Raw genomic sequence first — 54,407 nt, forward strand, 5'->3', positions numbered from 1 at the left:
CCACCGGCGCCCGCCGCGAGGAAATGATCTTCGCAATCAGCCAGCGCAAAGGGTTCGGCAGCCGAATGATCGCCGGATCGTTGAACAGGTTGAACAGAAAAGGCTGCACGGCGTCCGGACCGTCCGGCCCGCCCAGATTGAACAGGACGATCGCTACCTTGCGCCGCGCATTGTCAGACATGCCTCAAGCCTTCCAGTTCTTCACAAGCTCCACGAGCTCGGCCACATGATCGGGCGGGGTTTGCGGCACGATGCCATGGCCCAGATTGAACACGAACGGGCCGCCCCCGAGTTCTTCGAGGATATAGGTCGCCTGCCGCCTCATTTCCTCCCCGCCTGCGACCAGAAGCAGCGGATCGAGATTGCCCTGAACGCAACCCTGGCTTTGGAGCCGCTCGCGCGCCCAGCGAAGCTGCATGCCGGTATCGAGGCTCAGCGCGTCGACGCCGGTCTCGCGGAAATAGGTCTCCGCCATCGGTCCCGCGCCGCGCGGGAAGGCGATCACCGGAACATCGGGATATTTCGCTTTCAGCTTGGCCGTGATGGCTTTCATCGGCTCCAGCGCGAAACGCCGGAAGGAAAGATCCGGCAGCGAGCCCGCCCATGTATCGAAAATCTGGAGAGCCTCGGCCCCCTGCTCCACCTGCGCGGAGAGATGCACGACCGTCGCCTCGACCAGCAGATCGATCAATTGCTGGAACTCGTCCGGCGCCCGGTAGGCCCAGGCCTTGGCCGCGCCCTGATCCGGCGAACCACGCCCGCCCACCATATAGGTCGCCACCGTCCAGGGCGCGCCGGCAAAACCGATCAGCGTCACATCCTCCGGCAGGCTTTTGGAAAGCCTCGACACCGTCTCATAGACGGGAGCAAGCCGATCCTTCACCGCACCGAGATCGAGGTCGCCAAGCTGGCCGAGGTTGGTAATGGGCTCCAGCACCGGCCCTTCGCCTTCCTTGAAAGCCACTTCCTGACCCAGCGCATCGGGCACCACGAGAATGTCGGAAAAGAGGATCGCCGCATCGAAGCCGAACCGGCGGATCGGCTGAAGCGTCACTTCCTCGGCAAGTTCGGGGTTGTAGCAAAGATTGAGAAAACTGCCGGCGACACCGCGAACCTGCTTGTACTCCGGGAGATACCGCCCAGCCTGGCGCATAAACCAGACCGGGGGCCTTTCCTGTGTCTCGCCTGCCAGTGCCTTGAGAAGCCGTTTCTTCGGTGCTGCCGTCCCGTTTTTCACAGGCTCTTTCTCCTTACTAATAAAGATTCTTGAAATAGTAGGGGATAGTGGATGGCTGTGGATGATGGGGATTAAAACGCCACCCGTTTTCATCCACAGGCGGGACGGTACATGGCGGCACCCTTCCCGGCCCCTTCCTAACGCAAGATGCCTGTGTGCAGAAGAGGACATAATGTCGAAAGCATCGCAGCTTCGGCAGCTTGATCTGTGGGCGGCTTTTCCACACAGCCTGTGAAGCATGGGGATAATTTGTGGGTCATACCGGGACAGTCATGTTTTCCCCGATTCCCCTAAGCGTATCCGCGGGCTTTTCCCTGGACTCATGAAACAGGGGAGGAAAAACGCAAAGCGGGTATGGCTAAGTCATACCGCTTCCGAAAAGCCGAGTTACGCCCGTTCTCCACACTTATCCACAAGGGTGACAGCAATATACGTGAGGTTGTGCCGGGGCCTGTCCGGCTCGCGTGGCAAGCGAAAAATATTGGCAAGCCGGGGAGCAGACCGATAGTTTGGCGCAGCTGTCGGGAAAGGTTCATGAACTCCAAGCGCATCTTCCATCTTCATCTCGTGTCGGACGCGACCGGCGAAACGCTCAACGCTGTAGCGCGCGCCGCCTGCGCGCAATATGAGGACGCGCGTCCGGTGGAGCATGTCTATGCGCTGGTGCGCGGACCCAAACAGCTCGAGCGCGTATTGAGCGAGATCGAAACCTCGCCGGGTATCGTCATGTTCACCATGGTGAATGACGAGCTGAGAAAGCGTCTGGAAGCGCGTTGCTTTGAGATGCAGGTGCCCTGCATCTCCGTTCTCGATCCGGCGATGCAGGCGCTGGGCAGCTATCTCGGCAAGGAGATTTCCCACAAGCCGGGCTCCCAGCACGCCATGGACGCCGAATATTTCGGGCGGATCGACGCGCTGAACTACACCATGTCGCATGATGACGGTCAGTCGGCGGGCGATCTCGACGATGCCGACATCATTCTGCTGGGGGTCAGCCGCACTTCGAAAACGCCGACCTGTATTTATCTGGCCAATCGCGGCATCAAGGCGGCCAATGTTCCGATCGTCCCCGGCGCACCCTTGCCGCCCGATCTGGAAACGGCATCCCATCCGCTGGTCGTGGGGCTGACCACCAGCCCGGACCGGCTGATCCAGATCCGCAAGAACCGGCTTCTTTCGCTCCATGAGAAGACGGACACCGATTATGTTTCGCCGGAAGCCGTATCCGATGAGGTGGCCTATGCTCGCCGCCTCTATGCCCGCAATGGCTGGCCGGTGATCGACGTGACGCGCCGTTCCATCGAGGAAACCGCCGCCGCCGTCCTCAATCTTTATTCCGATAGACAAAGAGCCGCGCAATGACCCGTTCTCTCATCCTCGGATCCGGCAGCGCGGTCCGTGCCATGCTGCTGTCCCAGGCAGGCGTCGAATTCGAGGTCGTGACCTCCGAGGTGGATGAGGATGCGATCAAGAAAGAATTCGCCGAAGGAGAACAACTGGGAGATACGGAGTTCGCGACCGACAAACTCGCGTTGAAACTGGCCGAGGCAAAGGCGCTCGCCGTCGCCGCAAACCGCCCTGATGCGCTGGTGATCGGCGCCGACCAGATTCTGAGCTGCGAGGGTCGCCGCTTCGACAAGCCCAGGGACATCGATGAGGCCCGGACCAATCTGAAATTCTTCCGCGGCAAGTCGCATATCCTGCACGGCGGCATCGCCATTGCGCAGGGCGATGCGATTATCTGGGGTCATTCCGACCGTGCGACGCTCACCATGCGGGGCTTCACCGATGCTTTTCTGGACGATTATCTCGCCCGGCTGGGCGATGAGGTGCTGAAAAGCGTGGGCTGCTACCAGATGGAAGGCCCGGGCGTTCAGCTTTTCGAGCGGATCGAGGGCGACTATTTCACCATTCTCGGCCTGCCCCTTCTGGCCCTTCTCGCCGAGCTGCGCCGCCTCGCTGCGGTTCCCGCCTGAGGAGGTCCCCAATGCGCAAGGCATGTGTCATCGGCTGGCCCGTCGCCCATTCCCGTTCGCCGCTCATCCATAATTTCTGGATCGAAAAATACGGTATCCCCGACGCTCTTTATGAGCGTCTGGCGGTGGAGCCGGAAAACCTGGCGGGTACCATCGCGCGTCTCAACGAGCTCGGCTATGTCGGCGCTAATGTCACCGTGCCGCATAAGGAAGCCGCCTTTGCGCTTCTCACCCGGCACGATCCGCTGGCAAAACGCCTGCGCGCGGTCAACACCATCGTGACCACCGATGAGGGGCTGGAAGGCCGCAATACCGACGGCTATGGCTTCATCGCCAATCTGAAATCGGGCGCGCCCGGCTGGAAGGCCGCCGCCGCGCCCGCCGTGATGATCGGTGCTGGCGGCGCGGCCCGTGCCATTGCCGCCTCGCTGGAAGAGGAAGGCGCGCCGGAATTGCGCATCGTCAACCGCACGAAGGAACGCGCCGAGGCGCTTGCCCGCGAGATCGGCCTGGCCAACGCTCATATATATGAGTGGGACGAACTGCCGCGCGCGCTGGAGGGGGCCGGTCTTCTCGTCAACACGACGACGCGCGGCATGAAGGGCGAGAACGATCTGACGCTCGACCTGTCGCCGCTCGCCGCTGAGGCCGTGGTCACCGACATCGTCTACACGCCGCTCGAAACGGGGCTCCTGCGCGACGCGAAAGCGGCGGGCCTTGCGACTGTGGACGGGCTCGGCATGCTCCTGCATCAGGCGGTGCCCGGTTTCGAAGCCTGGTTCGGGACGCGGCCCGAGGTTACGGATGAATTGCGCGCGCATGTTCTGGGCGATATGGGTGCCTGAAGAATAAATATGCGTAAGAAGACGGCGCAAGAAGAAGAATGAGAGGGAGAACGCAATGCTGCTGATCGGTCTCACCGGGTCCATCGGCATGGGCAAATCGGAAACCGCGCGCATGTTCCGCGAGCTGGGCGTGCCCGTTTATGACGCGGACGCCGCCGTGCATGAGCTTTACGGCAAGGGCGGCAAGGCGGTCGCCCCCATCGGCGAAGCATTTCCCGACGCGGTCGTCGACGGGGCGGTGGATCGCAAGGCCCTGTCGCGCTGCGTCGTCGGCCTGCCGGATGAAATGAAGAAACTCGAAGCCATCGTTCATCCACTGGTCGGCCAGGTGCAAATCGACTTCCTGAAGCAGGCCGCGGCGGACGGACACGAGATGGTCGTGCTCGACATTCCGCTTCTCTACGAAACGGGCGGCGAATCCCGTGTCGATGTTGTGGTGGTGGTCTCCGCCCCCTACGATCTTCAGAAGCAACGCGTGTTGGCGCGGCCCGATATGGATGGAGCGAAATTCGCGGCGATCCATGCCAAGCAGACGCCCGACGAAGAAAAGCGCAAACGCGCGGATTTCATCGTGGAGAGCGACAAGGGCCTCGACCATGCCACCGCGCAGGTGAAAGAGATCGTCGCGGCGTTGAAAGGCCGGGAAGGCAAAGTGCTTCGGGAGAGACTGCCTCAGGCCTGATCCCGAGCCGGATAGGGGAGACGACGAATGGAACAGAGACTGAGCCTCGTCACACTCGGCGTTGCGGATCTTTCACGCGCGAAGGAGTTTTATGTCTCGCTTGGTCTGACGCCCGCCCAGGCCAGCAACGAACAGGTCGTCTTCTTCCAGTTGAACGGGATCGCACTGGCTCTTTTCCCGCGCACCGATCTCGCCGCCGAGGCGGGCGTTGCGCCTTATGGCGAAGGCTTCAGCGGCATCACGCTGGCGCATAATGTACGCACGCGTGAGGATGTGGACCGGCTGCTCGCCAAGGCGGAAGCGGTGGGCGGCCGCATTCTGCGCGGCGCGCAGGAGGCAAGCTGGGGCGGATATACCGGTTATTTCGCCGATCCCGACGGGCATGTCTGGGAGGTTGCGTTCAATCCCTATGCCGTGATCGGCGAGGACGGCTCCTTCCGCATTTCCGAAGACGACTGAACGCGCTAGACTCAATCCTACAGAATTGATTTGCACCCTGCCCTGCGCGAAGGGACGCGCGCGCGGCGGGAGACGGGGCGAAACCTATGCGCGAAATCGTGCTCGACACGGAAACGACCGGCCTGTCCTGGGCCGATGGCGACAGGCTGGTTGAAATCGGCTGTCTGGAACTGCTGAACCATGTCGCGACGGGAAATAATTTCCACGTCTATATCAATCCCGAACGCGATATGCCGCAGGAAGCATTCAACGTACACGGACTATCGGCGGAGTTCCTGTCCGACAAGCCGGTATTCGCCGACATCGCAGACGAGTTTCTGGCATTTGTCGCGGACGACCCGCTGGTCATTCACAACGCCTCCTTCGATATGGGCTTCATCAACTGGGAACTGAAACTGCTCGGCCGGCCCGAAATCCCCACCTCGCGCGCAGTGGACACGCTGCAGATCGCGCGGCGCAAATTCCCCGGCGCGCAGAACAATCTCGATGCGCTTTGCCGCCGCTTCAATATCGACAATTCAGGCCGCACCTTTCACGGCGCGCTGCTCGACAGCGAGTTGCTGGCCGAAGTCTATCTGGAGATGCGCGGCGGCAGGCAGCCCGGCCTCGTGCTCGACGCCTCGCTCAATCTCGACGGTACCGAAGCGGCCGAGCAGGTCCAGCGCCGGCAGCGCCCGGAGCCCCTGCCCCCCAGGCTGACGCCGGAAGAGGTGGAGGCCCATGACGCCTTCATCGCCACGCTGGGCGAAGACGCTCTCTGGCTGTCGGTGAAGGGTTAGGCGGCGGCCTCAGTTCGGCTTGGTGCCCGCGACTTCCGCCTGCATCTGTTCGCGGCGCTGCTGATAGAGGCTCACGAAATCGATCGGGTCGAGCAGCAGCGGCGGATAGCCGCCATCGCGCGTGACATCGGCGATCATGCGGCGCGCAAAGGGAAAGATCTGGCGCGGGCATTCGATGACGAGCACCGGTTCGAGCTGATCTTCGGGAATGTTTTCCAGGCGGAAGAGACCGGCATAGTCGAGTTCGACGAGAAAGAGCGCCTTGCCGTCGACCTTGGCATCGACGCCGATTTTCAGCGCGACCTCGTAATCGGCATCCGCCATGCGCTGCACACCGACATCGACGCGGACATCGATATTGGGCTGGCCCTGAAGCTGGCCGAGAAGGCTCGGCGCGTTCGGGTTCTCGAACGACATATCCTTCACATACTGCGTCATGACGCGAAGCTGCGGACCGGCCTCAGCCGCTGCGTCTGCGGAAGTCTGTCCGGTCTGGTTGTCGTCGGCCATCTCTCGTCATTCCCCTAAAAATACAGGCTGGCGCCGGCGGATCGAATGCCGCCGGGTCGCTGCTGGCTAGCACGTATGGGAATGACCGGCAAGGAGGCCCATAAGGCCGGGGCGCGCTCTTACTGCTTCCAGGGCGAATCCGGATCGGACGGGCCCTTGCCGTCGGGTTCGTCGTTGGAAATCTCGACAGCCTCGCCCTCGATGACGACGCCGTCCGGCTTCCGGCCCGGACCCGGTTGCGTGCCGCCCCTTTCGGGCCGTCCGTCTCCGTCAGGGCGTCGGCCCATGCCGCCTGCCATGCCGCCCGTCATGCCGCCATCGGCGCCGGGATAGACCTGCAGCCGCCCGGTCCTGATCGCCCAGCTCACCAGTCCTTTCGCGACCGCGTGACGCACCGGCGGAATGAGAAAGAGAAAGCCCATCGTGTCGGTGATGAGGCCGGGCGTGACCATCAGCAGCGCGGCAGCAAACAGGAACATGCCGTCCAGCACCTCCGCCACCGGCGCTTCGCCCCGCTGAAGCGCGGCCTGCGCCCGCTGCCAGGTCTGGAACCCCTGTAGCCGCAACAGCCAGGTGCCCGCCATCGCGGTCAGGATGACGACGGCAAGCGTCGGCCAGAGCCCGATCAGACCGCCTACCTTTACGAGGACGGCGATCTCGGCCAGCGGCATAATGATGAAAATCAGAAAAAGAATCGGGGCCAATGGTTTTCCGCGTTCTGGCAATGCGACCCGCGATGACGGTGCCGGTGGCAAATTGCCTTTCGGTGTCTTACGTTAGATAAGACGAAACAGTAACGGTGCAATGGCCCGCCGTCACGGGCCGGCGGGCCGAATTGAGCCCGGGTGGCGAAAGCGGATGGAAAACAGCGTGACATTTCTCAATCTAATTCTGCTCGCGGTCGCAATAGGCGTGCTTTTCAAGCTCTACAGCGTATTGGGCAAACGGACCGGACATGAAAGGGAGCCTTACGATCCCTATTCCCGCCCGGATGCGCAGTCGGGAGATGACAAGGTCGTCACCCTGCCGCGCCGCAATGCGAACGGCCCGCAGTCCGGACAGCGGAACAGGGAGACGTCCTGGGAGGCCATAGCGCCGGAAGGGTCCGAGCTTGCCCATGCCCTGACCGAGCTTTCGCTCGCCGATCGCAGTTTCGATCCCAATGCCTTTGTCGAGGGCGCCCGCGGCGCCTATGAGATGATCGTGACCGCCTTCGCCCAGGGCGACCGCGAGACGTTGAAGCCGCTCCTCTCCGACGATGTTTTCGCCAATTTCGATGCGGCCATCGAGGATCGTGAGAAAAAGGGCCTTACCCTCGACCAGAGTCTGATCGGCATCGACAAGGCGGAAATCCGCAAGGTGGAGCTGTCGGGCGCGGATGCGCGGATCACCATGCATTTCGAAAGCCAGATGACCTCCTGCACCAAGAATGCCGACGGCGTGGTCGTCGAGGGCGATCCGGTGACCGAGCGTAAGGTCACGGATGTCTGGACCTTCGAGCGCAATGTGAAGAGCCGCGATCCCAACTGGCGCCTGGTCTCTACCAGCAGCACCGATTGAGGGCCGGATCATGGGGGGCGTAGCGGGCCCGAAACAGGGCGGGCGTCTTTCGGCGCTATCGGTTCTTTTTGCGGTGGCGCTGGCTCTGGGAGGCTGCGGCACCATGCAAGGCAGCGACAGCGGCGTGCGCCCGGCCCAACCCGCACAGGCGGGCCCGAGCGGCCTTCATGCGATTTCCTTCAGCGATCTGCCCGGTTGGGCTGCGGACAATCAAGGCGCCGCGCTCCTGTCCTTTAAACGGTCCTGCGCGCGCATCCTGAAGCTTGGCGCGGCCGATCCGCTCGACCGGAAAACCGGCAGCGGTGGTATCTACGGGGAAGCGGGCGACTGGCAACCGGCCTGTCGTTCTGCGCTCGATACGGACCCCGCCGCCGCCCGGGCCTTTTTCGAGCGTTGGTTCACGCCCGTCCGCTTTCCGTCCGAAACCCGGGCCGATGCGCTTTTCACCGGCTATTACGAGCCGGTCATGCGCGGCTCGCTGACACGCCATGGCGCGTACCAGACGCCCATCCTTCGCCCGCCGCGGGGTTTTGCCGAGGCCCGCAGGGCGGGCGTCGTCTTCCCCACCCGCGCGCAAATCGAGGCGGGCGATTACGATGCGGATCGCCAGTCTATCGTCTGGCTGGACAACCCAGTTGACGCTTTCTTCCTGCATGTCCAGGGCTCCGGCCGCGTGACGCTGGAAAACGGCGAAACTGTTCGCCTCGCCTTTGCCGGCAAGACCGGACGACCCTACACCTCCATCGGCAAGGTGCTGATCGACCGTGGCGCTATCGCCCGCGAGGACGTCTCCATGCAGACCATCCGCGCCTGGCTGGAGGCCCATCCCGACCAGGCGAAAGGGGTCATGGACATGAATGAGTCCTACATCTTCTTCCGCCGGCTGGACGGGGTGAGCGCGGATCTCGGACCGGTCGGCGCGGGCCGCGTGCATCTGACGCCGGGCCGCTCCATCGCGGTGGACCGCAGCTACCACCCGCTGGGCTCTCTCTTCTATCTCGCGACGAGCTATCCCACGCCCGGCGGGGACAAACCGCTTGACCATCTGATGGTGGCGCAGGATACCGGCTCGGCTATTCTGGGGCTTCAGCGTGCCGATATCTTCTTCGGATCGGGAGACAGGGCGGGCTGGGTCGCGGGACATATGAAATCGCATGGCGAGCTTTTCGCCCTGGTGCCCAAAGATCTCGCGCCCTGACGGGCGCATCGGGGTCCGTGCCCGGTGACGTGGGTGACGGACGGGCGTATGGCGGTAAGCGGAAACCTGGTTGACGGCAATGGCTGACGGCGACAACAAGACCAGGCGCGGCAAACACGCCCGCAGGCTGAGCGCCGGCGAGAAGGAGCTTTGGCAGCGCGTGACACAGGAAGCCGTGCCGCTTCGCAAGCCGCGCCGGGATCCCACCAACGATACAACGACAACCGACATTCCAATGGCCGATCCAAAGCCGGAAGCCGGCGCCGCCTCCCGCACGCGCCGTGCCGCGAAACCGGCACCGCTCCCGCCGCCGCAGCAACAGCCGGTTCCCGCCGCCCCGCCCCTGACCGGCCTCGACAGGCGTATGACCCAGCGGCTCGGGCGCGGCCAGCTTGAGGTCGAAGCGACGCTGGACCTTCACGGCCACACCCAGGAACGGGCCTATACGGTGCTTGCCTCTTTCCTGACCCGCGCAAGGGCGCGCGGATTCCGGCTCGTTCTCGTCATCACCGGCAAGGGCGACAGCCCTTATGCCCGCCACACGCTGCATGGCAACGACTTCTATAACGTGCCGGAAAGGCCGGGCATTCTGCGTGCCGCGCTGCCGAAATGGCTGGAAGAATCCCGGTTCCGCGCCATCGTGGCCGGGTTCCAGCCGGCCCATCCGCGCCATGGCGGCGGCGGCGCTTTTTATGTCCGCCTGCGCAAAAGACGCGACAAGTGAGCCGGGCCGCATGACGCCCTTCGGCAAGAAACTCAGGGAATTGCGGGCCGCGCGCGGGCTGACGCTCAAGGACATGGCCGCGGCGCTCCGCGTCACGCCTGCCTATCTTTCGGCGCTTGAGCATGGGCGGCGCGGCCGTCCGAGTTTCCGCTTCGTGCAGTCGGTGATCGGCTATTTCAACATCATCTGGGACGAGGCGGAGGAGCTGGAGCGGCTGGCACATCTCTCCCACCCCAGGGTGACGATCGACACATCGGGGCTCGACCCTGCCGCGACCGAAATGGCCAACCGCCTTGCCGAAGAGATCGCCAGACTCTCCACGAGCGAAATCGGGGAGATTTCGAAGATTCTCAAAAAGCGAAACAGGCGCGGCGGGAAGTAAGGGTGGACCCCGGATCGAGTCCGGGGTGACGGCTGTTTTTGAGGCAATGCCTCTCTTTCATCGTCATTCCGGGCTCGACCCGGAATCCATGGCGCCGCGCTGACCCTCAAAGAATGAACTTGGACAGATCCGCGTTCTTCGACAGGTCGCCGATATGCTTGTGCACATAGGCCGCGTCGACGGTGACCGTTTGGCCGTAAAGGTCGCTGGCGGCATAGCTGATTTCTTCCAGCACCCGCTCCATCACAGTGTGAAGCCGCCGCGCGCCGATATTCTCGACCGTTGAATTGACGGACACCGCGATATCGGCGAGCGCGTCGATCCCGTCCTCGGTGAAGTCGAGCGTCACGTCTTCCGTCTGCATCAGCGCCACATATTGCTTGATGAGGCTGGCTTCCGGCTCGGTGAGGATGCGCTTGAAGTCTTCCCGGGTCAGCGCCTGCAGCTCCACCCGGATGGGCAGACGGCCCTGAAGCTCCGGCAGGAGGTCGGAGGGCTTGGAGATGTGGAAGGCGCCGGAGGCGATGAAGAGGATGTGGTCGGTCTTGACCGCGCCATGCTTGGTGGAAACCGTGGTGCCTTCGATAAGCGGCAGCAGGTCGCGCTGCACCCCTTCCCGGCTCACATCGCCGGAACGCTCGGATTTCGCGCAGATCTTGTCCACCTCGTCCAGAAAGACGATGCCATGCTGTTCGACGAGCTCGATGGCGTCCTGCGTGAGCTGTTCCTGATCGAGCAGCTTGTCGGATTCCTCGGCGATCAGCACGTCATGGCTTTCCTTGACGCTCATGCGGCGGGTCTTGGTCCGGCCGCCGAACGCCTTGCCCATAATGTCGGAGAGATTGATCATGCTGACCTGGCTGCCGGGCATGCCCGGCATATCCATGAAGGGCATGCCGGAGGCGGAATCCGACACCTCGACCTCGATTTCCTTGTCGTCCATCTCGCCGCTGCGCAGCTTGGCGCGGAAATTTTCCCGTGTGCTTTCGCTCGCATTTTCGCCCACCAGCGCGGTGAGCACCCGCTCTTCGGCGGCGATATGGGCCTTGGCCTGCACGTCGCGGCGCTTCCTGTCGCGCACGATGCCGATGGCGATTTCCACAAGATCGCGGACGATCTGCTCCACATCCCGGCCCACATAGCCGACCTCGGTGAACTTGGTCGCCTCGATCTTGATGAAGGGCGCCTCGGCGAGCTTGGCGAGGCGGCGGGAAATCTCGGTCTTGCCCACGCCGGTCGGCCCGATCATCAGGATGTTCTTGGGCAGCACCTCTTCGCGCATCGCTTCCGGCAATTGCTGGCGGCGCCAGCGATTGCGCAAGGCGATGGCCACGGCGCGCTTCGCGTCCTGCTGACCGATGATGTAACGGTCGAGTTCCGAAACGATTTCACGCGGCGAGAAACTGGTCATGGGGTGAGGATAACTCCGTGGATAACTGTGGATATCGTCCGTGGAAAACGGGGCTTAAGTGACAATCAGCCTGTCAAAAAGCATGACTTTCTTGCTCCGGATACCAATTTTTCCGGCCCCGGAACGATCCCGGTCATCGGTATGCGGACAAGCTCTTGCGCCAGCGTGAAGGCGACCGGAAACCTTGTTTACTGTGTTGTTTTCATTAGCAAAATAGATCCGTCTGTATGGAGCGGGATGGCACTTTCGCCGACCCTTCCCGTCGTTTCCGCGACCCGTCTTCCAACCCGCAAATCTGAATAATGGCATTCAGCGCCTGTTGGAGCGGAGAGCCGCCGACCCGGCATGTGAAAGACTGTGCCGCTTCGCGGCGCAGCGGTCCGCAAAACCGCTATCGGGGCCGGTCTGCCGGTGTCTGGGGAGCCGTGGGTCCATCGGTCAGCCATCCAGTGCTTCGACAACGACATTGTCATTGGTGTAGACGCAGATTTCCGCGGCAATTCCCATCGCTTTTCGGGCGATTTCTTCCGCGCCGAGATCGCTGTCCATCAGCGCCTTGCCGGCGGCAAGCGCATAATTGCCACCCGAGCCGATGCCGACCACGCCGCCATCGGGCTCCAGCACGTCGCCATTGCCGGTCAGCACCAGCGTGACTTCCTTGTCGGCCACGATCATCAGCGCTTCGAGGCGGCGCAGAAAGCGGTCGGTCCGCCAGTCCTTGGCAAGTTCCACCGCTGCCCGCAGCAGCTGGTTGGGATATTGCTCGAGCTTGGCCTCGAGCCTTTCGAACAGCGTCATCGCATCGGCCGTCGCGCCCGCGAAACCGGCGATCACATCGCCCTTGCCGAGCGGGCGCACCTTGCGCGCCGTGCCCTTCATCACCGTGTCGCCCATGGAAACCTGGCCGTCGCCGGCGAGAACGACTTTCCCGCCCTTGCGGATGGCCAGAATGGTGGTGCCATGCCAGTCGACGGGGAAGCGGCGGTTCGGGTCACTCATAAGACGGGGCTCCGGATAGAGGCGGTAGGATCGCCTCCATGTGGCCTTTCCCGCGAGCGCGGTCAAGACAGCGGGCCGGAATGCCTCGCTTTGGCCTTATAGATGAGAATCGCTTGCAACAAGCAAGGGGCTGGGCCTAGGCTCGGGAAACGCAAAGCGGATGAAGGAAGCACATCATGAGCGAGGCAAAGCGCGTTCTGGCCAGCGAACCGGACCTCCGGACCGTCTATCGCGAGCCGTCAGACGGCGCGGTCTTCAAGCAACTCGCCGTCATCGACCCGCATTCGCGCCGTTTCATCGAACTCTCGCCCTTTGTCTGCATCGGGTCCTCGCGGCCGGACGGGACGGCGGATGTCTCGCCGCGCGGTGGAGAGCCGGGCTTCGTCCATGTGCTGGATGAAAAGACGCTCGCCCTCCCGGACCGGCCGGGCAACAACCGGCTCGATACGCTGACCAATGTCGTCCACCAGCCCGCCGTGGGCCTGCTCTTCTTCATTCCCGGCTTCACCGAAATGCTGCGGGTGAACGGCAAGGCCGTGACCACCACTGACCCCGATCTGATGAAACGCTTTGAGCATCAAGGCAAACCGCCCCGCTCCGTCATGACGATCGCGGTGGAAGAGGTCTATCTGCACTGCACCAAGGCGCTGAAGCGCTCAGGGCTCTGGGAAGTTGACAATCAGGTTCCCAGAGATGAGATGCCGAGCTTCGGCGAGATGATCCGCGACCAGATGAAGCTTGAGATGGACGCCAAGCCCATCGACGACGCGCTGGAGCAGGATGCCAAGGACAATCTCTACTAGGGCTCTATCGGGGCCCGCTAGCGCGGCATTTCGAACTCGCCTGGATCGCCGCCCAGTTCCCGCACCTTTGCCTCAAGCTCGTGAATGCGGGTTTCCAGCCGGTCGAAGGCGGGGGTCAGCGTTTCGCTGTCCCAGCGCGGCTGGATATGGGCCTTGCAGTTGAGATCCCATTCCGTGATGTCGAAATGAATGCCCCGCTCCACCCGGGCCCGATAGCCCGGCACGGCCAGCGGTCTGATCTCTTCGGGGTCTGTAATCGGCCGCGCATGGCCCCTGATCTTGATACGGGTGCGGCTGGGATAGTCGATCAGGAAGATGAAGGCCTGGGGGTTTTCCTCCATATGGCGCAGCGAGACATATTGGGCATTGCCGGCAAAGTCGGCGAAGCCGAGGCGGTTTTCCCCGATCACCCGCAAAAAGCCCTTCGGGCCCCCGCGATGCTGGATATAAGGCGCGCCTTTCGCACTCGCCGTGCCGAAATAGAAATGGTCCTGCGTTCCGATGAAACGGGCGAGGTCGTCGGTCATGCGGCTTTGCCAGGCCATGGTCGGGTTCCTTTTTCAGGCAATGCGGGCACCCTATATGGCAAGCGAGGCAACCGTGCGCTACCCTGCGCATCCCCGGCTGCGATCACAACATCTTGCGTGGGCGTGATCGCAGGTTGCTACCGGCTATTTTGGCGGCCTAATTGAATCAATAACTTGCTAAATACTTCGAAGATTCCGGTAAAACCTCTTAATGTGTCACATGAGGATTCATTAAGCCGTTAGGTTAACGTCGAATAAGCATTTGTATTTCAAATTGAATCTATCTCCAGGCAGGTATCGCGACGGCGGTGAGGCTGGCGCTTCCCGCACCGCGCTGATAAAAGCCGCCCCACGAGTGCAAGAGACCGGACGGGACAGGTCCCCGCCGCCTTGAGGAAAAGGCAAATGGATATGGAACGCGCTGCGCGCACCGCGAAGGTGGAGCGCAAGACCAAGGAAACCAGCATTGCCGCCGAGGTGAATCTCGACGGCACGGGGCAGTACGATGTCTCGACCGGCATCGGCTTCCTCGATCACATGCTGGAACAGCTTTCCCGCCACTCGCTGATGGATCTGAAACTCCGCGCCGAGGGCGACCTCCATATCGATTTCCACCACACCACCGAGGACACTGGCATCGTCATCGGCGAGGCGGTGAAAAAGGCGCTGGGCGACTTCAAGGGCATCCGCCGCTATGCGACGGCCATCATCCCGATGGACGAGACCTGTACCCGCGTCTCGATCGACGTCTCGCAGCGCCCCTATCTCATCTGGAAGGTGGATTTCACCAGGCCGAAGCTGGGCGATATGGATACCGAACTCTTCAAGGAGTGGTTCCAGGCCTTTGCGCAGAATGCGGGCATCACGCTGCATGTCGAGAACATGTATGGCGAGAACAACCACCACATCGTGGAAAGCTGCTTCAAGGGACTTGCCCGGGCGCTGCGCGATGCGATGGAGATCGACCCGCGTACCGCCGATGTCATTCCCTCCACCAAGGGCGTCCTCGGCAGCTGAGCGGTGGCCATGCCGCGCGATCTGCCTTAAACAGGAGCGGATGAAGGACGGGCGGTCCGCCCGCTTCCGGAAGACGGTTCCATGCGCATCTATACGGTCCACTTTCGCAAGGACGCGCCCGCCGATGGCGAGGGCTTCGTTTTCGTGCGCGAGGGCTTTACCTGGGGCGGGCTGATCTTCGGCTGGCTCTGGCTGCTCTACCGCCGCCTCTGGATCCCGCTCATTCTCTGGATCGCCGCGGCGGTGCTGCTTGGCGCCCTGGCCGAGGCCAGCCATGTCGACGAAGCGGTGCCTGTCATCGTCGCCTTCGCCATGCAGCTCTGGCTCGGCTTCGAGGGCAATGATCTGCGGCGCTGGGTGCTGGACCGCAAGGCCTATGTGGAGGTCGATGTCGTCGCCGCGTCCGACAGGGCCGATGCGGAACGTATTTTCTTTTCCCGCTGGAAAGGCCCGGTCGATCTTTCCGAAGCGACCGGAAACTGGGTATCGCCCTCGGGCGGCGTCTGGCCCAAGCGGCCAAAGCGTCCCGAGCGTCCTAAAGCCAAAGACGGCGCCGGCGGCGCGGAAAAGGAGAGTGGCCATCGCGAGGCGGGCGCCAAACAGGGCGTCTGGCCGCGCCGCGACGATGAGCGCGTCCTTGGCCTCTTCCCAAAGCCGCAAGCTTGAGCCATACCACTCGCGCTGAAAACGCTTCAGAAAGCCTCCGATGCTCGTCACCATCGTCGATTACGAATCCGGCAACCTCCATTCAGCGGCCAAAGCCTTTGAGCGCGCGGCCCGCGAACGCGGCTTGGCCGCCGATATCCTCGTCTCGGGCGATCCGGAGGCCCTGCGCCGGGCCGAGCGGATCGTGCTGCCCGGTGTCGGCGCCTTTGGCGATTGCCGCGCCGGGCTCGATGCCATCCCCGGCATGGTGGAGGCGCTGGACGAGGAAGTGCGCGGGAAAGGAAAACCCTTTCTCGGCATCTGCGTCGGCATGCAGCTCATGGCCGAGCGCGGCCTCGAATATGGCGTGCATAAGGGCCTCGGCTGGCTGAAGGGCGATGTTAAGCCCATCGACCCCGCCGACCGCTCGCTCAAGATCCCGCATATGGGTTGGAACGAGCTCACCCTGAAACGCGCCCACCCGCTGTTGAAGGATCTGCCCGGCAATCATGCCTATTTCGTCCACTCCTATGCCTTCAAGGCTGAGGACGAGGAAGATGTGCTGGCCGAAACCGATTATGGCGGCCCGGTCGTCGCTGCGGTTGGCCGTGACAATATGGTGGGCACGCAGTTCCACCCCGAAAAGAGCCAGGCCCTTGGCCTCGCGCTCATCGGCAATTTTCTGACCTGGAAAGTCTGACTCTCATGATCCTGTTTCCGGCCATCGACCTGAAAGACGGCCAATGCGTGCGCCTGGTGCGAGGCCTGATGGAAGAGGCAACCGTCTTCAATGACGATCCGGCCGCCCAGGCCCGCGCCTTCGAGGCGGCGGGCTTTGAATATCTCCATCTGGTCGACCTGAACGGTGCCTTCGAAGGCCGCCCGGTCAATGCCGATGCGGTGGACGGAATTCTTGCCGCCATCTCCATTCCCGTTCAGCTGGGCGGGGGCATTCGCGATCTCAAGACCATCGAGACCTGGCTCGGCAAGGGGATCGCCCGCGTCATCATCGGCACGGCGGCGGTGAAGGATCCCGACCTCGTGATCGAGGCCTGCCAGAAATTTCCGGGCCGCATCGCGGTCGGGCTGGACGCCAAGGGCGGCAGGGTCGCCACCGAAGGCTGGGCCGACGTCTCCGAACTCACCGTGCTCGATATGGCAAAGCGCTTCGAAAATGCGGGCGTCGCGGCCATCATCTATACCGATATCGACCGCGACGGCGTGCTGGGCGGGCTCAATATCGACGCGACCGTCGATCTCGCCAATGCGATTTCCATTCCGGTCATCGCGTCGGGTGGGCTTTCTTCCATCGAGGACATCAAGGCGCTGCAGGCCGCAAACTGCCCCGGCATCGAGGGCGCCATTTCCGGCCGCGCGCTTTACGATGGCCGCCTCGATCCGAAAGAAGTGCTGGCGCTGCTGAAAGGGCAAGCCTGATGCTCAAATCCCGCGTCATTCCCTGCCTCGACGTGAAAGACGGTCGCGTCGTCAAAGGCGTGAACTTCGTCGACCTGCGCGATGCGGGCGATCCGGTGGAGGCCGCCCGGGCCTATGACGCGGCGGGCGCGGACGAGCTTTGCTTTCTCGACATCACGGCGAGCCATGAAGAGCGTGCCATCATTTTCGACGTGGTGCGCCGTACGGCGGAACATTGCTTCATGCCGCTGACGGTGGGGGGCGGCGTGCGCACGGTGGAGGATGTCCGCGCCCTCCTTCTTTCCGGCGCCGATAAGGTATCGATCAACACTGCGGCCGTCACCAATCCGGACTTCGTGCGTCAGGCGTCCGAGAAATTCGGCAATCAGTGCATCGTGGTTGCCATTGACGCCAAACAGGTTTCGCCCGGCAAATGGGAAATCTTCACCCATGGCGGCCGCAAGCCCACCGGCATCGACGCCGTGGAATATGCCGCGCGGATGGCCGAACTGGGTGCCGGCGAAATCCTTCTGACCTCCATGGACCGCGACGGCGCGCGCAACGGCTTCGACATTGCGCTTACCCGCGCCGTGGCCGATGCGGTCGCGATACCGGTCATCGCGTCGGGCGGTGTGGGCACACTCGATCATCTGGTCGAAGGCGTCCGTGACGGTCATGCAAGCGCGGTGCTTGCCGCCTCGATTTTCCATTTTGGGGAACACACGATCGGCGAAGCCAAGCAGCACATGGCGAATGCGGGCGTTCCGGTTCGAATTTGACGCTATTGTCGCACCGCCGCTGCGATGAATTGTAATTTTGGCCTACGCTAATATACAAGTGCCCCTTGAGCGACAGAACGATGACCACACCGGCTGCGCCGCGACCATGATCGACAGGGAAATCGAACTCAAACTGCAATGCACGCCCGAGGCGATGGAGCGCCTGCGCGGGGCGCCCTATCTGCGCGAAAACGGCATGGCGGTCGGCCGCAAACGGATGCGCTCCGTTTATTTCGACACGGACGATCTGCGGCTTGGCGCGAACGGCTTTGCGCTCCGCCTGCGTTTCACCGGCGACAAATGCATTCAGACCCTGAAAGCCGGCAATGACCAGACGGCGACGAGCGTCTTTCACGATACGCGGGAGTTCGAGTCTCTCCTTCCCTGCCGCGTCGATGAACCCGATCTGGAGCTGCTTCCTCCGCCCGTTCGCGAAAAGCTCCGTAAGCTGATCGATGACGAGAAGCTGCTCCCCCGTATCGAGAGCGATATCGACCGGGAGACGGTCGATCTCCGCTCCGACAGCGGCGACCTCGTGGAACTCGCTTTTGATGCCGGCTCTGTGAAAGCCAATGGCAGCAAGGCGGATATTTGCGAAGTCGAACTGGAGTTGAAGGAAGGCAGCCCGGAGGAGCTTTATCGTATTGCGCTCGGCTTTGCCGATATCGTACCCATGCGGATAGCGCGCATGAGCAAGGCCGAACGCGGTTTTGCCCTCCTCCAGGGAACGCCGCCCGCCGCGGTCAAGGCGGACCAGACGGATCTCGACAAGAGCCTCTCCGCGCAAGAGGCTTATGAACTCATCCTCCGCGATTGCCTTTTGCACCTGCTGGCCAATGAAGGTCCCGCCTTCGATGCGCGCCTGCCGGAAGGGCTGCACCAGCTTCGCGTGTCGCTGCGGCGTATGCGCTCTGCATTCACCGTCTTCCGCAAGGAGATCGGCGGCGAAACGGCGGAAATGCTGTCCGCGGAAGCGAAATGGCTCGGCAATGCGGTGGGCCGCGCCCGCGATTTCGATGTCTTCGCCCATGACATCCTGGAACCGGTGACGCCTGCCGAGGGTGAGGAAGAAGCCTTTGCCGTCCTGAAACGCAAGGTGGAGGAAGAGCGGGCCCGCGCCTGGTCCGCTGCGGGCAAGGCAATCCATTCGCAGCGCTACAGCCGTTTCGTGCTGCAGCTGGCGCTGTTCCTGAGCGAACGGGGCTGGCGTGCGAAAAGTTCCGCCGGTGATCCCGTTACCGACTTTGCGGTGCGCGCTCTCGACAAGCGGCAGGCCAGCGTCGAAAGGCTGGGGAGCCGCATGAACGAGCTCGATGAGGAAGAGCGTCATGAATTGCGCAAGCGCCTGAAGAAACTGCGCTACACGCTTTCCTTCTTCCAGTCCCTCTTCGGACGAAAAAAGGCCAAGCCCTATCTGAAAGACCTCTCCCGTTTGCAGGATGCGTTCGGCGCATTGAACGATCTGGCGACGGCCCGTGCCATTCTGGGCGAGTTGGCAAAGGACGATGCCGCGCTCCAGCCCGCCGTGGCGCATGTGGCGGAGTTCCATCTGGCAAGGGCGGAACGGGAATGGGAGAGCGTGCGGTCCCTATGGACCGATTTCACCGCCCGGCCCGCCTTCTGGCGCGGCTGACCTCACGCTTGCCGCCGTGATTGCGATCCAGCGAAATTTTCCGGAGGGGTTAATCATTTCGGAAATACTCACCGCTAAGGTTCGGTGAAACGCTTGCCGAATTTGCACAGAGTATCGGGATCGCGAAGAAATGAGTTCGTCTCCGGCGCCCAGCCGCAAGGAAAACAAGCCCCGCGCGGTCGCCCCTCGAGAAGGCCAGGCGATTGTGGGTCGCCGCATATCGCAGGACGCGCTTCGCCGGATTGCCGATTTCCATATTCGCTATCTGCGTGGCGTGCCCAATGGCTGGTGCGTGGTGATGAAGGAATGCGATCTCTCCGGTCTCGATTTCCGCGGCCTGAATTTCTCGCAGGGCCATTTCATCGGTTGCGATTTCTCCGGCGCCAATCTCGAAGACGCAGCCTTCAAGGGTACGAATCTTTTCGGCGCCGGGTTCGACGACGCCAATCTGACCCGGACGAATTTCGCCCGCGCCGATCTGCGTGGCGCGCATTTCGAGAATGCGGAGCTTTCCGGGGCGGAACTTGCCGGCGCGGATCTGCGGCGCGGCTCGGTCATCAAGATTGGCACCGAAGCGCCGTCGGGCCGGGAGAACTCCTCTTTTCGCGGCGCCAAGCTTCTCGGCACGAATATGTCGGAATGCAAACTTCAAGGCGCGGATTTCGAAGGCGCGGATATTTCCGGGGCGAGCCTTCAGGGCGCTGACCTCCGCGGCGCGAGTTTCAACGGCGCGGAGTTGACCGGCGTCTCGCTTGCCGGGGCAAACCTTTCCGAGGCCGATTTCCGCCGTGCCGTCATGGATGAGGCAACCGCGAATAATGGCGACATGATGCTGGCCGAAAAGCCGCGCCGCGCGCCGGGCCCGGACCGTCTCGCCAAAATGCTGTCGGCCCATATGCTCTGGATCCAGAGCGACGAGGCGAAAGGCCAGCGGGCCGACTTCTCCCGGATGGACATGTCGCGCACAGATTTCGCCGGCGCCATTCTGGCTGGCGCCGATTTCCATGAGGCGATCCTGGCCGACACGAATTTCGAACGTGCTTTCCTTGCCGCCGCCGACCTTCGCGAAACCGTGCTGAAGCGTGCCAATCTCCGCCATACGGATTTGCGCGGCGCAGACCTTCGCGGCGCCGATCTCACCGAGGCCGACCAGGAAGGGGCGAAACTGGGAGACCTTGCCGGGACCGCTCTCTCCACCCGCCGCTGACGCAGAGGAAGGGGGCTGCCCTTCCCGTCCCGCCTTCGCTCTCCTTCCGATTACTGGCCTCTTGTGGATAAATCTGCTAGGTGAGCGCCTTTGGAGCCGGCACGGACAAGGCGCCGGCGATTTCCTTTAGCCTGAGGACAGACCGATGGGCGTCGACGCCTCCCAACTCGATGACCTCTTCCGCACGATCGTTTCGCGAAAGGGAGCTTCGCCCGACACGTCTTACACGGCGAAGCTGCTGGACCGCGGGACCGAGAAATGTGCGCAGAAACTCGGCGAGGAAGCTGTCGAAACGGTAATCGCGGCGGCCGCCGGAAAGCGTGACGAGGTCGTCACCGAAGCGGCCGACATGCTCTACCACTGGCTTGTGCTCATGGCTGCGCTCGACATCGACCCGGCGGAGGTCTATGGGGAGATTGCCCGGCGTGAAGGCCAGTCGGGTCTGGAGGAAAAGGCGAGCCGCAAACGGGGCTGACCCGTCAAAGCGTCTCTCGAAGCAACATCGATCCGGAACCAGCCGATGCCCGACAGTGCGAGCCCTGATGGATTTGAAAAGGCGTCCACTCTTTCACCCTATCGCCATTTCACCGCCCAACGCTGGGGCAAGCTGCGTGAGGATACCCCGCTGCCGCTTTCGGCGGAGGACCTGGAACGCCTGAAGGGTTTCGGCGAACGCATCTCGCTGGCCGAGGTCGAGGAAATCTATCTCCCGCTGTCGCGTCTGCTGAACCTCTATGTCGCGGAGATGCAGGAACTCTACCGCGTCACCTCCGACTTTCTGGGCACCAAGCAAGCGAAAGTTCCCTACATCATTGGTGTGGCGGGTTCCGTCGCGGTGGGCAAGTCCACGACCTCGCGTATTCTTCAGGCACTGCTCGGGCGCTGGCCGAACCATCCCAAGGTGGATCTGATCACCACGGACGGTTTTCTCTATCCCAACGCCGTGTTGCTTGAGCGCAATCTGATGGAGCGCAAGGGCTTTCCGGAAAGCTTCGACATCAAGAAGCTGCTGCGCTTCCTGTCCAATGTGAAATCGGGCAGCGCGGAAGCCGCCGCGCCCGTCTATTCGCATCACACCTACGACATCGTGCCCGGCGACGAGATCGTCATTCGCAATCCCGACATTCTCATCGTCGAAGGGCTCAACGTGCTGCAGCCCTGGAAACCCGATGAGGGCGAAGACCCGGTGCCCTTCGTCTCGGACTTTTTCGACTTCTCCATCTATCTCGATGCGGATGAAGAGGCGATCCGGCGCTGGTATATCGAGCGTTTCATGAGCCTGCGGGAAACCTCCTTCAAGGATCCCAACGCCTATTTCCACCGCTATTCCCAGCTGTCGGACGAAGAAGCGATCGCCACGGCGGACCGCATCTGGACGTCGATCAACCTAGCGAATTTGCACAGGAACGTGCTCCCCACCCGCCAGCGCGCCGATCTCATCCTGCGCAAGGGCGACGACCACCGCATCCGCGACGTCTATCTGCGCAAGCTCTGAACGGCTCAACCGGCCAACGCAATCGGACAACTCAATCGGCCAATGAAAAACCCCCGGCCTTTCGACCGGGGGTTCGTCGTTTCGTTGTGCCGTCTGGCTTACGCCGCGAGGCCGCGTTCCTTCGCAAGCTCGGAAAGCTTCACCTCGGGCCGCGGGCCGACATGGGAGATCACCTCCGCCGCCGCCATATGGCCGAGGCGCGCGCATTCGACCGGGCTCTTGCCGCGCGACAGGCCGTAAAGGAAGCCGCCCGCATACTGGTCGCCCGCGCCCGTCGTATCGACGACCTTGGAGACCTTCTCGGCATCGGCGACATGCACTTCGCCATTGGCGACAACCACGGAACCGGCTTCGGAGCGCGTGATTGCGGCGAACTTGCAGTCCTTCAGCACCTTCTGCAGCGCCTCGTCGAAGACATCCGTCTCGTAGAGGGAGAGGATTTCCGCTTCATTGGCAAAGAGAAGATCGACTTCTTCCTTGGCGAGATTGCGGAACTCGTCGCGATAGCGGTCGACGCAGAAACTGTCGGACAGCGTCAGCGAGACGAGACGGTCGGCGCCATGCGCGATCTTCGCCGCTTCCAGGAAGGCTTCCTTCGCCTTGGGCGGATCCCACAGATAGCCTTCCATATAGGTGATGGCGGAAGCCGTGATGACGTCCGGATCGATATCGGCAACGGAAAGGTTCTGCGCCGCGCCGAGATAGGTGTTCATGCTGCGCTGGGCGTCGGGCGTCACCAGAATGAGGCAGCGCGCCGTCGGGTCGCCGTCGGTCGCAGGCTCGGAGGTGAAGTGCACGCCGAGCGAACGGATGTCATGGGTGAAGACATCGCCCAGCTGGTCCTTTCGCACCTTGCCGAAAAAGGCAGCCTTGCCGCCCAGCGATGCGAGACCCGCAATCGTGTTGGCGCAGGAGCCGCCGGACACTTCCGTGCCCTGTCCCATCTTCGAATAGAGCGTTTCCGCGCGCTCGGCGTCGATCAGCGTCATCGCGCCCTTTTCGATGCCGTTCGCGGTCAGGAAATCGTCATCCGCATGCGCGATCACATCCACGATCGCATTGCCGATGCCGGCCACGTCAAATTTCAGGTCGGTCATGATCCTCAGCTTGGTTGATACTTGGGTGGGTTCGCGCGGCAGTATAGGGATGTGGCGCGACATGTCCAAAAGCGCGGGTTTCTGCGGGTTTGCGCGGGAGACAGCGAGCCGTTAAGCTCGCCGCTTCCCGCCCCCGGGCCCTGGTGCAAAGGATGTTGAGCGAATGATCTCCGATGCGGTGCGCGCCCTGAGAGAAACCTTCTCTCCTTCCTTCCGTCGCGTCATGTGGATTTCGCTGGGCCTGACCGTCCTGCTGCTCGCCGTCTTCGGCGCGGGCGCGCAATGGGGGCTCAATGCGATGCCGCTCACGGGCACCGACTGGCTCGACACGATCATCGACATTCTGAGCCGCTTCATTGCGGTGGTGATCCTGATCCCGCTCGTCCTGCCGGTGACGACGCTGGTGGCCGGCCTTTTTCTGGAAAGCATCGCCGCGGAGGTGGAACAGAAGGACTACCCGTCCGACGTGCCGGGCAGGGATCAGCCCTTCTTCGCCTCCATCGTGACCGCGCTGCGCTTCACGCTGGTACTCATCGCTTTCAATCTCGTGGCGTTGCCCTTCTATTTCATCCCCATCGCCAATGTGATCGTCTTCTGGGGCATGAACGGCTATCTGGTGGGCCGCGAATATTTCGAGCTAGTGGCGCTGCGCCATCGCGACGCGAAGGACACGAAGGCGCTGCGCCGCAGGTACTTCATGAGCGTCTTCGTGGCAGGCATCGCCATTGCCGCCTTCGCCACTGTGCCGGTCCTCAACCTTTTTGCGCCGGTCTTCGGCACCGTCTTCATGGTCCATACCTATAAAAGGATAAATGCCCGTGCGGCCTGACTTGCGCCTCTGTCTCGTTCTGGGCGCGGCGCTCCTGCTCGCCGGCTGCCAGACGCCCCGTCAATATCCCGACGCGCGCGGTGGCGACGCAATGGCAAGCCTGCCCCCGCAACAGAAGCTGACGCCGGACCGTCTGGTCGGCGTCGAGCCGGACACCCTGGAACGGCGCCTCGGCAAGCCGGACTTCCGGCGCACCGAGCCGGGCTCGGAAATCTGGCAATATGGCGGAAGCGGCTGCTCGCTCTTTGTCTATTTCTATCCCGACGATCAGGGCCGGATGGGCTCGACCTATATCGACGCCCGCCGCCGCGAGGGTGGGTCGGCCGACAAGCAAAACTGTATCGACGAAGTGGCCTCGAAACGCTCTGCGCCGATGTCTTAGCAAGATGACGGCAGACCGGATGGACCCCGGATCAAGTCCGGGGTGACGGGCATATCGGGAACCTTGCCTAAATCTCCGGCGTCCTTCCGGGCTTGACCCGGAATCCATGCAGCATTGCGGTCGCGCACCGTGTCACGCCGCGACCGTCTTTCCCTTGAACAGGCAAAGATCGCTCACCGGACAGGCCGGGCAGTCGGGCTTGCGCGCCTTGCACACATAGCGCCCGTGCAGGATGAGCCAGTGATGGGCATGAAGGCGGAAGGCCTCCGGCACGCGCTTTTCGAGCTTTTGTTCGACCTCCAGCACATTCTTGCCCGGCGCGAGACCCGTCCGGTTGGAAACGCGGAAGATATGCGTGTCGACCGCAATGGTCGGTTCGCCGAAGGCGACGTTGAGCACCACATTGGCCGTCTTGCGCCCCACGCCCGGCAGCGCCTCCAGCGCCTCGCGCGAGCGCGGCACCTCGCCGCCATGCTGCGCGATAAGCTGTTCCGATAGCGCGATGACGTTCTTGGCCTTGTTGCGGTAAAGCCCGATGGTCTTGATGTGGTCGGTGAGCTTGCCGAGCCCCAGCTTTACCATCTTCTGTGGCGTGTCGACGATCTTGAAGAGCTTCTCGGTTGCCTTGTTGACGCCCTTGTCGGTCGCCTGTGCCGACAGCACCACGGCCACCAGCAGCGTATAGGGATTATGGTATTGAAGCTCCGTCTCCGGCTCCGGCAGCGCCTTTTGCAGACGGCGGAAAAACTCTTCAATAGCGGGCTTCTTCATCAGGGGCATGGGACAGGCTCTCCGGCTGCGGCGCTGCCGCGCATTGTCGGGCGGCGGATCGGACCCTATTCTATACAACCATGACACCATTGCCGGAACATCGCGGCGCCCAGCCTTTGCCGGCGGACGGGAGGCTGCATTTCAACGCCCTCATCACGCCCCATCGTTCGCTGGGGCGGCAGGGCTTCCTCGTCGTCATGGGGATCGTGGTCGGGGTAAACTTTCTGGCCGGTCTTCTTTTCGCGCTGAAAGGCGCCTGGCTCGTTGCGCCCTTTTGCGGGCTCGACGTGGCGCTGGTCTGGTGGGCGTTTCGCGCCAACTACCGCGCCGCCCGCGCGCATGAGACCGTCCAGCTCAGTGACAGCGAACTGATCGTGCGCCATGTGGACCAGTACGGGCGGGCGAAGGGCTATAGCTTCGAGCCTTACTGGGTGCGGCTGGACCTGAAGGAAAATCCCGACGAGACGACCGAACTCCGCCTGCGCAGCCATGGCCGCGATCTGGAAGTCGCCTCGTTCCTCTCCGTGCCCGAGCGCCGGGACTTCGCCAACGCGCTGTCCCGGGCCCTGCATGAATGGCGGGGCGCGCCCGAACATATGTCAGAGCACGCGCCGCTGACTCAGTGAACGCTCAGTGCGCCTCGCGCTCGATCAGCATCTTTTTCGAGAGCACTTTGCCGTTATCGTCCAGCTCATAGACGATCGGTGCGCCGGTCGCGATGTTGAGCTTGGTGATCTCGTCTTCCGAGAGCCCGTCGAGCTGCATGACCAGCGCGCGAAGCGAATTGCCATGCGCGGCAACCAGCACCTTCTCGCCCTTCAGCACACGCGGCAGAATGTTCGCCTCGTAATAAGGCAGCACGCGCTCCGCCGTCATCTTCAGGCTTTCGCCGCCGGGCGGGGGCACGTCGAAGGAACGGCGCCAGATATGGACCTGTTCCTCGCCCCATTTCTCGCGGGCGTCGTCCTTGTTGAGGCCGGAAAGATCGCCATAGTCGCGCTCGTTCAGCGCCTGGTCCTTCACGATCTCGATGTCGGTCTGGCCGAGTTCTTCCAGCAGGATGCGGTTCGTCTCCTGCGCGCGCGTCAGCGCGGAAGTGTAGGCGACGTCGAAATGATAGCCGCCCTTTTTCAGCGCTTCGCCGGCTTCCCGGGCCTCTTCCTTGCCCTGCTCGGTCAGCTCCGGATCGCGCCAGCCCGTGAAAAGGTTTTTCTTATTCCAGTCACTCTGTCCGTGGCGGACGAGAACAAGCAGGTTGGCCAAGGGTCGCTCCTTTGCTCTGTAGTCTGATGAAATTGGCGCGTTTAACGAAAACGTTGAAACGAGCCAGAGTTTTTGATTTTCGCGCTTCTTGTCCGAAAACCGGTTCCCGCTTTTCGGAAAGCGCTTGGTTAGTCGATGCCGAGTACGTCGGCCATGTCGTAAAGGCCGGGCTTGCGGCCCTGTGCCCATTGCGCAGCCTTGACGGCGCCGCGCGCGAAGATACCGCGATCTTCCGCGATGTGTCCGAGCACGAGGCGTTCATGCGCGCCGGCAAAGATCGCCTGATGTTCGCCGACCACCGAGCCGCCCCGGAGCGCGGCAAAGCCGATCGCGCCTTCCTTGCGTTCGCCGGTGATGCCGTCGCGCCCGCTCTCGAAATTGTCCTTGAGCGCGATGTTGCGCCCGTCCGCCGCCGCCTCGCCCAGCATCAATGCCGTGCCGGACGGCGCATCCACCTTGTGGCGATGATGCATTTCGACGATCTCGATATCCCATGTGGGGTCGAGCGACCGTGCCGCCTGGCGCACCAGCGCGGCGAGCAGGTTGACGCCGAGGCTCATATTGCCGGCCTTCACGATGATGGCGCCCTTGGCGGCCTCGGCGATTGTCGCCTCGTCCTCGTCGGTAAAGCCCGTGGTGGCGATCACATGTACCTTGCCCGTCTTCGCCGCTTCCTGCGCGAAGGCGACACTCGCCGCAGGGCGCGTGAAATCGATGATGGCGTCGCAATCGGCGATCGCGGCCGCGGCATCGCTGGTGGCAGTGAGGTCCAGCTTGTAGGCAAGACCGGCCAGCTCGCCGAGATCGGCGCCCAGATGCGGCGAGCCTTCCGCCTCGATACCGGCCCCGATGGCGACGCCCGGCATCTCATGCACGACCTTAAGGATCGTGCGTCCCATGCGTCCGGCGGCGCCGGTCACGGCTATCTTCAGGTCCTGGGTCATGCCTCATGCCTTTCAGTTGCCGGGGATATAGCAGGCGGAAGGGGCCGGGCCAAGTTGCGGGCAGCCTCAGGCGGCGCGTCTCGTTGGTAGCCCCTTGACGAGAAGCCACAGGCAAAAGCCGAGTTCCGCCGCAAGCGGCACTGCATAGGCCGGGGCGAACCCGCTCGACAGCGCCGGAGCGAGGATGCGCAGATAGCTGCCTGCGAGATAAACCCCGCCGGCGGCCATCAGCCCATAGCCGAAAACCCCGTGCAGCCAGCCTGAGCGCAGAAGCAGCCAGCCGGTGAGAAGGCAGTTCACGCCGAAAAAGACGAGGCCGAGATCGTAGCCGAAGCTGTGCAGCTCGAGCGAGCGGCGGGCCGTTTCGGTGCCGTTCCCGCCATCCCCGATGGCCAGAAGGGTCGCTTGCAGGTTGAGAAGATTGACCCCGAGGATCGCCGTCTGGATGAGGCGGAACGCCATGGCCATGAGCGCCACCGTGGCGTTCACCGGACGCAGCAGCAGAAAAAGGAGTACGGCCAGCGCCGCATCGCAGAGCGCCATGACGCTGTCCGCCGCAATGCCGAGACGGAAAAGTCCTTCATGCGCAGCGATCCCGGCCGCCGTCGCTGCGGCATCGCCCGGCGCGACGAGCGCGGCCCGGACGACCATCTCGCTCCAGATGCCGAGCATGATGATCGCGAGATAAAGCAGGCCTGCGAGGCGGGCGGCTTTCATCCGGTCGAAATCGCTGGCAAGGACGGTCATGGCTGGCTCCGGTGCAATGTCATCGGGGTCTTTTGCCGAGATTATCGAAAAATCGCAGCAAGTAGCCGTCCGGGTCTGCGACGACGAATTGAAGATTTCCGGCCTCCTGCTCTCCCTGCCTGTACCAGCGCTCTTCCAGCGGGATGGGGATAGAGAGGTCGGACGCCTGAGCATTGGCATACAGCGCTCGAACGTCCGGCACCTCGATCTGGAGGTTCATGCCCCGCCCGAAGGGGAACTCCATTGCAGCGCTGTGGAAGTTGCGCCCCGGTCCGGTCAGCTCTTCAAGCATGAGATGGGCCTTGCCAAGGGCGAGATAGGCGAAGCGTTCTTCGGGGCGAGAGTAGAGGACCTTGAAGGTGAACACTTCAGTGTAGACCTTCAGCGAGGCCTCCAGATCGGTCACATCAAGTTCGGGTACAATCGCAGGCGTTTCGACGGACATGTTCTCACCCGGCAGGCGGCATAACAAAAAAGGCCCCGCCGAAGCGGGGCCTTCCATCCTGAACCGGATCGGTCAGTTCTGGAAGCTGTCCCAGAAATCCTTCACCTTGGCGAAGAAGCCGGTGCTTTCGGGATTGTTGGCGTCGCTGGACGCTTCCTCGAACTCCTTCAGAAGCTCTTTCTGCTTCTTGGTGAGTTTCACCGGCGTTTCGACGGTGGCCTGGATATAGAGGTCGCCGAAATCGCGCGTATTGACGATGGGCATGCCCTTGCCGCGCAGGCGGAACTGGCGGCCGGTCTGGGCGCCTTCGGGCACCTTGACCTTGACCTTCTTGCCGCCGAGCGTCGGCACTTCGATCTCGCCGCCCAGCGCCGCCGTGGCGATGGAAATGGGCACCCGGCAGAACAGATCCGCCCCGTCGCGCTGGAACAGCGTGTGCGGGCGCACCGACAGGAAGATGTAGAGATCGCCGGGCGGGCCGCCGCGCAGCCCGGCCTCGCCCTCGCCCGACAGGCGGATGCGCGTGCCGTCTTCGACGCCCTGCGGAATATTCACCGAAAGCGTGCGTTCCTTCTCGATCCGGCCTGCGCCGTTGCACGCCTTGCAGGGCTTGTCGATGGTCTGGCCGCGGCCGTGGCAGGTCGGGCAGGTGCGTTCCACCGTAAAGAAGCCCTGGCTGGCGCGCACGCGCCCGTCGCCCTGGCAGGTCGGACAGGTGACGGGGCTCGACCCCGGCTCCGCGCCGCTGCCATGGCATTCTTCGCAGGTGACGGAGCCCGGCACGCGGATCTGCGCCTTTTTGCCGTCGAAGGCTTCTTCCAGCGTGATGTCGAGATTGTAGCGCAGGTCGTGACCGCGCATCCGGCCGCCATCGCCGCCGCGCCCGCGTCCGCCGCCGCCACGCCGTCCGCCCATGAATTCGCCGAACAGATCGTCGAAAATGTCGGACATGGAGGCGCCGAAATCGCCGTGGAAGCCCTGCTGGCCGCCTCGGGGACCGCCCATGCCGCCATCGAACGCGGCATGCCCGAACTGGTCGTAGGCCGCGCGGGACTGCTCGTCCTTCAAGACGTCATAGGCCTCGTTCAATTCCTTGAACTTGTTCTCGGCCTCGGCATCGCCGGCATTCTGGTCGGGGTGATATTTCTTGGCGAGAGACCGGTAGGCCTTTTTCAGCTCGTCGGCTGAGGCGTTCCGGTTCACGCCGAGGATTTCGTAATAGTCGCGCTTGGACATGAAGGATTACCCGGTGGGCGCTGAGCTTGGGCCCTGAAGCGGTTGAAGTCGGACGGGACGCGCAGACCGCATCCCGTCCACTTGTTGGAACTCCTTAGGAGTTCTTACCCTCATCCTTCTTGTCGTCATCCTCGACTTCCTCGAAGTCGGCATCGACAACATCGTCCTGCGAGCTGCCGGCCTCGTCGCCACCGGCGGCATTCGCCTCGGCATCAGCCTGCTGCTGCTTGTAGAGCGCTTCGCCAAGTTTCATCGAAACCTGGGTCAGGGCTTCCGTCTTCGCCTTGACGTCGTCGGCGGATCCGTCCTTGAGGGCCGTCTTCAGCTCCTCTGCGGCGGCTTCCACTTCCGACTTCACCTCGGCGTCGATCTTGTCCTTGTTCTCCTCCAGCGTCTTCTCGGTGGAGTGGACAAGCGCTTCGGCGTGGTTGCGGGTTTCGACTTCCTCACGCCGCTTCTTGTCTTCCTCGGCGTGGGATTCCGCGTCCTTCACCATCTGCTCGATGTCGGTTTCCGACAGACCGCCCGACGCTTCGATGCGGATGGTCTGCTCCTTGCCGGTCGCCTTGTCCTTGGCCGACACGTTCACGATGCCGTTGGCGTCGATGTCGAAGGCGACCTCGATCTGCGGCACGCCGCGTGGCGCGGAGGGAATGCCGACAAGGTCAAACTGGCCGAGCAGCTTGTTGTCTGCCGCCATCTCGCGTTCGCCCTGGAAGACGCGGATCGTCACCGCCGACTGATTGTCTTCAGCCGTGGAGAAGGTCTGTGCCTTCTTGGTGGGGATCGTCGTATTGCGGTCGATAAGGCGGGTGAACACGCCGCCCAGCGTTTCGATGCCGAGCGAAAGCGGCGTCACGTCGAGCAGCAGCACGTCCTTGACGTCGCCCTGCAGCACACCGGCCTGAATGGCGGCGCCCATCGCCACCACTTCGTCCGGGTTCACCGACATGTTCGGTTCCTTGCCGAAGAAGGCTTTCACCTTTTCGCGGATCTTCGGCATGCGGGTCTGACCGCCGACAAGCACCACTTCGTCGATCTGTCCGGCGTTCACGCCCGCATCTTTGAGCGCGGCCTTGCAGGGCTCGATCGTGCGCTCGATGAGCTTGTCCACCAGCGCTTCCAGCTTGGAGCGCGTGATCTTGAGGTTGAGATGCTTCGGGCCGGAGGCGTCCGCCGTGATGAAGGGCAGGTTCACTTCCGTCTGCGAGGACGAGGACAACTCGATCTTCGCTTTTTCAGCCGCCTCTTTCAGGCGCTGCAGCGCGAGTTTGTCTTCGCGCAGGTTGATCCCGTTTTCCTTCTTGAACTCATCGGCCAGATAGCCGACCAGCAGCATGTCGAAATCTTCGCCGCCGAGGAAGGTGTCGCCATTGGTGGCCTTCACCTCGAACACGCCGTCGCCGATTTCGAGGATCGAAATATCGAAGGTGCCGCCGCCAAGGTCGTAGACGGCGATGGTTTCGCCGCTCTTCTTGTCCAGGCCGTAGGCAAGCGAGGCCGCGGTCGGCTCGTTGATGATGCGGAGAACTTCAAGCCCTGCGATCTTGCCGGCGTCCTTGGTCGCCTGGCGCTGGGCGTCGTTGAAATAGGCCGGAACGGTGATGACGGCCTGTTCGACCTTCTCGCCGAGATAGCCTTCCGCGGTTTCCTTCATCTTCTGCAGGATGAAGGCGGAAATCTGCGAGGCGGAATATTTCTCGCCATGCGCTTCCACCCAGGCGTCGCCATTATCGGCGCGGACGATGCTGTAGGGCACCATCTCCTTGTCTTTCTGGGTGGTCGGGTCGTCATAGGCGCGACCGATAAGGCGCTTGATCGCAAAGAGCGTATTGGTGGGGTTGGTCACCGCCTGGCGTTTGGCGGACTGACCGACCAGCCTTTCGCCATCCTGCGTAAAGGCGACCATGGACGGTGTCGTCCGCGCGCCTTCGCTGTTTTCGATGACTTTGGCCTGATTGCCTTCCATGACCGCGACACACGAATTCGTCGTGCCAAGGTCAATGCCGATTACTTTTCCCATCGTGCTTCTGGTCCTCTTGTCTGTGGCAGGCCGGGCAAGCCCCGAATGCTGTCCGTTTCTCCGAAGAGACGTTACCAGCGCGGGCGCTTTGCGAGGGGGGATGGCGAACCGCCAACCCGCCCCGGACCGGCCCCCAAAGGGTCCTTTAGGGGTTGGAACTGGTTGCGCTGTATATAGGATTGGGTTCTACGGGCCGCAAGCGGTGATGCGGCAATTTGGTCACACTGGTTTTTCGGCCTGTTCCGGGATCTGCCATGTCGCATGAGCGGGTAAACGCATGATGACAGCCCCTGCATCGGCGGAAACGGCGCTGAAAGCAAGGCCCGGCGGCGTGGATACGGGCATGGCGGGGCTCGTGCTCTTTCCTCACGCGCTGGACGATGCGGCTCAGCAACACCTGGCTGCCGAATTGCGCGAAGCCGTCCGCGCCGCGCCGCCTTATCGCCCGGTCATGCCGCGCACCGGCCAGCCCTGGTCCATCACCCAGACAAATCTCGGGCCTCTGGGCTGGGTATCGGACGTCTCCGGCTATCGCTATGAGCCTCGCCACCCGGAAACGGGCCGCCCCTGGCCGGCCATACCCGAGAGCCTGTTGGCGCTCTGGGACGAGCTGACCGGCTACCCCGCCCCGCCGGAAGCCTGCCTCCTCAACATCTATCGCGGGCCGAAAGCCCGGATGGGCCTCCATCAGGACCGGGACGAAGAGGCGCTGGACGCCCCGGTCCTTTCCCTGTCGCTGGGCGACACATGCGTCTTCCGGGTGGGCGGATTCGCCCGCCGCGACAAATCGAAGAGTTTTAGATTGGCTTCCGGCGATGTGCTGCTGCTGGGCGGCGAAAGCCGCCTGCGCTTCCACGGCGTGGACCGGACGATCCCCGGCTCCTCCTCGCTGCTGGAAGGCGGCGGGCGCCTCAACATCACGCTGCGCCGCGTGACGAAACCCTGAGAATGCGCCTTTCCGGTCTTTCCGGGCAGGTTTTCATGCGCGTTCGCACCGGCAAAAAAACCGACATTATGGCTTGATAGGCTGACGATCATGTCGTGGCGATTGATCGGCAGTTCCTGGGGGTATCGAGCATGAGTTGGGATCGCTTTACCAGACGACAGACGCTTTTGGGCCTGACCGCGGTCGGCGGGCTCGGTCTGGCCGGCTGCGACGAGAAAAAACAGGCGGCGGAGACATTCGACGTCGCCTTCGGCCATGGCGTGGCCAGCGGCGACCCGAAAGGCGATGCCGTCATCATCTGGACGCGTGTGACCACGAGCGAAACCTCGCCCCTGCCCGTCCGGTGGATGGTGGCGGAAGACGCCGATTTCACAAAACCGGTCGCCGAGGGCGAAACGCAGGCAAGCGCGGCCCGCGATCATACGGTAAAGGTCGATGTGACGGGCCTGACGCCGGGCAGCGTCTATTATTATCGCTTCGCGGTGGGCGACACGCTTTCGCCTGTCGGGCTCACGAAAACGCTTCCCGCGGAAACGGAGCGCGCCCGCTTCGCGGTGATCTCCTGCTCGCATTATTCCTTCGGCTATTACCATGTCTATCGGGAAATCGCGGCAACGGACAACCTGGATGCCATCGTACACTTGGGCGATTACATCTACGAATATGGCGTCGACGGATATGGCGGGGATGTCGGCAAGGAACTCGGCCGCATGCACGAGCCCCCGCATGAGCTGCTGACGCTCGCCGACTACCGCACGCGATTTGCGCAATACCGATCCGACCCCGATCTGCAGGCCGCCCATGCCGCCGCCCCCTTCATCACCATCTGGGACGATCACGAAACGGCGAATAACAGCTGGATCGGCGGCGCGGGCAATCATGATCCCGCCACCGAAGGCACATGGGAGACGCGCCGCGATGCTGCGTTGAAGGCCTATTTCGAATGGATGCCCATGCGCGACCCCGCGCCCGGCAAGGCCTTCCATGCGCTCAACCGCTCCTATGAATACGGCAAAATCGCCTCGATCCATGTCATCGAAACGCGGCTCACGGGCCGCGACGAAGAGCTGAGCTACAGCGAGGACATGGTCTATGAGGAAACCGCCTTCGACCTCTCCCATCCGGACAATCCGGTTGTCGTGACAGGCGAGGCGTCCATGGGCCCGGACATCCGACGCGTGAAAACGCCCTATGACGCGGCGGGCGCACCGGTCCTCGACTATGCGCGCATGATGGAGTGGCAGGAAAGCGGACTGCCGGACGGTTACGCCTACAAGCCGGATGCCGAGCGCTTTCGCAAGGAGAAGCTGAACGATCCCGCCCGGCACATGATGGGCGAGACCCAGCAGGCCTGGCTCGCGGACGAGTTGAAAAACGCCCGGGCCCGGGACATCCAGTGGCAGGTTCTTGCCAATCAGATTGTCATGGCGCGCATGGATGCACCCGACTTCACCACAGCCTTTCCCGCCGACATCGTGGAAAAGGCGAGCGCCTCCAGTCCCTGGACGAAACGCTGGCTGGACAACACCAGGCTCGGCCTGCCCATCAATCTCGACGCCTGGGACGGCTATCCGGTGGCGCGCGAAAAGCTTTATGAAGGCGCGAAGGCGGCCGAAGCGAACCTGCTCGTGCTGGCCGGCGACAGCCATAATTTCTGGGCGAGCGACCTGCATGACGAGGCGGGCGATCTCGTCGCCGTCGAATTCGCCACGACCAGCGTCACGTCGCAATCGGGCTATCGCTATCTGGGCGACGATCCGCGCATCCCGGAGATCGCGGAAAAGGCCATGGTCTCGCATTGCCCGGAGGTGAAATACGCCAATGTCGAACATCACGGCTTCGTGCTGCTCGAGCTGACGGCGGAAAAGGCCGATGCGACCTATATGGCCGTGACCACCGTGCGTGAGAAAGAGTACCAACCCCTCTCGCTCGCCCGCTTCACGGTGACGGCCGAGAAGCCGGGCAAGCTCTCAGGCCTCAGGCGCGAGAGCTGACACCCCTCAATAGGGATACCAGCCCGGCACCGGCGTGACGTCGAAGAGCCACAGATGGGCATAGAACAGCGCGCCGAAAGCGACCAGGGCGGCGAGGATTCGCCACCAGCCAAGTTCGCCGATGGCCAGTTTGTTGCGCCCGGCGAAGATCGCCGCGAAAGGCAGGTTCGAGGTGGTCGCGACGAAGCTCTTCCAGCTCTCGCCGTAAAGCCGCTTGCGCTTGGCGTCGATCGAAAGCGTGCCCAGCGCCGCGAGCAACGTGAAGGTGCCGAAGAAGATGAGGGAAGCCTCATCGCCGTTCATCGCCATATGGGTGAGCCCCCAGATGATGACGGCCCAGAGAAAGGGGTGCCGCGTGATACGCAATATACCCTTCACCGTGCCGGGATTTTCCATCAACCCTTCCGCGCCGACCGAGGTCGGGTTGGGTGTGGTGAGGCCGATCACCCCGATCAGGAAGGCGAGCAGGATCAGAAGCGGCGCCGCATGCTTCAGCCCGTCCGGCGTCACCCAGTGAAGCTCGTTCGGTCCTTCCAGCGCCATATTGTAGGACCAGCACAGCCAAACGATGCCGGCCAGCGAGAGGAGCGAGAAGAACCCGCGATAGGGCCCCTCTCCCATGGCGCCGACCAGCCGGTCGCGCAGGGGCGTGCCCGAGATGATGAGATGAATACCCAGAAAAAACGCCGCAGCCGCCCAGAGCATGAGCATGATCGCCTCCCCTAATCTTGGTCCCGCATTCGGCCAATAACAGTGTTATAGATTAGGCCGAACGCTATGCACGTCAAGTAGTAGGGACCAAAAAACGGGTAGATGCCAGCCTGTGGTCAGGCGGAGGTGTCCACATTGGCGCCGGGGCCGCCCGATCCGCCGCCCTCTTCCGCCTTGGCGACGCCCACACGGGCCGCGCGCAGCAGCCGGTCGCCGATCATGTAACCGGCAGACATCACCTGCACCACCGTGCCCGCGGGCTGGCCGGTGCCGGGCACCTCGAACATGGCTTCGTGCAGGTTGGGATCGAATTTCTCGCCCTCGCCCGGCGTGATTTCCCGCACGCCATGGCGCTCGAAGGTGGTGAGGAGCTGACGGTCGGTCATTTCCACGCCCTCGATCATCGCCTTCACGCTGTCGGGCACCTGCGAGCGGTCGTCCTCGTTCAGCGCGGCAAGCGCCCGGCGCAGATTGTCGGACACCTCCAGCATGTCGCGGGCAAAGCTGGCGGCGGCGAATTTCACTGCATCCTGCTTGTCGCGCTCGGTACGCTTTCGGGTGTTTTCCATTTCGGCCGCCGCGCGCAGCAAGCGGTCCTTGAGATCGGAGACCTGCGCTTCCAGTTCCCCGACGAGATCGGTTTCAGGTGCGGCCTGTTCCGCCCCTTCGCCCGCGGCGGCCTGTTCGGCCTTCGCATCGCCGGGCGCGGCGTTTTCGGGGGTGTCGGCGTCCTGTGTCTTTTTTTCTTCGTCGCTCATGGTTTTCCGGTTCGAAAAAGGGATGGCGGCCTGATGGGCTCATGTGCGCGGCGCGGGCGGATATGTCAACCCGCCACGCCTAAACGGGCTATTTGATGAGGCGACCGATGAGTTTGGCGGTGTAGTCCACCATCGGAATGACCCGCGCATAGTTCAGCCGTGTCGGGCCGATCACGCCCAGCACGCCCACCACATGCTCATTGGCGTCCATATAGGGGCTCACGATCAGTGAGGAGCCCGACATGGAGAAAAGCTTGTTCTCCGAGCCGATGAAGATGCGCACGCCATCGGCGGATTCGGCGAGATCCAGAAGCTGGATAAGGTCGCGCTTGTTTTCCAGCGCATCGAAGAGATGGCGAATGCGCTCCAGATCATCCAGTGCGTGCAGATCTTCCAGCAGATGCGAGCGCCCGCGCACGATCAGCGATTTGGCCAGCGGGTCGTCATTGGAGGCCCGCCCGCCCGACCAGGTTGCCAGTCCGGCCTCGATCACCTTGGCGGTCAGCGAATTGAGTTCGGCCCGCTGCTTTTCAACCTCGCGGGCGAGAAAGCCCTTGGATTCCTCCAGCGTGCGTCCCCGCAAATGGGCGTTCAGATAATTCGTCGCCTCCGAAAGCGCCGAGGGCGTCAGCCCCTTGGGCATTTCGATCACGCGGTTTTCGACGCCCCCGCCTTCCGTGACGATCACGACCAGCGCGCGTTCCGCATCGATCGGCACAAACTCGATATGCTTCAGCGCATCGTCATGGGTCGGCGCGACGACGAAGCCCGCCGCATTGGAAAGCCCGGACAGAAGCCGCGTCGCCTCGTCCAGCACGTTTTCGACATCGCGGTCCGTGCCCGCGACCTGCGCCTCGATGGAACTGCGTTCCTCGTCGGAGAGGTCGCCGACCTCCAGAAGCCCGTCGACAAAGAGCCTGAGGCCCATATCGGTCGGCACGCGGCCGGCGCTGGTATGCGGCGAGAACAGGAGCCCCAGCGTCTCCAGATCCGACATCACATTGCGGATCGAAGCCGCCGACAGCGACATGGGCATGGTGCGCGAGAGGAAGCGCGAGCCGACCGGATCGCCGGTCTCCAGATACGCTTCGACGATATGGCGAAGGATCTCGCGCGAGCGTTCATTGAGATCCTTGACGGCGACCATGAATGTGCAAACTCCGAGGGACGATGTGAGAGACGGCGCGACGCGGTATAAGATATTGAAATTGCCGACTGAATCTAGGAACGGCTCGTCTGTCCGTCAATCCGCGACCGCTCCGCTTTACGCTGGCTTCGCCAGCCTGTAGGTAAGCGACACGAAAAATGCGGACAAGACAACAGAAACGGACCTGACCCATGCGACCTTCCGGCCGATCGCCGAACGAAATGCGCGCTGTGAGCTTCGAGCCCGGCATCGCCAAACACGCCGAGGGCTCCTGCCTGGTACGCTTCGGCGACACGCATGTGCTGTGCACCGCCTCGCTCGAAGAGCGCATTCCGCCCTGGCTGAAGGGCCGCGGCGAAGGCTGGGTGACGGCGGAATACGGCATGCTGCCCCGCTCCACCCATGAGCGCATGCGCCGCGAGGCAAATGCCGGCAAGCAGTCGGGCCGGACGCTGGAAATCCAGCGCCTGATCGGGCGCTCGCTGCGCGCCGTGGTGGATCTGCGCTCGCTGGGCGAACGCCAGATCACGGTCGATTGCGACGTGATCCAGGCCGATGGCGGCACGCGCACCGCCTCCATCACCGGCGGCTGGGTGGCCCTGCATCAGTGCATCCAGTGGATGAAGGCCCGCGACATGATTTCCGCGCCCGTGCTTAAGGATCACGTGGCGGCCATCTCCTGTGGCATCTATAACGGCAACTCAGTTGTCGATCTGGATTATGCCGAGGATTCCACTGCCGATACCGATGCGAATTTCGTGATGACGGGCAAGGGCGGTATCTGCGAAATCCAGGGCACGGCGGAAGGCGAGCCCTTCTCGGATGAGGAATTCACCTCCCTCCTGACCCTCGCCCGCACCGCGATCGCCGATCTCGTCGAGGCGCAGAAAAAGGCGATCGCTTAAATGACGCGGACATTCGAGCAAAACGGCAAGCTGGTTGTCGCCAGCCATAATCCGGGCAAGGTCCGCGAAATCGCCGATTTGCTCGCCCCCTTCGGCATCGAAACGATTTCGGCGGGCGAGCTGGACCTGCCCGAGCCGGAGGAAACCGGCACGACCTTCCGCGAAAACGCCGAGCTGAAGGCGCTGGCCGCCGCGAAAGCCGCGGACCTTCCCGCGCTGGCCGATGATTCCGGCCTTTGCGTGGGGGTGCTGAACGGCGCGCCAGGCATCTATTCCGCGCGCTGGGCAGGGCCGAAAAAGGATTTCGGCTTCGCCATGGAGAAGCTGCGTGTGTCGATCCTCGAAGCGGGCACGCATGATACCTCGGCCTGGTTCGTCTGCGGCCTGGCGCTCGCCTGGCCGGACGGGCATGTGGCGTATTTCGAGGGCCGGGTGGACGGCGAGGTCGTCTGGCCGCCGCGTGGCGACAAGGGCTTCGGTTACGATCCCATGTTCGTGCCCAAGGGGCATGACATCACTTTCGGCGAGATGGACCCGGCGAAAAAACACGCCATGTCCCATCGCGCCGACGCATTCCGGCAGCTCGTGGATGCCTGCTTCAAAAAGTGACAACAAAGTATCTGACATAGCGCCGGACAATGAGCCCGGTTTCGGCATCTATGTGCATTGGCCTTTCTGCCAGGCCAAATGTCCCTATTGCGATTTCAATTCCCATGTCGTCGCGCATATCGACCAGCCCCGCTGGGCCCGCGCGCTGGCGGGCGAGCTTGCCCGCTACCGCGAGCTGACGGGTCCGCGCGAGGTGACCTCGATCTTTTTCGGCGGCGGCACGCCGTCCCTCATGACGCCGGAGACGGTGGGAACGGTGATGGAGACCATCGCCCGGCTCTGGCATGTGCCGCAGGGCGTGGAGGCGACGCTGGAGGCCAATCCGACCAGCGTGGAGGCCGAAAATTTCCGTGGATACCGGGCGGCGGGCATCAACCGCCTGTCGCTGGGCGTGCAGTCCCTCGATGATGAGCAGCTGAAATTCCTCGGGCGGCTTCACAGCGCGCAGGAGGCGATGGCCGCCATTGCGCTGGCCCGTGAGATTTTTCCACGTCTGTCATTCGACCTTATTTATGCGCGCCCCGGCCAGACACCGCAGAGTTGGACAACCGAGTTGCGGGAGGCGCTGTCCCATGCGGCCGACCACCTCTCGCTCTACCAGCTCACCATCGAGGAAGGGACGGCCTTCGAACGCCTGTATGAAAAGGGGGCCTTCCGCCTGCCGGACGAGGAAGCGGCGGCGGCGCTTTATGCGCTGACCGCGGATATCTGTGCAGAAAAGGGGATGGCGGCCTATGAGGTCTCGAACTACGCCGTGCCCGGCGCGGAATGCGCCCATAATCTCGTCTATTGGCGATATGGCGATTATGTCGGCGTCGGCCCCGGCGCGCATGGCCGGTTGAGCCTGAACGGCAAGCGGATCGCCACCACGGCGCGCCGCATGCCCGGCGACTGGATCGAGGCGGTGGAAGAGACGGGCGACGGCACGCAGGGCACCGAAGAGGTGAGCCCGTCGGGGCAGGGCGACGAGATGGTCCTGATGGGCCTCAGGCTGGAAGAGGGCGTCTCGCTCGCCCGCTACGAGGCGCTGACCGGCAGGGCGCTTCCCGAAGAAAGGCTTGCCCGGCTGGAAGCGCAGCATCTGATCGGTCGCGAGCAGCGCGGCAACGACACCCGCCTCATCGCGACGCCGGAAGGCCGCATGGTGCTGGACGCGCTGCTGGGCGAATTGCTGGCCTAGCCTTCTTCGTAGTCGGGCTGGGCTTCGGGCGCGGCTTTCTGGAACGCGGGAAGCGTCTCGCAGCGTTCGACGATCTCCGCGAGCCGTGGATAGGGCGTCAGATCGACATTCATACGGCGGAGATTGCCATATTGCGGCACCAGTGCGATGTCCGCGACCGTGGGATAGTCGGCATAGGCAAAGCGCGTATCGGGAGCGTCTTTCAGCATCTCCTCCAGCGCGTGGCACCCGCGAACGGCCCAGCGCTTGTACCAGTCGGCCTGTGCCTGTGGTGGCAGCGCCAGATCCGTGCCGAGAAATTTGAAGATGCTCAGATTGAGCAGCGCGTGCATTTCGCCTGCCACCGTATTGGCAAAGGCCCGGGCCTGCGCGCGGATTGCCGGATCGCTCGGCAGAATGGAAGGCGCTGGATAAAGCTCTTCCAGGTATTCCAGGATTGCCATCGACTGGGTGAGGATCGTCCCGTCATGGTCGAGCGCCGGGATCAGACCCAGCGGATTGATCTTGAGATATTCCGGCGAAAGATGGGCTTCTTTCGGCGGCCGCGTGTCGATAGAGACGTAGTCGTACTCGATCCCCTTGAGATTGAGCACCGTGCGGACACGGTGGCCCGCCGAGTTTCGGAAGAAGGTGTAGAGCCGGAAACCCATCGTTCAGAACGCCGGGGCAGGGGCAAAACCTGTCGGGGCCGGATCGACCTGCTTGAGGCCCGAGGCCGTGATCTGCATCACGGCGAGCCCGCGTTCGATCCCGCCATCGGGCAGGAAGCGGAACACGCCATCGACGCCGGAAAAGCCTTCCGGATCCGTCAGCACATCTTCCGAATAGGGGTTGCCGCCGCCCCGCGCGGAAAGCGCGATGGCAAGCCCTGCCGCGTCATAGGCAAGGCTCGCGAGCCGGGGCGGGGTGGCGCCATAGGCCCGGCGATACCGCTCTACGAACCGTTTATGCGCTTCCAGCGGCGGCGCGGCGAAAAGCCCCCCCTGCAGCGGTGGCTCGCGGGTGAGCGAGGGATCATCCCACTGGCCGGTGCCGATGAACTGGACCTGTCGCGGATCGACATCGTTATAGGGCAGAAGCGGCGCCAGCGATTTGATGACCGAGCCGCCCTCGGGCATGAAGACCGCGTCGAACCCGTTGCCGCCATCATAGGCCCGGGCGATCTGCTTGACCGGCGCATACATGCCTTGCGCATTTCGCGGATAGACGGCGCTGGCGACCACGGTGCCGGCCCGCGCGGCCACGGCCTGATTGAAGGCGGTCCGGACACGATCCCCGAAAGCGGATTGCGGATAGAGCGCGGCAAAGCGCGTCTTGCCCTGCAGGACCGTGTAATCGACGATCCGGTCGACCTCGAGCGAGGGCGGGAAAGAGAGCAGGTGCACGCCGTCGCCCGCCACATCGAGATCGGAGGAGAAGGCCAGCACCGGCACATGCGTATCGGCGGCAAGCGGTTTCACCGCCTGTACTTCGGCGGAAAAGAGCGGCCCCAGAATGATGTCCGCGCCTTCTTCGAGCGCCTGACGCGCGGCCCGTTCGGCGCTGCCGGCCGAGCCGTCGGTCGCCTTGGGCATCATCAGCACATTCGGCCGATCGAACTCGAAAAGCGCGAGCTGTGCGGCGTTATAGAGCGCATTCGCCAGATCCTGCGCGCGCGAATTGTTGAAGGGCAGGATGACCGCGATGCGCACCGGGTTCGCATTGGGCGGCAGGAAGGGCGGGCTGTAATAGTTCGCCGGATTGCGTTCGACCAGATGCTCGGGCTGTTGCTGGACGGGCTGCTGTACCTGCGGTTGCGGCTGGACAGGGGCCTGCGCCACCGGCTTGGGGGTGCCGCTGCAGCCCGCCAGAGCGAGGGCGCCGAGAACGAACAGGGCCGGACGCAAGGCGTGTCGGGCGGAAGAAAGATAAGCGGAAATCTTGAAATGCACGGGATATGTCCTGCCGGATTTGCAGTGCGGAAAGCCTAGGCTGCGCCGCCCCTCAAGTAAACAAACGCAGCGTGTTCTAACCGCAACCAATTGCCAAACAAATATGGCGGGCGCATGGTCTGCGCATCATGACCGGAAAAACGACCGTAACGGGCCGCCTGGAGCCCGGCCTCTACGTGACGGCGACGCCCATCGGCAATGCCTCCGACATTACCCTGCGCGCGCTGGACGTTCTGTCCCGCGCCGATCTCGTGCTGTGCGAGGATACGCGGGTGACGTCGAAGCTTTTCGCCATTCATAATATTCAGGCGAAAACCGCACCCTATCACGACCATAATGCCGAGGAAATGCGCCCGCGCGTCCTGAAACGGCTGGGCGCGGGGGAGGCGATCGCGCTGGTTTCCGACGCCGGGACGCCGATGGTCTCCGACCCCGGTTTCAAGCTGGTGCGCGAGGCGCTGGATGAAGGGTTCAACGTGACGGCGCTGCCCGGCGCCTCGTCGCTTCTGGCCGCGCTGGTGCTGGCAGGCCTGCCCACGGACCGATTCTTTTTCGGCGGCTTCCTGCCTGCAAAACAGGAGGCAAGGCGCAAGGACCTGACCGAGCTTTCCACGATTCCCTCGACCATGGTATTTCTGGAAAGCGCCAACCGGCTGGCCGCCGTGCTGGCCGATATGGCCGACTTGCTGGGCGAGCGCGAGGTGGCGGTCGCCCGGGAACTCACCAAGAAATTCGAGGAAGTGCGCAAGGGCACGCTGGCCGATATTGCGCAGCATTACGCGGAAGCCGGCGCGCCCAAAGGCGAGATCGTGATCGTGGTCGGACCGCCCGCGCCACGCGCCGCGCTCTGCGCCCATGAGGTCGATGCGATGATCGAGAACGCGCTGCGCCGGACGAGCCTCAAGGACGCTGTGGCAGAAGTCGTCTCGATTACCGGCTTGCCGAGGCGCGAGGTCTATCAGCGCGCCCTCGACCTTTCCAAAGAGCAATGAGGTGGAACGCAAGCGCCGCGGCGGCATCCGGGCCCGAAAGACCCTCGAGCGACAGGTGAGGGGCAAGGCGTCCCATGCCAGAGGGCTGCGCGCCGAGGCGCTCGCCGCGCTTTTGCTGCGCCTCAAGGGCTACCGGATTCTGGAGCGCCGCCTCAAGACCCGCGCGGGCGAGATCGATATTCTCGCGCGACGCGGCAGAACGCTCGCCATCGTCGAAGTGAAGGCCAGGACGGGGGAGGGCGCGGCACGCGAAGCCCTGCGGCCGCACCAGCAGGCGCGGCTCTGGCGGGCGGGAGAACAACTATTCGCGCTCCGACCGGACCTTGCGGGCTGCGATATGCGCTTCGACCTCGTGCTGGTCACGCCCTCGCCCTTGCCCTTCGGTTTTCCGGGCGGCTGGCCGCGCCATCTGCCCGACGCCTGGCGCGATTGACGCCATCCGGGCGAGCCGCGCCTTGCGCATCTCGTTCCCGCCGCGCCATGATACCGGGCATGGGACGGCCTCTTCAGCAAACCGACGATGAAATCGAACGCCGACTGCGCGCGGTGGGCACGGCCGGGGAGGGCGATATCGATATTGCCGAAACCGCGCTGCTGCTGGCGGCCTGCGACCGGCCGGATCTGTCCCTGGGCAATTACCGGGACCATCTGGCGCTTCTTTGCGGCGCGGTCCGCGAGGCAATGGACCGTGCCTCCCAATGCGACGCGCATGAACTCGCCGAGCTTCTGGGCGGCGTCATTTCGGGCCTTCACGGCTATCGCGGCGATGCGGAGACATATGACGATCCGCGCAATGCAAACCTCATGGAGGTGATCGACCGGCGCAAGGGCCTGCCCGTGGCGCTGGGCATCGTCTGGCTTCATGTGGCGGCGCGTCTGGGGCTCGACCTGGCCGGGCTCAACTTCCCCGGCCATTTCGTGCTGCGGCTGAGAACGGAAGGAAGCGGTCCGCGCGACGCGGCGATTGTCGACCCGTTCAATGGCGGCCAGCTTCTGACCAGCGCCGATCTTCTCTCGATGATCCGGCAGGTGGAAGGCCCCGACGCCGCCCTCTCGCCGGATGCCTATGCGGAAGTCTCGCCGCGCGACATTCTGCTGAGGCTCCAGAACAACATTCTGATGCGTGCCGTGCGCAGCAATGATTTCGCCCGGGCGCGCGATGTGGTGACCCGCATGATCTGGATCGCGCCTGAGCGCGCGGGCCTCCTCTTTGAGCTGGGCCGCCTCGAAGTGCATGACGGACGCATGGGTGCCGCCATCGACGCTTTCGCCTCCTGCTACGAAAAGGCCGTCGATCTTGGCGAAGACCGTATCGCGGAGATGGCGGAACAGGCCCTGCGCGAGTTGAAGCCCCGCCTCAACTGACCTTGCGACGCTTAGCCGGTCGGCGGCGGCAGGGGCAGGCTGCGGATCGTATCCATATATTTGATGAGCGCCTCATCGAGACCCGTCATCGCCATTTCGACGCCGATGGTCGCCACGATCAGTCCCATCAGCCGTGTGACGACGGTGAGATTCGTCGTGCCCATGTAATGGACGATGCGCCGCGCCTGCTGGAAAGAGAAATATGTGATGGCGGCAATGACGGCGAAGGCGCTGATGGAAATGATGCTCGACAGGAAGCCCGGATGAGCGGAGAAGCCGACCGCCGTGGCGATCGTGCCGGGGCCGGCGATCATCGGTACGGCGAGCGGCGACACGGCAACGGAGAGCTGCGCTTCCATGACATCGGCGGGAACTTCTTCATCCTCCACCTCTTCCGGCACATGGGCGGAAGAGGAATGACCCTGCAGCATCTGAAAGCCGATGATCGCCACCAGAATGCCGCCTGTAATGCGCAACGCGGCGATCGTGACGCCGAAAAGCTCGAAAATGAGCTTGCCCGCCACGCTGAAAAGCACGACCACGGCCAGGGAAATGAGAACGCTTTGCCGGGCGATCTGCAGCTTCACCCGGCGGCTGTCGCCGGCCGTCAAGGCAATGAAGACCGGTGTGTTCGCGATCGGATTGGCGATGGCGAAATAACCGGCAAGGCAGGTGGCGGCAAAGGCGATATTATCTTCAAGCATGCGCCTATATTGCGCCCGCGGCCGGCGCTTGCAAGCCACCTCTGGTCTTTTCCCGCCGGAAGCCCCATCTTCACGCGATTGATATGACGACCCGCTCCAAGGAATGCCGATGACCGCCCGCAGACCCCTCTCCGTCGCGATCCAGATGGATCCGATCCACGCCATCAACATCAATGCCGATAGCACCTTCGCGCTGGGGCTGGAGGCGCAGGCGCGCGGCCACGAGCTTTTCTATTACGAGCCGCATGAGCTTTCCATGCGCGACGGGCGCGTCTTTGCCCATATGCGGCCCATGACGCTGCGGCGCGAGGTCGGTAATCATTCGACGCTGGGAAGCGGCGAGAAACGCTTTCTCGACGACATCGATGTGGTGCTGATGCGCCAGGATCCGCCCTTCGATATGAGCTACATCACCCTTACTCATATGCTGGAGACGGTGCATCCGAAGACGCTCGTGGTGAACGACCCGGCTGAAGTGCGCAACGCCCCGGAAAAACTCTTCGCGGTCCGCTTCAAGGGCCTCCTGCCGCCGACGCTCATTACCCGCGATCCCGGCGAAATCCGTGCCTTCCGAGAGGAATTCAAGGACATCATCGTGAAGCCGCTTTTCGGCAATGGCGGCGCGGGCGTTTTCCGCCTGACCGAAGAGGACCAGAACCTGAACTCGCTGCTGGAAATGTTCGGCCAGATGAACCGCGAACCGGTGATCGTGCAGAAATATCTCCCGGAAGTGCGGCAGGGCGACAAGCGCATCATTCTCGTGGAAGGCGAACCCGTGGGGGCCATCAACCGCATCCCGGCAGAGGGCGAAGCGCGGTCGAACATGCATGTGGGCGGCGTTGCCGAGAAATGGTCGCTTACGCCGCGCGAGCGCGAAATCTGCGACGCCATCGGCCCGGAACTGAAAAAACGCGGCCTCATCTTTGTCGGCATCGACGTGATCGGCGAGTACCTCACCGAGATCAACGTGACCTCGCCCACCGGCATCCAGGAAATCGACCGCTTCGACAACGCCAATCTCTCCGCGCTGGTCTGGGACGCGATCGAGGCGCGCAAGAGCTGACATTTCCCATTTGGCTCTCACACTCTAGACTGACCTGCTTGCAGCAAGGCGGGAAAGGCATGTCATGTGTGGGAAGGCGATAAGCGGTTTCGTTTTGGGAGCGGTTGTCCTGCTGGGCGCGGCGATGCCCGTGCGTGCGGATGACGACGCGGCTCTGCGTGACAGGGCGCAGGCGATCCATGATCGCGTTATCGCCATCGATACCCATGTCGACATTCCGACGAGTTTTGCCTCCCCCGCCTACGATCCCGGCAAGGACAATGCGCCGCCTGTGCTGGTCGATATTCCCAAGATGGAGAAGGGTGGCCTCGACGGCGTTTTCTTCATCGTCTATGTGCCGCAGACGAAGCGCGATCCGGCAGGCGAGTCCGCCGCCATTTCCAAGGCCTTTGCGAAGTTCGCCGCCATCCACCGCATGACGGACGATCAGGATACGGATCGTATCGGGCTGGCCACCAGCGCCGCCGATGTGCGCCGTCTCAACGATGAGGGCAGGAAGATCGCGCTGATCGGCATCGAGAACGGCTTTGTGGTGGATCACCATCCGGAGCTTCTCGATGTCTATTACGAACTCGGTGCGCGCTATTTCGGCCTCGTTCACAATGGCCATAACGATCTTGCCGACAGCGCGCAGCCGAAGGAAAGCCTCGGCGACAAGCCGAATGACGAAGGCGGCGAGCATCACGGGCTGAGCCCGATGGGCGAGGCCGTGGTTCGTCGCTGCAACGATCTCGGCATCATGGTGGATGTCAGCCATGCGGCGAAATCGACCACGCTCGCCGCAATCGCACTGTCGCGTGCACCCGTCATCGCGTCGCATTCTTCCGTCTATGCGCTGCGCGCACATCCGCGCAACATGGACGATGAGACCATGAAGGCGCTGGCCGCGAAGGGCGGCGTCATCCAGATCGTCGCATTCGACGACTATCTGCACGAAGTGCCAAAGGCAAAACACAAGGCACGGGGAGAGGCGGCGAAACGCCTGGGCCTGACGAGCCTTGAAGCCTTCTTCAATGCGAGCGATGAAACGAAAGCCGAGTTCCAGAAAATCTCCGACGGGCTCGACGCGAAATATCCCCGCGCCACCGTCTCCGATCTGGTCGACCATATCGATTATGCGGTGAAGCTTGTCGGCATCGACCATGTCGGCATTGCGTCGGACTTTCAGGGCGGCGGCGGCATTCAGGGCTGGCGCGATGCGGGCGAGACCTTCAACGTCACACTGGAACTCGTGCGGCACGGTTATTCGGAAGCCGAGATTGCAAAGCTCTGGGGCGGCAATATCCTGCGCGTGATGGACGAGGTCGAAACGGCACGGAAGCAGACCTCCATGCAGGCGGAGTGAAGATGGACGCCAAAAACACCGAGCGTTACCTAGAAAACCTGCAAGGAGAGATCGACGGTGCGAGCCTTTATCGCGCCCTGGCGGAGGTCGAGTCCGACCCGAAGCTTGCCGAGGTCTATCGCCGTCTCGCGGCCGTGGAAGAGAGCCATGCCGAATACTGGAAGAAGCAGCTCGGGCGTCTGGGCGCGCGCATCCCATCGTTGAAACCGGGCTTCCGCACCCGGGCGCTGGCGTTTCTGGCGCGGCGCTTCGGTCCGGCTTTCGTGCTGCCCGTCATCAACACGCTCGAACAGGCCGATAGCGGCGTTTACGACAAGCAGCCCGAAGCCGTGGCCGGCGGTCTGCCGGACGCCGAACGCAGCCATGCGCGCATCCTCTCCGCGATTGCGAACCCGCGATCGGGGATGGAAGGCGGCACGATTGCGCGCCTCGAAGGCCGTCACCGCGCGATGGGCGGCAATGCGCTGCGTGCCGCCGTGCTGGGCGCGAATGACGGGCTCGTCTCCAACCTCTCCCTGGTGATGGGCGTGGCGGGTGCGGCAGTGGGTAATGCGACCATCCTGCTGACGGGTCTTGCCGGTCTCGTCGCAGGCGCCTGCTCCATGGCGATGGGCGAATGGCTGTCGGTCAATTCCTCGCGCGAGCTTTACCAGAAGCAGATCCGCACCGAAGCGATGGAACTGGAAGAAGTGCCGGAGGAAGAGAAAGAGGAACTCGTCCTTATCTATCAGGCCAAGGGACTGTCGGAGGCCGAAGCGCGCGCGCTGGCCGACAAGCTCTTGTCGGACAAGGACACCGCGCTCGACACGCTCGTACGCGAGGAACTCGGCATCGACCCGAACGAACTGGGCGGATCCGCCTGGGGTGCCGCGGGCACCTCCTTCCTGCTTTTCTCCATCGGCGCGATCTTTCCCGTCGCTCCCTACTTCTTTTTCTCCGGCTGGTCGGCGTTGTTGGCCAGCTTGGCCTCGGCGGGTGTGGCGTTGGCGGTGATCGGCGCCGGCACCTCGCTTTTCACCGGGCGCGGCGCGCTCTTCTCCGCCTTCCGCCAGCTTGCCATCGGCTTCGCGGCGGCGGGCGTCACCTATGGTATCGGTAGTCTCGTCGGCGTAAGTCTCGCCGGGTAGCGAACAGCGTAAAGGGAACGGAACAGGCGGCATGAGCGAAGCGGCAAAGAAGAAAGAAGACATCCTTCAACCCACCGACGACGAGGCCCGCGCGCTTGCCCATGCGCTGCTTGCACGGGCCGACTATGCGGCGATAGCCGTTCTCGACCCGGCAACCGGCCATCCGCTGGCAAGCCGTGTGGCGCTGGCGCTGGACGAAGACGGCGTGCCCGCGATCCTGACCTCGAAACTGGCCGCGCATACGCCCGCCATCGAGGCGGACAAGCGCTGCTCGCTGCTGGTCGGCGAGCCCGGCATGATCAAGGAAGCAAAAGGCGATCCGTTGACCCATCCGCGCCTCACGGTGATCGCGGAAGCATTGCGCGTGGACCGCGACAGCGATGTCCATCGCAGGCTGCGCGAGCGCTGGCTCGCCCGGCATCCGAAGTCGAAGCTCTATATCGATTTTCCCGACTTTGCCTTTTTCCGCCTGACGCCTTTGCGCGGCAGCCTCAATGGCGGGTTCGGCAAGGCATATGAGCTGGCCGCCTCCGACCTTATGCTGGCGCGCAGCTGAGACAGACGAGAGGGATGACATGAAATACGCGACGGGCATGGTGGCCATTCTGGCGGCACTCTTTCTGACGGCCGGATCGGCGCACGCCGCGAGCTTCGATTGCGACAAGGCGTCCGGCCCGCGCGAAATGGCGATCTGCAAGACCGACGATCTCTCGGCGGATGACGAGATCATGGCCGCGCTCTACGCAGGCGCCCGGGCGCGCATCTCCGCAGACGCCGTTAAAGAGCTGCGCGACAGCCAGGTTTCATGGCTGCGCTTTCTCGACAAGGCCTGCCCGCAGAAAGATGTGAAGAAGCAGGCGGCATGTCTGAAACCCTGGTACCGCGAGCGGCTGAAATTTCTCAGCCACACGGTGACGGAAAAAGCGGGCCGCACTTTCCTGACGCTGGATGAGTGGACATTCATCGCGCCCGAGAAAAAGGGCGAGGAGGAAATGCCCGGCGCCAACCAGATGCGGTATCGCGAGGATGTGAGCTTCGCCATCGACAAGCCGGCAAGCGACGGCGAACGAGCCTTCAACGCGCTTGTCGCCAAGCAGTCCGACCTCTGGAACGGGTTCGATGGCGAGGTGCAGCGCTCCACCTGGTTCAAGCTCAACGAGGCGACGGAGAATTTCGCAAGCCTCGATATCTTCCGCTGGGAGTTTCATGTCGGTGCGGCCCATGGCTTCGGCGCGGCAAAGCATCTGAATTATCGCCTCGACGAGGCGCGTCCGCTGCAGGTGAAGGATATCTTCGCCGAAAAAGACGGTTGGCAGAAAACGCTCGCCCGGCGCGCGCTCGATGGCCTCCACAAGATTGTCGGTGAAGATAACGGCCTGTTCGACGGCGCGGAGGAGACGATTGCGGAGATGGTCGGCGATCCGAAAAACTGGGTCGTGACGCGCGAGGGGCTGGGCGTCAATTTCCCCGTCTATTCGGTCGGCCCTTATGCCATGGGCGACCACACGGTAACGACGCCCTGGAAGGATCTCGCGCCCTGGCTTGCGAAGGATGCGGTGATCGGGGCGCAGTGAGCGGGAGGTACGAATGACTGGCCGGCATGTTCTCAACGGAAGCTGTCATTGCGGGCGGCTGTCGCTCCGTTTCGAAACCGCGATCGCGCCCGCCGACTATCATCCCCGCGCCTGCGACTGTTCCTTCTGCGTGAAGCATGACGCTGCCTATATCTCCGACCCGAAAGGCAGCCTCACCTTTCGCGTGAAGGGCGAGGACGCGCTCTCCCGCTACCGGCAGGGCTCCGGCGCCGTGGAATGTCTCATCTGCCGCGATTGCGGCGTCTATGTCGGCGCGATCTTCGAGGATGCAGGACAAACCATCGGCACGGTGAATGTCCGCTGCATCGACGGAGACGTCGCGTTCGGCGCACGTCGGACGGTCTCGCCGCAGCAGCTCGGCCGGGATGAAAAGGTGGGGCGGTGGCAGGAAATCTGGACGCCGGTCACAGGGGGCGAAATCACCGGCGCGTGAGGCGGGTCACTGATCTTTCGGCGGAACGCGGCAGCAGCCGCGAACTATGCGGTAGGAGAGGCTCGTGCGGGAATCGGGGGGTGTCTGGCGAAAAGTCAGGGAGACTTTCCATCCATAGCGCGCATCGCTCATCCCGTCGGAACAGCTTCTGGTGGCGTGTATGATGGCTTTCCCGGTTCCGTTGTCCAGGCTGATGCTTCCCTTCCAGGGGGCGCCGGACGCGCTATCGATGGCGAGCGTGTCGCCCGATATGGTTTCCACACCGGAGAGAATTACCTCGCTCTCGGAAAACTTGGCCGACCAGAACGGCTCCGTGCCCCAGCACTGGAACCCCTCCGGAAGGTTGAGCGTCTTGTTCATCCGTGGCGCATAGGGAGCGAGATAGGCCATGGAGACCCAGCCAGTGCGACCGTTTGCCGAGACGCGGGCCCAGCCGTGATCCGTTTCGAAAACCTCGATCGGTTTGGCATGCGGACCGAAACTGCCTATCTGGTCGGCCGCCGCCGAAGGCTTTGCACGCACCATGAGCATGTCGTCATCGGCTACATGCGCCACCCGGTAATAGCCCACATCGCCGATCTGCTCCGCCGATGCGGGGGAGATGACAAAGAATGACAACATAATTGCCATCAAAGTAGCGTGGCGGATCGGCATGAAGAAAAACCTTTCTCGATCGGAGCATCCACAAATGACACCGTGGCGGGGTATCGACAAGCCTCAAATATTCGTCCTCCCGGATCGTCCGTAGGGATCCTTTTCGTTCTTGACTGAAACCTCTCTTTCACGCGAGCCTTTCTCCATAACAGGATATCGGGCGAGGGTAGAGGCAGGCGGGGACTTTCCACGGTTGCGCATGTCGGAACGATGGATTTTCAGGGGCGTCAAAGCGCGGCCCATCAAGGCGCAGATCCGCGCCGTAGGTTCTCAAACCGCTCATTCAGTCATTTCAGGGGCGCGCGTAAAATCGCCGTCCTGTTGCCTCGTCCTGAGTTCTGAGGATTGCGACGGACCATCATTGTCAAGGTGTGTTATGAGAATAATAGTTCTGCTTTCTGTTTTGTTTTCGTGTCTTTTTCTAAATAGCTCGATATCCAGAGCAGACACTTTCTATATTACTTTCAAGAACACCGGTAACGAGGACATTTCCTACACGATGGCAACACGCCGCCTGGCGATGTTTGGCTGGCGCGACTGGGAAGCGAAAGGGTGGATCAAGCTCAAAGCCGGCGAGTTCCACCAGGCTTTTTACGGCGTCAACGAACAGGTCGTTTTCGCGTTCAAGAAGCGCGGCGGCTACGTGGTCTACAGCATGAAAGGGGGAGGCGGGAGCAAATGGCTGGATGGCTGGCACGTCGCCCCGAAAAAGAAGTTTCGATATTCGTTTCGCAGGAAAAGCTCCAGAAGTTCGAAACTCACGGACTACATAAAATCATCTTTCGGCTATCGCTATGAGCCCATGGGGTTCGGCACCAATCATATGGTGCGAGAGCACGTCAATATTCCGTCCTACAAATCCGACAAGGTAATCCCGTTCAAAAGCACGCAGGAAGCGGCAGTAGAAGCCAAGAAGGAGCCGGTATTTCCTCCGAATGCGCTCCAGCGACTGGACTCCCTGCTGCGGAAACATTTGTCGGGCTCGGTCTGTGACGGAGGCTTCTTCGTCATGAAACATCCGAGGGGCGCTGTCCGGGTTACGAAGAATGGGGAAATACAAGTCAAGGGTCGGCAGTATTATAGTAATAAAAAAAACAAGGTAACATCGACGGGTGACATGCATTCGGTTCGTCTGGAAGAAGCTGTTTCCTTGGATTTTGCCCGACAAAACGAATGTTACCGAATTGACATCAGATGTGAAAAGCGTAGTGATTGTGCGAAGTCTTTTAAAACAACGGAAAAACGATCCTATAAATTAAGGCTGAGTTCTTTTAATCTTTATTTCAACTCACCCGAAGCCGCAAATGAAGTGGGCGCAGAGCTGGCGTCCCTTCTTGGCAAAAAGGTGAAAGTATCCGAACCGTTTGCCATCAAGGAAAAGGCGGCTCCCGCCGAAGCCGAGAAACCCGAAAAACCGAGAAAGACATTGGCGAGGGATTATGGACCGTACTGGCTGATCCCTCTCGCCGGTTTCGCATTCATCGTTTTTGCCGGCGCGCAGTCGCTTCGGCAAGGTGGCGTTCGCAAGGGCGCGCGGACGGTCTCCTTCTTTGACGGGAGTTCCCGGACGAGTCATGCGGCGTTCCTTCTGGCGACAATTGTCGGGTACGCCGTCTATCTTCTTTCGGCAATTCTTCTGTCCCTCTTCTTCGATGTTGAAGGTGCCGACATTTTCAGCGCCCCGGCTTCGGAAATACTGGAGGCAGTGGCGGTCTTGTCGATCGCTTTTGTCTTGCTTGTCGCTTCCGGATATTTCCTGATCGCGACGGATCTGAGGAACAAGTACACGACAAAGAAGAGGATATTCTTTGTTTCCCTTGTCGTTTATGCCGCCCTGGTTTTCATCATCGCAGGACTAATGCCCTATGACCGTTTTTGGGGGCTTGGCCTGTTCTTTGTTGCGGCGCTCACGATCCTTTCCGCCTTGCCCTTTGCGGTGACGTGGATAGGGAGGCGGCGCCACGGGTAGTGAGGGGTGCGAGCTGTCCTGTTGACAGGTTCCCTTTTCGTTCTTGACTGAAACAGCTGATTCACGCGAAGCTTTCTCCATAACCGGACGTCGAGCGCCGAACCGGGCGATCGATCAGGGCGGGTGGGGGCTTTTCATGGTTGCGCATATCGAGACGGTGGCTTTTCAGGGCGTGGATGCGCGCCCCGTCGACGTGCAGGTGCAGATCGCGGGCGGCATGCCGGCCTTCACCATTGTGGGTCTTGCCGACAAGGCGGTGGGCGAAAGCCGCGAGCGCGTCCGCGCCGCGCTGTCGGCCATCGGCCTGGGGCTTCCGCCCAAGCGCATCACCGTCAATCTCGCACCCGCCGACCTGCCCAAGGAAGGCTCGCATTACGACCTCCCCATTGCGCTGGGCCTGCTCGTCGCCATGGGCGTTCTGCCGGCGCAGGAAATGGAAAAATTCGTGGTCATCGGCGAATTGTCGCTCGACGGCGCGGTGAACGCGGTCGCCGGCGCGCTGCCCGCCGCCATGGCGGCCAATGCGCGCGGGCGCGGTCTCATCTGTCCGGAAGCCTGCGGCCCGGAAGCGGCCTGGGCCGGCATGGATGGCGACAATCCCGGCGGCGTCCTCGCGCCGCGCTCCATCATCCAGCTCGTGAACCACGTCAAGGGAACGCAGATCCTGTCCGAACCGGCCCCGATGAAGGCCGCCGAAGAGCCCAATGCGCCGGACCTGCGCGACATCAAGGGCCAGGCCTCCGCCAAGCGCGCGCTGGAACTGGCCGCCGCCGGCGGCCATAACATGTTGATGGTCGGCCCGCCCGGCTCCGGCAAGTCCATGCTGGCCGCGCGCCTGCCCGGCATCCTGCCGCATCTCTCCCCGCGTGAAATGCTGGAAGTTTCCATGATCGCCTCCATTGCCGGCGAACTCATGACCCACGGCATGGGCAGGCGCAGGCCCTATCGCGCGCCGCAT

At 62.7% G+C, this 54,407-nt stretch carries 60 protein-coding genes and 1 pseudogene (1 of these 61 running past the window's edge); 39 read left to right on the forward strand and 22 right to left on the reverse strand.

Features of this window, described 5'->3' with window-relative positions; translation table 11 throughout:
• On the reverse strand, window positions 1-181 hold a 181-nt coding region (locus tag CMI59_RS09810), incomplete at its 3' end, for a ferrochelatase (protein ID WP_293327850.1).
• A gap of 3 nt (window positions 182-184) precedes the next feature.
• On the reverse strand, window positions 185-1,237 hold the full coding sequence (gene hemE / locus CMI59_RS09815) for a uroporphyrinogen decarboxylase (protein WP_293327853.1): 1,053 nt from the start codon (window positions 1,235-1,237) through the stop codon (window positions 185-187).
• Window positions 1,238-1,771: 534 nt separating this feature from the next.
• On the opposite strand from hemE, the gene CMI59_RS09820 reads away from it, so the two are divergent.
• The 6 genes from CMI59_RS09820 to dnaQ all read left to right on the forward strand — a co-directional run bounded on the left by CMI59_RS09820 (window position 1,772) and on the right by dnaQ (window position 5,978).
• Window positions 1,772-2,599 carry a pyruvate, water dikinase regulatory protein gene (locus CMI59_RS09820; protein WP_293327856.1) on the forward strand — a complete coding sequence of 276 codons (828 nt, stop codon included), beginning with the start codon at window positions 1,772-1,774 and terminating at the stop codon, window positions 2,597-2,599.
• Complete coding sequence (locus CMI59_RS09825) at window positions 2,596-3,213, forward strand: Maf family protein (protein ID WP_293327858.1); 618 nt, start codon at window positions 2,596-2,598, stop codon at window positions 3,211-3,213. The genes CMI59_RS09820 and CMI59_RS09825 overlap by 4 nt, the downstream gene beginning before the upstream one ends.
• Before the next feature lie 11 nt (window positions 3,214-3,224).
• Window positions 3,225-4,058: a shikimate dehydrogenase gene (locus tag CMI59_RS09830; RefSeq protein ID WP_293327861.1), complete on the forward strand. Its 834-nt coding sequence runs from the start codon at window positions 3,225-3,227 to the stop codon at window positions 4,056-4,058.
• A 55-nt stretch (window positions 4,059-4,113) separates the two neighbouring features.
• The gene (gene coaE / locus CMI59_RS09835; RefSeq protein ID WP_293327864.1) at window positions 4,114-4,740 is read left to right on the forward strand and encodes a dephospho-CoA kinase; all 627 of its coding nucleotides are present in this window, start codon (window positions 4,114-4,116) and stop codon (window positions 4,738-4,740) included.
• Window positions 4,741-4,767: 27 nt separating this feature from the next.
• Window positions 4,768-5,199: a VOC family protein gene (locus tag CMI59_RS09840; RefSeq protein WP_293327866.1), complete on the forward strand. Its 432-nt coding sequence runs from the start codon at window positions 4,768-4,770 to the stop codon at window positions 5,197-5,199.
• A gap of 86 nt (window positions 5,200-5,285) precedes the next feature.
• Window positions 5,286-5,978, forward strand: coding sequence for a DNA polymerase III subunit epsilon (gene dnaQ, locus CMI59_RS09845; RefSeq protein WP_293327868.1), 693 nt, complete (start codon window positions 5,286-5,288; stop codon window positions 5,976-5,978).
• Between the two features lie 9 nt (window positions 5,979-5,987).
• Here dnaQ and secB read toward each other — a convergent pair whose 3' ends face one another.
• Together secB and CMI59_RS09855 are read right to left on the reverse strand one after the other, a co-directional pair.
• Window positions 5,988-6,488, reverse strand: a complete 501-nt coding sequence (secB, locus tag CMI59_RS09850; RefSeq protein ID WP_293327871.1) for a protein-export chaperone SecB — start codon at window positions 6,486-6,488, stop codon at window positions 5,988-5,990.
• Window positions 6,489-6,607: 119 nt separating this feature from the next.
• Window positions 6,608-7,192 carry an FxsA family protein gene (locus tag CMI59_RS09855; RefSeq protein WP_293327874.1) on the reverse strand — a complete coding sequence of 195 codons (585 nt, stop codon included), beginning with the start codon at window positions 7,190-7,192 and terminating at the stop codon, window positions 6,608-6,610.
• A 166-nt stretch (window positions 7,193-7,358) separates the two neighbouring features.
• Between CMI59_RS09855 and CMI59_RS09860 the strand changes: the two genes are divergently transcribed.
• From CMI59_RS09860 to CMI59_RS09875, 4 genes are all read left to right on the forward strand, one after another.
• Window positions 7,359-8,048 carry a Tim44/TimA family putative adaptor protein gene (locus tag CMI59_RS09860; RefSeq protein ID WP_293327877.1) on the forward strand — a complete coding sequence of 230 codons (690 nt, stop codon included), beginning with the start codon at window positions 7,359-7,361 and terminating at the stop codon, window positions 8,046-8,048.
• A gap of 10 nt (window positions 8,049-8,058) precedes the next feature.
• The gene (locus CMI59_RS09865; protein WP_293327880.1) at window positions 8,059-9,246 is read left to right on the forward strand and encodes an MltA domain-containing protein; all 1,188 of its coding nucleotides are present in this window, start codon (window positions 8,059-8,061) and stop codon (window positions 9,244-9,246) included.
• Window positions 9,247-9,325: 79 nt separating this feature from the next.
• Window positions 9,326-9,970 (forward strand): Smr/MutS family protein, encoded by a 645-nt coding sequence (locus CMI59_RS09870; RefSeq protein ID WP_293328016.1) that lies wholly within the window; start codon window positions 9,326-9,328, stop codon window positions 9,968-9,970.
• 10 nt (window positions 9,971-9,980) lie between these two features.
• Window positions 9,981-10,352: a transcriptional regulator gene (locus CMI59_RS09875; RefSeq protein WP_293328019.1), complete on the forward strand. Its 372-nt coding sequence runs from the start codon at window positions 9,981-9,983 to the stop codon at window positions 10,350-10,352.
• 106 nt (window positions 10,353-10,458) lie between these two features.
• Here CMI59_RS09875 and hslU read toward each other — a convergent pair whose 3' ends face one another.
• Window positions 10,459-11,763, reverse strand: coding sequence for an ATP-dependent protease ATPase subunit HslU (gene hslU, locus CMI59_RS09880; protein WP_293327883.1), 1,305 nt, complete (start codon window positions 11,761-11,763; stop codon window positions 10,459-10,461).
• Between the two features lie 438 nt (window positions 11,764-12,201).
• Entirely contained in the window at window positions 12,202-12,762 is a 561-nt protein-coding gene (gene hslV / locus CMI59_RS09885) for an ATP-dependent protease subunit HslV (protein ID WP_293327886.1), read from the reverse strand.
• Window positions 12,763-12,938: 176 nt separating this feature from the next.
• Here hslV and CMI59_RS09890 point away from each other — a divergent pair, with 176 nt between their 5' ends.
• Window positions 12,939-13,565, forward strand: a complete 627-nt coding sequence (locus tag CMI59_RS09890; protein WP_293327889.1) for a pyridoxamine 5'-phosphate oxidase family protein — start codon at window positions 12,939-12,941, stop codon at window positions 13,563-13,565.
• A 17-nt stretch (window positions 13,566-13,582) separates the two neighbouring features.
• On the opposite strand, the gene CMI59_RS09895 is transcribed toward CMI59_RS09890, so the two are convergent.
• Window positions 13,583-14,110 carry a pyridoxamine 5'-phosphate oxidase family protein gene (locus tag CMI59_RS09895; protein WP_293327891.1) on the reverse strand — a complete coding sequence of 176 codons (528 nt, stop codon included), beginning with the start codon at window positions 14,108-14,110 and terminating at the stop codon, window positions 13,583-13,585.
• A 387-nt stretch (window positions 14,111-14,497) separates the two neighbouring features.
• On the opposite strand from CMI59_RS09895, the gene hisB reads away from it, so the two are divergent.
• The 9 genes from hisB to coaA all read left to right on the forward strand — a co-directional run bounded on the left by hisB (window position 14,498) and on the right by coaA (window position 22,284).
• Window positions 14,498-15,109 carry an imidazoleglycerol-phosphate dehydratase HisB gene (gene hisB / locus CMI59_RS09900; RefSeq protein ID WP_293327894.1) on the forward strand — a complete coding sequence of 204 codons (612 nt, stop codon included), beginning with the start codon at window positions 14,498-14,500 and terminating at the stop codon, window positions 15,107-15,109.
• Between the two features lie 81 nt (window positions 15,110-15,190).
• A complete protein-coding gene (locus CMI59_RS09905; protein ID WP_293327896.1) occupies window positions 15,191-15,775 on the forward strand; it encodes a DUF2628 domain-containing protein in 585 nt (194 codons plus the stop codon).
• Between the two features lie 40 nt (window positions 15,776-15,815).
• Window positions 15,816-16,454 carry an imidazole glycerol phosphate synthase subunit HisH gene (gene hisH, locus CMI59_RS09910; RefSeq protein WP_293327899.1) on the forward strand — a complete coding sequence of 213 codons (639 nt, stop codon included), beginning with the start codon at window positions 15,816-15,818 and terminating at the stop codon, window positions 16,452-16,454.
• A gap of 5 nt (window positions 16,455-16,459) precedes the next feature.
• Complete coding sequence (hisA, locus tag CMI59_RS09915) at window positions 16,460-17,191, forward strand: 1-(5-phosphoribosyl)-5-[(5-phosphoribosylamino)methylideneamino]imidazole-4-carboxamide isomerase (protein WP_293327901.1); 732 nt, start codon at window positions 16,460-16,462, stop codon at window positions 17,189-17,191.
• Entirely contained in the window at window positions 17,191-17,949 is a 759-nt protein-coding gene (gene hisF, locus CMI59_RS09920; RefSeq protein ID WP_293327904.1) for an imidazole glycerol phosphate synthase subunit HisF, read from the forward strand. The genes hisA and hisF overlap by 1 nt, the downstream gene beginning before the upstream one ends.
• Window positions 17,950-18,007: 58 nt before the next feature.
• Complete coding sequence (locus tag CMI59_RS09925; protein WP_293327906.1) at window positions 18,008-19,582, forward strand: CYTH and CHAD domain-containing protein; 1,575 nt, start codon at window positions 18,008-18,010, stop codon at window positions 19,580-19,582.
• Window positions 19,583-19,712: 130 nt separating this feature from the next.
• The gene (locus CMI59_RS09930; RefSeq protein ID WP_293327909.1) at window positions 19,713-20,789 is read left to right on the forward strand and encodes a pentapeptide repeat-containing protein; all 1,077 of its coding nucleotides are present in this window, start codon (window positions 19,713-19,715) and stop codon (window positions 20,787-20,789) included.
• Window positions 20,790-20,934: 145 nt separating this feature from the next.
• Window positions 20,935-21,264, forward strand: a complete 330-nt coding sequence (locus CMI59_RS09935; RefSeq protein WP_293327911.1) for a phosphoribosyl-ATP diphosphatase — start codon at window positions 20,935-20,937, stop codon at window positions 21,262-21,264.
• Window positions 21,265-21,309: 45 nt separating this feature from the next.
• Entirely contained in the window at window positions 21,310-22,284 is a 975-nt protein-coding gene (gene coaA, locus CMI59_RS09940) for a type I pantothenate kinase (protein ID WP_293327914.1), read from the forward strand.
• Between the two features lie 98 nt (window positions 22,285-22,382).
• Here the strand turns inward: coaA and CMI59_RS09945 are convergent, their stop codons facing one another.
• Window positions 22,383-23,381, reverse strand: a complete 999-nt coding sequence (locus tag CMI59_RS09945; protein WP_293327917.1) for an adenosine kinase — start codon at window positions 23,379-23,381, stop codon at window positions 22,383-22,385.
• A gap of 163 nt (window positions 23,382-23,544) precedes the next feature.
• On the opposite strand from CMI59_RS09945, the gene CMI59_RS09950 reads away from it, so the two are divergent.
• Window positions 23,545-24,210 carry a sulfate transporter family protein gene (locus tag CMI59_RS09950; RefSeq protein ID WP_293327920.1) on the forward strand — a complete coding sequence of 222 codons (666 nt, stop codon included), beginning with the start codon at window positions 23,545-23,547 and terminating at the stop codon, window positions 24,208-24,210.
• A complete protein-coding gene (locus tag CMI59_RS09955; RefSeq protein ID WP_293327923.1) occupies window positions 24,200-24,592 on the forward strand; it encodes a hypothetical protein in 393 nt (130 codons plus the stop codon). Before CMI59_RS09950 ends, CMI59_RS09955 begins: the two co-directional genes overlap by 11 nt.
• 132 nt (window positions 24,593-24,724) lie before the next feature.
• Here CMI59_RS09955 and nth read toward each other — a convergent pair whose 3' ends face one another.
• On the reverse strand, window positions 24,725-25,372 hold the full coding sequence (gene nth / locus CMI59_RS09960) for an endonuclease III (protein WP_293327926.1): 648 nt from the start codon (window positions 25,370-25,372) through the stop codon (window positions 24,725-24,727).
• Between the two features lie 71 nt (window positions 25,373-25,443).
• Between nth and CMI59_RS09965 the strand changes: the two genes are divergently transcribed.
• Window positions 25,444-25,989: a DUF2244 domain-containing protein gene (locus tag CMI59_RS09965; RefSeq protein ID WP_293327929.1), complete on the forward strand. Its 546-nt coding sequence runs from the start codon at window positions 25,444-25,446 to the stop codon at window positions 25,987-25,989.
• Between the two features lie 4 nt (window positions 25,990-25,993).
• On the opposite strand, the gene CMI59_RS09970 is transcribed toward CMI59_RS09965, so the two are convergent.
• The 6 genes from CMI59_RS09970 to dnaK all read right to left on the reverse strand — a co-directional run bounded on the left by CMI59_RS09970 (window position 25,994) and on the right by dnaK (window position 32,021).
• Window positions 25,994-26,626 carry a 2,3-bisphosphoglycerate-dependent phosphoglycerate mutase gene (locus CMI59_RS09970; protein WP_293327932.1) on the reverse strand — a complete coding sequence of 211 codons (633 nt, stop codon included), beginning with the start codon at window positions 26,624-26,626 and terminating at the stop codon, window positions 25,994-25,996.
• A 128-nt stretch (window positions 26,627-26,754) separates the two neighbouring features.
• A complete protein-coding gene (gene dapB, locus CMI59_RS09975; protein ID WP_293327935.1) occupies window positions 26,755-27,570 on the reverse strand; it encodes a 4-hydroxy-tetrahydrodipicolinate reductase in 816 nt (271 codons plus the stop codon).
• A 66-nt stretch (window positions 27,571-27,636) separates the two neighbouring features.
• On the reverse strand, window positions 27,637-28,317 hold the full coding sequence (locus CMI59_RS09980; protein ID WP_293327938.1) for a DUF4386 domain-containing protein: 681 nt from the start codon (window positions 28,315-28,317) through the stop codon (window positions 27,637-27,639).
• A gap of 19 nt (window positions 28,318-28,336) precedes the next feature.
• Window positions 28,337-28,762 carry a VOC family protein gene (locus CMI59_RS09985; protein ID WP_293327941.1) on the reverse strand — a complete coding sequence of 142 codons (426 nt, stop codon included), beginning with the start codon at window positions 28,760-28,762 and terminating at the stop codon, window positions 28,337-28,339.
• Between the two features lie 72 nt (window positions 28,763-28,834).
• A complete protein-coding gene (dnaJ, locus tag CMI59_RS09990) occupies window positions 28,835-29,998 on the reverse strand; it encodes a molecular chaperone DnaJ (protein ID WP_293327944.1) in 1,164 nt (387 codons plus the stop codon).
• A 94-nt stretch (window positions 29,999-30,092) separates the two neighbouring features.
• Window positions 30,093-32,021: a molecular chaperone DnaK gene (dnaK, locus tag CMI59_RS09995; protein WP_293327947.1), complete on the reverse strand. Its 1,929-nt coding sequence runs from the start codon at window positions 32,019-32,021 to the stop codon at window positions 30,093-30,095.
• A gap of 343 nt (window positions 32,022-32,364) precedes the next feature.
• Between dnaK and CMI59_RS10000 the strand changes: the two genes are divergently transcribed.
• Both CMI59_RS10000 and CMI59_RS10005 read left to right on the forward strand, forming a co-directional pair.
• Window positions 32,365-32,967, forward strand: coding sequence for an alpha-ketoglutarate-dependent dioxygenase AlkB (locus tag CMI59_RS10000; RefSeq protein ID WP_293328022.1), 603 nt, complete (start codon window positions 32,365-32,367; stop codon window positions 32,965-32,967).
• A 131-nt stretch (window positions 32,968-33,098) separates the two neighbouring features.
• Complete coding sequence (locus tag CMI59_RS10005; protein WP_293327950.1) at window positions 33,099-34,961, forward strand: alkaline phosphatase D family protein; 1,863 nt, start codon at window positions 33,099-33,101, stop codon at window positions 34,959-34,961.
• Window positions 34,962-34,967: 6 nt separating this feature from the next.
• Here CMI59_RS10005 and CMI59_RS10010 read toward each other — a convergent pair whose 3' ends face one another.
• From CMI59_RS10010 to hrcA, 3 genes are all read right to left on the reverse strand, one after another.
• A complete protein-coding gene (locus tag CMI59_RS10010; protein WP_293327953.1) occupies window positions 34,968-35,672 on the reverse strand; it encodes an NnrU family protein in 705 nt (234 codons plus the stop codon).
• A gap of 116 nt (window positions 35,673-35,788) precedes the next feature.
• Window positions 35,789-36,430: a nucleotide exchange factor GrpE gene (gene grpE, locus CMI59_RS10015; RefSeq protein ID WP_293327955.1), complete on the reverse strand. Its 642-nt coding sequence runs from the start codon at window positions 36,428-36,430 to the stop codon at window positions 35,789-35,791.
• Between the two features lie 88 nt (window positions 36,431-36,518).
• Window positions 36,519-37,577, reverse strand: a complete 1,059-nt coding sequence (gene hrcA / locus CMI59_RS10020) for a heat-inducible transcriptional repressor HrcA (protein WP_293327958.1) — start codon at window positions 37,575-37,577, stop codon at window positions 36,519-36,521.
• A gap of 191 nt (window positions 37,578-37,768) precedes the next feature.
• Here hrcA and rph point away from each other — a divergent pair, with 191 nt between their 5' ends.
• Genes rph through hemW form a run of 3 tightly spaced genes read left to right on the forward strand, consistent with a single transcriptional unit; the run spans window position 37,769 to window position 40,271 of the window.
• Entirely contained in the window at window positions 37,769-38,482 is a 714-nt protein-coding gene (rph, locus tag CMI59_RS10025) for a ribonuclease PH (protein ID WP_293327961.1), read from the forward strand.
• Entirely contained in the window at window positions 38,483-39,091 is a 609-nt protein-coding gene (gene rdgB / locus CMI59_RS10030; protein WP_293327964.1) for an RdgB/HAM1 family non-canonical purine NTP pyrophosphatase, read from the forward strand.
• Window positions 39,072-40,271 (forward strand): radical SAM family heme chaperone HemW, encoded by a 1,200-nt coding sequence (hemW, locus tag CMI59_RS10035; RefSeq protein ID WP_293327967.1) that lies wholly within the window; start codon window positions 39,072-39,074, stop codon window positions 40,269-40,271. The genes rdgB and hemW overlap by 20 nt, the downstream gene beginning before the upstream one ends.
• Here the strand turns inward: hemW and maiA are convergent.
• Together maiA and CMI59_RS10045 are read right to left on the reverse strand one after the other, a co-directional pair.
• A complete protein-coding gene (gene maiA, locus CMI59_RS10040) occupies window positions 40,268-40,921 on the reverse strand; it encodes a maleylacetoacetate isomerase (protein WP_293327970.1) in 654 nt (217 codons plus the stop codon). The genes hemW and maiA overlap by 4 nt on opposite strands.
• Window positions 40,922-40,924: 3 nt before the next feature.
• The gene (locus tag CMI59_RS10045; RefSeq protein WP_293327972.1) at window positions 40,925-42,202 is read right to left on the reverse strand and encodes a penicillin-binding protein activator; all 1,278 of its coding nucleotides are present in this window, start codon (window positions 42,200-42,202) and stop codon (window positions 40,925-40,927) included.
• A gap of 128 nt (window positions 42,203-42,330) precedes the next feature.
• Here CMI59_RS10045 and rsmI point away from each other — a divergent pair, with 128 nt between their 5' ends.
• From rsmI to CMI59_RS10060, 3 genes are read left to right on the forward strand one after another with little or no spacing between them, the layout of a single operon-like run.
• Window positions 42,331-43,194, forward strand: a complete 864-nt coding sequence (gene rsmI, locus CMI59_RS10050; RefSeq protein WP_293327975.1) for a 16S rRNA (cytidine(1402)-2'-O)-methyltransferase — start codon at window positions 42,331-42,333, stop codon at window positions 43,192-43,194.
• A gap of 1 nt (window position 43,195) precedes the next feature.
• Window positions 43,196-43,627 carry a YraN family protein gene (locus CMI59_RS10055; RefSeq protein WP_293327978.1) on the forward strand — a complete coding sequence of 144 codons (432 nt, stop codon included), beginning with the start codon at window positions 43,196-43,198 and terminating at the stop codon, window positions 43,625-43,627.
• A 59-nt stretch (window positions 43,628-43,686) separates the two neighbouring features.
• Complete coding sequence (locus CMI59_RS10060; protein ID WP_293327981.1) at window positions 43,687-44,559, forward strand: transglutaminase-like domain-containing protein; 873 nt, start codon at window positions 43,687-43,689, stop codon at window positions 44,557-44,559.
• A gap of 11 nt (window positions 44,560-44,570) precedes the next feature.
• Here the strand turns inward: CMI59_RS10060 and CMI59_RS10065 are convergent, their stop codons facing one another.
• A complete protein-coding gene (locus CMI59_RS10065) occupies window positions 44,571-45,263 on the reverse strand; it encodes a MarC family protein (protein WP_293327984.1) in 693 nt (230 codons plus the stop codon).
• Window positions 45,264-45,372: 109 nt separating this feature from the next.
• Between CMI59_RS10065 and gshB the strand changes: the two genes are divergently transcribed.
• The 6 genes and pseudogenes from gshB (at window position 45,373) to CMI59_RS10095 (ending at window position 50,826) form a co-directional block, all read left to right on the forward strand.
• Window positions 45,373-46,326, forward strand: a complete 954-nt coding sequence (gshB, locus tag CMI59_RS10070) for a glutathione synthase (RefSeq protein WP_293327987.1) — start codon at window positions 45,373-45,375, stop codon at window positions 46,324-46,326.
• 64 nt (window positions 46,327-46,390) lie between these two features.
• On the forward strand, window positions 46,391-47,671 hold the full coding sequence (locus CMI59_RS10075) for a dipeptidase (protein ID WP_293327990.1): 1,281 nt from the start codon (window positions 46,391-46,393) through the stop codon (window positions 47,669-47,671).
• A gap of 2 nt (window positions 47,672-47,673) precedes the next feature.
• Entirely contained in the window at window positions 47,674-48,798 is a 1,125-nt protein-coding gene (locus CMI59_RS10080; protein ID WP_293327993.1) for a VIT1/CCC1 family protein, read from the forward strand.
• 31 nt (window positions 48,799-48,829) lie between these two features.
• A pseudogene (locus tag CMI59_RS10085) lies at window positions 48,830-49,345 on the forward strand (pyridoxamine 5'-phosphate oxidase family protein); the annotation flags it as partial.
• Window positions 49,346-49,373: 28 nt separating this feature from the next.
• Window positions 49,374-50,372 carry a DUF3298 domain-containing protein gene (locus CMI59_RS10090; RefSeq protein WP_293327998.1) on the forward strand — a complete coding sequence of 333 codons (999 nt, stop codon included), beginning with the start codon at window positions 49,374-49,376 and terminating at the stop codon, window positions 50,370-50,372.
• Between the two features lie 13 nt (window positions 50,373-50,385).
• A complete protein-coding gene (locus CMI59_RS10095) occupies window positions 50,386-50,826 on the forward strand; it encodes a hypothetical protein (RefSeq protein WP_293328001.1) in 441 nt (146 codons plus the stop codon).
• A gap of 6 nt (window positions 50,827-50,832) precedes the next feature.
• On the opposite strand, the gene CMI59_RS10100 is transcribed toward CMI59_RS10095, so the two are convergent.
• The gene (locus tag CMI59_RS10100) at window positions 50,833-51,447 is read right to left on the reverse strand and encodes an SH3 domain-containing protein (protein WP_293328004.1); all 615 of its coding nucleotides are present in this window, start codon (window positions 51,445-51,447) and stop codon (window positions 50,833-50,835) included.
• Between the two features lie 532 nt (window positions 51,448-51,979).
• On the opposite strand from CMI59_RS10100, the gene CMI59_RS10105 reads away from it, so the two are divergent.
• Both CMI59_RS10105 and CMI59_RS10110 read left to right on the forward strand, forming a co-directional pair.
• On the forward strand, window positions 51,980-53,449 hold the full coding sequence (locus CMI59_RS10105) for a hypothetical protein (RefSeq protein ID WP_293328007.1): 1,470 nt from the start codon (window positions 51,980-51,982) through the stop codon (window positions 53,447-53,449).
• 136 nt (window positions 53,450-53,585) lie between these two features.
• Window positions 53,586-54,407 carry the 5' portion of a YifB family Mg chelatase-like AAA ATPase gene (locus tag CMI59_RS10110; RefSeq protein WP_293328010.1) on the forward strand. It continues 726 nt past the right edge of the window, so the window shows 822 of its 1,548 coding nt (coding positions 1-822); its start codon is at window positions 53,586-53,588; its stop codon lies beyond the right edge, outside the window.

This window comes from Parvibaculum sp. (assembly GCF_002684405.1).
Classification (GTDB): domain Bacteria; phylum Pseudomonadota; class Alphaproteobacteria; order Parvibaculales; family Parvibaculaceae; genus Parvibaculum.

What these genes read in the sequence shown, in the direction of transcription:
- CMI59_RS09945 (WP_293327917.1), bottom strand. Translation starts at nt 23,381, where the DNA reads ATGACCGACCTGAAATTTGACGTGGCCGGCATCGGCAATGCGATCGTG.
- CMI59_RS09950 (WP_293327920.1), top strand. Translation starts at nt 23,545, where the DNA reads ATGATCTCCGATGCGGTGCGCGCCCTGAGAGAAACCTTCTCTCCTTCC.
- CMI59_RS09890 (WP_293327889.1), top strand. Translation starts at nt 12,939, where the DNA reads ATGAGCGAGGCAAAGCGCGTTCTGGCCAGCGAACCGGACCTCCGGACC.
- CMI59_RS10075 (WP_293327990.1), top strand. Translation starts at nt 46,391, where the DNA reads ATGTGTGGGAAGGCGATAAGCGGTTTCGTTTTGGGAGCGGTTGTCCTG.
- hisB (WP_293327894.1), top strand. Translation starts at nt 14,498, where the DNA reads ATGGATATGGAACGCGCTGCGCGCACCGCGAAGGTGGAGCGCAAGACC.
- dnaK (WP_293327947.1), bottom strand. Translation starts at nt 32,021, where the DNA reads ATGGGAAAAGTAATCGGCATTGACCTTGGCACGACGAATTCGTGTGTC.
- coaE (WP_293327864.1), top strand. Translation starts at nt 4,114, where the DNA reads ATGCTGCTGATCGGTCTCACCGGGTCCATCGGCATGGGCAAATCGGAA.
- CMI59_RS10065 (WP_293327984.1), bottom strand. Translation starts at nt 45,263, where the DNA reads ATGCTTGAAGATAATATCGCCTTTGCCGCCACCTGCCTTGCCGGTTAT.
- CMI59_RS10090 (WP_293327998.1), top strand. Translation starts at nt 49,374, where the DNA reads ATGAAATACGCGACGGGCATGGTGGCCATTCTGGCGGCACTCTTTCTG.
- CMI59_RS10105 (WP_293328007.1), top strand. Translation starts at nt 51,980, where the DNA reads ATGGCAACACGCCGCCTGGCGATGTTTGGCTGGCGCGACTGGGAAGCG.
- hisH (WP_293327899.1), top strand. Translation starts at nt 15,816, where the DNA reads ATGCTCGTCACCATCGTCGATTACGAATCCGGCAACCTCCATTCAGCG.
- grpE (WP_293327955.1), bottom strand. Translation starts at nt 36,430, where the DNA reads ATGAGCGACGAAGAAAAAAAGACACAGGACGCCGACACCCCCGAAAAC.
- coaA (WP_293327914.1), top strand. Translation starts at nt 21,310, where the DNA reads ATGCCCGACAGTGCGAGCCCTGATGGATTTGAAAAGGCGTCCACTCTT.
- CMI59_RS09825 (WP_293327858.1), top strand. Translation starts at nt 2,596, where the DNA reads ATGACCCGTTCTCTCATCCTCGGATCCGGCAGCGCGGTCCGTGCCATG.
- hisF (WP_293327904.1), top strand. Translation starts at nt 17,191, where the DNA reads ATGCTCAAATCCCGCGTCATTCCCTGCCTCGACGTGAAAGACGGTCGC.
- CMI59_RS10060 (WP_293327981.1), top strand. Translation starts at nt 43,687, where the DNA reads ATGGGACGGCCTCTTCAGCAAACCGACGATGAAATCGAACGCCGACTG.
- CMI59_RS10010 (WP_293327953.1), bottom strand. Translation starts at nt 35,672, where the DNA reads ATGCTCATGCTCTGGGCGGCTGCGGCGTTTTTTCTGGGTATTCATCTC.
- CMI59_RS09895 (WP_293327891.1), bottom strand. Translation starts at nt 14,110, where the DNA reads ATGGCCTGGCAAAGCCGCATGACCGACGACCTCGCCCGTTTCATCGGA.
- secB (WP_293327871.1), bottom strand. Translation starts at nt 6,488, where the DNA reads ATGGCCGACGACAACCAGACCGGACAGACTTCCGCAGACGCAGCGGCT.
- hslV (WP_293327886.1), bottom strand. Translation starts at nt 12,762, where the DNA reads ATGAGTGACCCGAACCGCCGCTTCCCCGTCGACTGGCATGGCACCACC.
- rph (WP_293327961.1), top strand. Translation starts at nt 37,769, where the DNA reads ATGCGACCTTCCGGCCGATCGCCGAACGAAATGCGCGCTGTGAGCTTC.
- CMI59_RS09840 (WP_293327866.1), top strand. Translation starts at nt 4,768, where the DNA reads ATGGAACAGAGACTGAGCCTCGTCACACTCGGCGTTGCGGATCTTTCA.
- rsmI (WP_293327975.1), top strand. Translation starts at nt 42,331, where the DNA reads ATGACCGGAAAAACGACCGTAACGGGCCGCCTGGAGCCCGGCCTCTAC.
- CMI59_RS09865 (WP_293327880.1), top strand. Translation starts at nt 8,059, where the DNA reads ATGGGGGGCGTAGCGGGCCCGAAACAGGGCGGGCGTCTTTCGGCGCTA.
- CMI59_RS09980 (WP_293327938.1), bottom strand. Translation starts at nt 28,317, where the DNA reads ATGACCGTCCTTGCCAGCGATTTCGACCGGATGAAAGCCGCCCGCCTC.
- dnaJ (WP_293327944.1), bottom strand. Translation starts at nt 29,998, where the DNA reads ATGTCCAAGCGCGACTATTACGAAATCCTCGGCGTGAACCGGAACGCC.
- CMI59_RS09905 (WP_293327896.1), top strand. Translation starts at nt 15,191, where the DNA reads ATGCGCATCTATACGGTCCACTTTCGCAAGGACGCGCCCGCCGATGGC.
- gshB (WP_293327987.1), top strand. Translation starts at nt 45,373, where the DNA reads ATGACCGCCCGCAGACCCCTCTCCGTCGCGATCCAGATGGATCCGATC.
- hrcA (WP_293327958.1), bottom strand. Translation starts at nt 37,577, where the DNA reads ATGGTCGCCGTCAAGGATCTCAATGAACGCTCGCGCGAGATCCTTCGC.
- CMI59_RS10080 (WP_293327993.1), top strand. Translation starts at nt 47,674, where the DNA reads ATGGACGCCAAAAACACCGAGCGTTACCTAGAAAACCTGCAAGGAGAG.
- dapB (WP_293327935.1), bottom strand. Translation starts at nt 27,570, where the DNA reads ATGACCCAGGACCTGAAGATAGCCGTGACCGGCGCCGCCGGACGCATG.
- CMI59_RS10000 (WP_293328022.1), top strand. Translation starts at nt 32,365, where the DNA reads ATGGCGGGGCTCGTGCTCTTTCCTCACGCGCTGGACGATGCGGCTCAG.
- CMI59_RS09985 (WP_293327941.1), bottom strand. Translation starts at nt 28,762, where the DNA reads ATGTCCGTCGAAACGCCTGCGATTGTACCCGAACTTGATGTGACCGAT.
- maiA (WP_293327970.1), bottom strand. Translation starts at nt 40,921, where the DNA reads ATGGGTTTCCGGCTCTACACCTTCTTCCGAAACTCGGCGGGCCACCGT.
- CMI59_RS10005 (WP_293327950.1), top strand. Translation starts at nt 33,099, where the DNA reads ATGAGTTGGGATCGCTTTACCAGACGACAGACGCTTTTGGGCCTGACC.
- CMI59_RS09965 (WP_293327929.1), top strand. Translation starts at nt 25,444, where the DNA reads ATGACACCATTGCCGGAACATCGCGGCGCCCAGCCTTTGCCGGCGGAC.
- nth (WP_293327926.1), bottom strand. Translation starts at nt 25,372, where the DNA reads ATGCCCCTGATGAAGAAGCCCGCTATTGAAGAGTTTTTCCGCCGTCTG.
- hisA (WP_293327901.1), top strand. Translation starts at nt 16,460, where the DNA reads ATGATCCTGTTTCCGGCCATCGACCTGAAAGACGGCCAATGCGTGCGC.
- CMI59_RS09875 (WP_293328019.1), top strand. Translation starts at nt 9,981, where the DNA reads ATGACGCCCTTCGGCAAGAAACTCAGGGAATTGCGGGCCGCGCGCGGG.
- hemW (WP_293327967.1), top strand. Translation starts at nt 39,072, where the DNA reads ATGCCTGCTTCAAAAAGTGACAACAAAGTATCTGACATAGCGCCGGAC.
- CMI59_RS09820 (WP_293327856.1), top strand. Translation starts at nt 1,772, where the DNA reads ATGAACTCCAAGCGCATCTTCCATCTTCATCTCGTGTCGGACGCGACC.
- dnaQ (WP_293327868.1), top strand. Translation starts at nt 5,286, where the DNA reads ATGCGCGAAATCGTGCTCGACACGGAAACGACCGGCCTGTCCTGGGCC.
- CMI59_RS09870 (WP_293328016.1), top strand. Translation starts at nt 9,326, where the DNA reads ATGGCTGACGGCGACAACAAGACCAGGCGCGGCAAACACGCCCGCAGG.
- CMI59_RS10095 (WP_293328001.1), top strand. Translation starts at nt 50,386, where the DNA reads ATGACTGGCCGGCATGTTCTCAACGGAAGCTGTCATTGCGGGCGGCTG.
- CMI59_RS10100 (WP_293328004.1), bottom strand. Translation starts at nt 51,447, where the DNA reads ATGTTGTCATTCTTTGTCATCTCCCCCGCATCGGCGGAGCAGATCGGC.
- CMI59_RS09930 (WP_293327909.1), top strand. Translation starts at nt 19,713, where the DNA reads ATGAGTTCGTCTCCGGCGCCCAGCCGCAAGGAAAACAAGCCCCGCGCG.
- rdgB (WP_293327964.1), top strand. Translation starts at nt 38,483, where the DNA reads ATGACGCGGACATTCGAGCAAAACGGCAAGCTGGTTGTCGCCAGCCAT.
- CMI59_RS09830 (WP_293327861.1), top strand. Translation starts at nt 3,225, where the DNA reads ATGCGCAAGGCATGTGTCATCGGCTGGCCCGTCGCCCATTCCCGTTCG.
- CMI59_RS09935 (WP_293327911.1), top strand. Translation starts at nt 20,935, where the DNA reads ATGGGCGTCGACGCCTCCCAACTCGATGACCTCTTCCGCACGATCGTT.
- hslU (WP_293327883.1), bottom strand. Translation starts at nt 11,763, where the DNA reads ATGACCAGTTTCTCGCCGCGTGAAATCGTTTCGGAACTCGACCGTTAC.